Below are 57,064 nucleotides of genomic sequence, written 5' to 3' on the forward strand. Positions count from 1 at the left end.
GGAACACCATAATATTTAACTCTGAATAGAGTGTGTTTTCATTTTTCACTTTGTATTTCACCGTACACTGTGTGGCGCCCTGCGTTTGAGTAGATGTAAGCGTCATATATAAATTATTTGTTTTCACACTTGGCGTCACTTCAAGTAAAGGATTGCAATATTCAATTTTGATTTGTGATTCTTCTAAACTCTTGCGCACACCCTTTCCTTCAATCACATACTTAGCTCGCAATTTGATTTCTTGCTCGTGAGACGGATTGAAGATGGCGACATAGCGCGTACGCTTTCCAGTCTTAGTCGTTTTGTGTGGTCGATCCCAAACGACTACCGACGAATGTTCATTGACGACTGTAATTTCATCAATTTCAAACACTTTATTGTTCTTTTCAGCTTTAAGCTTGATGACTTCTTGTAAGGTGAGTTCGTTCCAATGGTCATGCTTCAGTTTATTGACACCTTGTTCATTGAATTTTTTAGGTAATTGCGTCTCAACTGTTTCGTTAAAATGACTGTCTTGAACAAATTCAAATAAATCTCTGTTTTCACGCAGTCTTTCTCGTATTTCTTTTTTGGAAGATGTCTGCACAAATGATTCGAGTTCTTGGTCATGGAAGAATCGTAGCGTTAGAAAATCAGACTTTGAAAGTTCTGATTTTTGCATGAGGGATAAGATTTCTTCAAAATCAAAGAACGAGACACCTTTGAACGAACTGAACTCTTCTTCAATTTCTTTCAAATGAAAATCAATTACTTCAACCAACGCGCCTTTACGTTCGGCCATCTGTTTTAATTCACTCTTCAGTTCTTCTAGAATTTTTTGTGGGTTCAAAGGCATTCCTTCTTTTTGAAGGTTGGCGCCGCCACCATCAATACTGTCGAGCTGTCCATGATAAATCACAAGAAGTGAGCGGTTCACGCCTTCCCCTTCTTGTTCACTGACCAAGTTGCGAAGCTTAACAAAGAAATCAGGTTGAATTCCCTCGATTTGAGTCGCAATAATCAACTCGCTTGTCCCGTAATCAATTGCAATTGTGCGGTATTCAGTAACACCGTTCAGCTCGTACTCAAACATTTTAACTCGTTCGCTTGCTTCTTGTTCAAGATAGTCTTTCAAATATTTAACATGACTTTCTTCTTCTAGCTGCAAGTAATATTTATCTCCAGGTTGCGGAGTGTTTACTAAAAAATGACCGTTTATTTTCTTCGTGACGTACTCATAAAATTGGTTTGACATACTGCGCCTCCCCACTATCGCTCTTCTTATCAATGACGTTTATTTTTTCTAATAATTGTAAAAGTGCTGTTGATGATTCGGTATCAAAATTGATGCCTCTTTGACTCAAACGCTCCAGCAGCTCTACAAATGTGATTCGATCATCTTTACAACTGACAGCACACATCAGGATCAACATTTCTTGGTTCAACGATAATACGTACCCTAAACGTCCTCGACGTTTCGTAAAGTGTGACTTTGCAATATTCTTTACGTGATCGCCATAACGTGACTGTGCCTCTTTAGGAGTCGTAATTTTCATCGTGTTAAATAATTGTTTAACCGCTTCGTTGAATGTCTCACTTCTCTTCACTTGATTTTCTAAACCCGCATATGTGAGAATCCGTTCACTTTGCAAATCAATATCACTTAAAAATTGAATTTGGTCAGTCTCTTCTAAAGATTCAAAATACTTATAAACCTCATCGTAAGTCATGATTTTAGACTTATCTTGCTCTAATGATGGGTTATGAGAATTACAGCTTAACTGTGCCATCGTCAATTCATGTACAAATATATTCTCACTAGCACTATTTAATAAGCCCATACCAGAGTTCATTGTCTTACGTCTTGAGGTAACAGTCGTTTCGTGATGAATGGTATAAAACAACTTAGACGGCTGATGCCAATTAGAAGTTTCAAAATTATTAATCTTAATTGTCGTCTGGGAAACAACATAGTGTAAGTAGTACTTAAGTAAATGGTTGATTTCTTTCAAAAAATATTGAGGATGCTGTGCCAAATAGATCAAATCTTCGCCCAATAATTTTATTGGTAACGAAGAATATAAAGCATGCTCCACGGAATACTTTTTCTCAGTAAGGTTAGGCAGTAAATTCACAATCATTTTGTCTAACAATGTCTCGTTCTGCTCAGACTTAAAAATCTGTCTAATCTTTTCAATTTGTTCATCATCCAAAGCATGGTGCGTCAAGTCTGCTAAAAAAGTACCCAATTTTTTCTTAGTAGCAGGGTTCCCTTGAATGTACATAAACATACTCGGATGAGTAACATTCAATCCACCATCTCTTTGAAGAAGCAAATCACTGAAAAAGGTATGAATTTCATCTTCGTGTTCAGGTAAACTCTCGACTCGATCGAGCACCCCTTCTAAAAGGTGATCTGTATTGAATGATTTGGCTGATAAATCTTGATTGAGAAGTCTTCTAGAGAAAGCCCCGACTTCCTTTTCCCAATCTAAGAGGGCATTTTTAATCGAATCACTCTTCCCTGTAGTAAAAGGAAGAACTTGATAAAAATTCGAGGTTTGACGTTTTGCTATTTTTTTTCGATCTTTATCTAGCACAATCACTTGTTTCTCATCAAATATTTTTTCTGGTAATAATCTCATCATTTTACACCTACTTTCAGAACTTACAATTTACTGAACACAATTTTTTCTTCACTACTAAATGGATCTGCTTCTTGTTTTAAAACAAATGTTTCTCCCGTCTGAATTATATAAATCAACACTTCTTCATTGTTTGAATTATATGTGCGGATGGCATTTGCAAATTCGCTGAATCGAATCGCATCATCAAAATCAATTTTGGAAGGTTGATAACCTTGATCAATTTTCGTAATCAAATTGAACATTTTATAATCGATTTCAAGTTTGATTCTTTGTTTATTCTCACCTACAGCGAACTGAATAAATAATGAGTTGCGGAACTGAACGACTTGTTCTTCATTCTTCGCCACCATGCTGATTGGGTCTAATGTGAAGCTGACCGGTTTTGCGATGCGATAACGCTTTGAAACTTTTGCACTTGTATCAAATAGATATTTCTTTTGGTCTTTTTTGAAACCAAACCATAACATGAGCGCATTTTCGAATTTCTCATAAAGTGACTTGAGCTCATATCTTTGTCCCGTGTAATAGGCGTACAGATATTTTGAAAATGTCTCAATAGTTGTTTGAGAAATGTTCATCTCTCGAGGGTTAGATAGATAAAGTAACCGCAGCAGCGATTGCGTATGCTCGGTGATGAGCTCTCGATCCAATAAATCAAGTTGATACGTTTGTCTAGTCGACTCATCGAACCTAGAAACGAACCCACTTACGTCAGCTTCAAGATTAATTTGAAGAATGATTTGATCAATTTCTTCAGAACGATAAGCAATTGGATCCTCGTTTCTTAACATGACAGAAATCGGGGAATCATTTTGACTCGTAAAGATCTTTTGATGAAGACCATGAATGAGTAACGTTTCAAGCACAATTTTCTGTTTACTTATGTTTGACCAATTTCCTGGAACCATCACTTCATAAATTAAATTGAAAAATTGACGCATCGATAAAACCGCTTTTTCCTTTAAGAGAGAACGGGCGATTAGATTCACAAGGTTGCGTCGTGCATTCAAGTTGTTCATGAGTAAAAAGTTGCGATGGACGATGGAGTCAATACCTTGCCTCACATCCTCTTCATATGCCAAATAAAATGGATTGTCATCGTTCTGATCGAACATCTTCGATAATATTTGCATTAAGAAGTTCGACTCCACTCCACCCTTCGTGAGCTCATACATTGGATAGTCCGAAAAACTAACCATTGAAAAACACTCATGCTCTAAGGCTTGAGAAATTTCATTCTCAAAGATTCCTGATTGCTCGACGTATGCTATTAACTCGCTAAATGTATAGTCATTGTCCAATGAATTTACGTAGTCATACAAAAACTTATGTAATACACCTAGGTTTATAGCCAAAACAAACTCATCTGAGCCTTCCGTCAATCGTTGGTCCGAAAATGGAATGAGCTTCTCAAATAAGGTTTCCATCGCTGTCTTATGAGGAGAAAGACTTTCAGTTGCATCATTCCAAATTTTATTTTTATATCGGTTCATCAATTCAGGCTCAGCAGACTGTAGATGTGATAAGATGTGTGACTTTCCATCGCCTACACTACCAATTAAGAGCGTTAATCGCTTTTGCTCAGGTTGCTGTAAAAGCTGAACTAATTTTTTCTCGATTGGTCGTTCAACGTGTAGATATTTCTTTAGAGAGCTTAATGGAAGTTCGGCACTTTCAACAGCCTCTTTTGATGACTCGTTTAATCTTGATAAAAGGCTGTAAAGATAACTCTCATTGCGACTCTCAATATGAGGAACAAACTCGTACAATCTATTTGTTTCTTCTTCGATTGTCACTACGGGTGATTCTTCCACTTTGTTATTGACCTCTAGCGCCCGAAGCTTAGCCTTGAGCTGTTCTTCTACGATTTTCAGAATATCGTCATGACTCACCCCATCGTTCTTGGGAGTAGGAGGCTTAGGTGGCGCATACTTAGGAACTGCAGGTGGATTTTCGTAACTTAAGACGTATGAATCGACAATATTATATAGACTTGACCAAATTTTCGGTAGAATTTCATGTGCTTCTTTCGTGAATAATTCATGAGCTGCATTGTTTCCATTCTTACGTACATAATGAAGATCGGTCGCAATCGTGCGGTCAATAATTTCTTCGGTTAAAAGAATTCGAATATTGTCATTCAAATTATATGTATTCTGGAGACCACAAACTTCTAACCATCCATTTACGATGGCTTCAATCATTTTCCGTGAATTCAATAAGGCGCTCTCAGGGTCAGTATAGTACTTATCTTGAACTATTTGCCCTAACTCTTCTGCCTTTGAATTAATGGGTTTTAGAAATGAGAAAAAGTATTCCATGTCATTCATTCCTTTCGATCGACCTTAACAACTTTTTTATTAACTATATTCTTTATTATATCTATAATAAGAGTATATGGTAGGTTTTACCTACTCCTATATATGATAAAGGAGCTATAATATGGATTCAACAATTCAATTTCCTTCTTTACCTTCATGGTTCACACCTCGAGACTATCAACTTGAAGCCATTTCAGAATGGAGAGCCAATAATTATCAGGGTCTATTAGAGATGGCCACCGGCACCGGAAAAACTCTTACGGCGCTCACTGCTATCACAAAACGATTTGAGGAAAGCGGTCGTTTAGCTGTGATTATTTTATGTCCTTATCAGCACTTGGTCGATCAATGGGCTAAAGATGCTAAAACCTTTAGGATGGATCCAATCCTTTGTTACGGTTCAAAATCTCAATGGAGCGCTACTCTTTCAGGAAAAATCACGCAATATAATTTCAAAATCAAAAATTTCATGTGTGTCATCACCACCAACAGTACATTCAAAAATGCACATTTCCAGGCTCAACTTAATCGAATTGCAGATGCAGGCATGCTTGTCGCCGACGAGGCTCACAATTTAGGAACGAAGCAATCGTTGCAGTCGCTTCCTGTACAATTTAAAAATCGATTAGCATTGAGCGCTACTCCAATTCGGCATCACGATGAAATCGGAACCGAGCAGTTGTTAAATTATTTTGGTGGATCAATATATAAGTTTACTTTGGAAGAAGCCATTAAAAAAGGCTTTTTGACGAAGTATTATTACTACCCTCATTTAGTGTCACTTACTGAAGAAGAACTTGAGATTTATCATGAGCTTACAAATAAAATTTCGAAATTGATTAACCTGTCTGATGATAAATCAATCGAATCGTCAGGGAATGATACAGGAATGTTAGAGATGCTGTTAATTAAGCGGGCCCGTTTAATTAATGCAGCGCAAGAGAAAGATATATTGTTGAAGCAGCAACTTAGCACTCAAGATAATTTGACTCATACCATCGTGTATTGTGGTGATCATTCTAAGGAAGACCAACGACACGTCGATCACATTGCTCAATTCTTAAACGATGATTTGAAAATAACAGCCAAAACCTTCACTTCGACTGAAACAAAAGAACTTCGCCAGACGTTGCTAAGAGATTTCTCAGAGAATAACATTCAGGCGCTCGTTGCCATCCGTTGTTTAGATGAGGGTGTAGACGTTCCTTCGGCTGAGACCGCTTACATTTTAGCCAGTACAACCAACCCAAAAGAGTTCATTCAACGCCGCGGACGTATTTTAAGAAAGCACCCAGGAAAAGAGTATGCTTATATTCACGATTACATCGTGATTCCTCGTCCCTTGTCTGAAATCGACTTGCTCACGGATAAAGAATTTAACATTGAAAGACGACTATTGATGAATGAATTGAAACGAGTGAATGAATTTGCATCAATCTCAGAAAACCATTATCAAGCACTTCGTGTTTTAAACCCAATAAAAGAGGCATTTAATCTTGTCGACCTATAATGAATTATGAGGTGAATACAATGAATCCGAATCAATCAACCAACGAAAAAGATGTATATGCATTATTGAGTGAGCTATCAGAAACTGAACAACAGATTCTGCAAAATATTATTCGTTTAGAGAAGGACTACTTAGACAAAGAAGGATCATTTACTGCTGCACAGCTCCCTGATGAATTCTCTAGACTAATCAAAAAGGAGTACATCTAACATGATTCTTAAGCAAATCGTCATTGAAAATTTCCGCCAATACTATGGGCAGAGCGAAGTTGAATTTGCACATGGATCCAGTAAAAACGTTACTGTCATTCATGGAGAAAATGGTAGTGGTAAAACCGCTCTATTAACTGCTTTAATTTGGGGATTTTATGGTCGAGAACTTAAATTACCGAACCCTGAGTCCATTTTCAACAACAAAGCCATTCAAGAAAGTACAATTAATCGTAACGATTTAAGCACATCAGTTCAAATCAAATTCGAACATAATGAATACGAATATGAACTGTGCAGGGTATTATATGCAAAATTTGATGACGAAAAAAATGTACTGAATTTACCTAAAAATAAAACAATCAATCAAAAAGTCGAACTGACAAAACGAAACGTAGATACGAATCAATCAACAAAAATTAAAGATATCTCATATGAAATCAATCGAATCTTGCCATATAAACTGCATACATTCTTTTTCTTCGATGGTGAACGCATGGATCACCTAGGGAAAAAAGAAGCTTACACGGAAATTCGAGATTCAATTAAACGGATGATGGGGTTAGAATTATTTGATAACTCAATCGAGCATCTAAGCAAAACCATTATTAAATTGCGTGACGAAGTTTCTAAAAATGTTAAAAGTGAACTGAGTGAGAAATATGTACGTATTAACCAACTCGAGGATGACAAAGGTAAAAAGAAACATCGCCTCGCTGAAACAAAACAAGAACTAACTGCCGCTCAAAATGAATTGAAAAGTATCGAAAATGCACTTCGTAACGGTGAAGAGACAAGAACGTTTCAAGTCACTCGAGATCATCTTGTCGAATCCATCATTGAAACGAAAAACGCTTTTGATGACAAATTAAAAGAGTTAAGAAGTTTATTGTCTCGTTCAGGCCACTTAGCTTTTTCGACTTTGCCATTGAAAAGATTTCAACGAATTGCTCATTCTGACAGTCGAGACACGATTGAAAAATTAATTCATCCCGAATTAATTCCAACTCTACTTTCAAGTGGTAAATGTCTTTGTGGGCACGAACTTGAAACAGCTACAATCTCGACATTAGAAAAAGTTCAGCAAGAAGTATTAGACGTATCAAGTTCAAAAAATGAAATGGACCACCTCTATTTCCAGTTAAGCGGTTGGGAAGTTGCGAGAACGCATTTCTATGCTGAAATTAGACGTCTCGTTGGAGAACGTGAGGAATTAAGAGAGACACTTAGAGGCTTGGAAGAAGAGTTACGTGAAATCGAAGAGCGAATGAAGGCGAGTTCACGCAATATCGAAAACTCTACTAATTTAATTGAAAGAGAATCTTCAGTTCGTACTGCCATTGTAAAAGCAGAGGCTAATATCGAAGACTTACTTCGCTCAATTGAAGAAATTTCAAAGGAAGAAGAACAACTGAATAAAGAAGTGAGTAAATTGACCAAGGCAGAAGAGCGACAGCTTAAACTCCAACTTGCGCTAGACTCTGCGACAAAAGTAAAAAACACTTTGGTTGGTCTTCTGAAGTTAAGAGAATCTCAGGTTAAATCGGAGTTAGAAGAGAAAATTAAACTGACCTATTCACAATTGTTAAGAAAAGATTATCCGATATCGTTAACGGAAAATTATGAACTCCTTGTTTCTGATGTAAACGGCGGAAGTATTGGATTATCACAGGGTGAATCGCAAATCACGAGCTTAGCTTTCATCGGAGCCATTGTCGATTTGACACGTGAATACAAAGACAAAGAAAAGGGTCATGCTTTAGATGAAGAGCTAAAGCTCGGAAACATTTTCCCGCTTGTCATGGATTCTCCTTTTGGGGCTCTTGATGCAGATCACCGCTCTCGTGTGGCGACAAATCTTCCTAAATTATCGGATCAAGTTGTCGTAATCGTGTCCACATCGCAGTGGCGTGGTGAGGTGGATGAAGCAATCAATCATCGTATTGGAAAATCATATAAATTACTCAACCATACGAATGATGAATCAGGTGAATATACGGAAATTGCGGAGGTAATGTAATGGCAAAACGTTCTTTACGCCGTGACGGCACACAAGATCATATGTACATGACGTTAAAAGAAGATGCACAATTATTTGATACTTACAAAGATATATTTATGGCAGCATTATTATTTGGTTATAGCAACGAGCGAAGAAAGAAAATCAAAGCCGGTTCAGAAATACCTCTATCTGTTTTCTCAGAGCAAGATTTGCAACTAATTAAACTAATTATGCATCTAGAAAATGCATTTGAAAATTTCTCAGTAGATCACGATTCAGAAGATGATGAGGAAGCACCTCTTGAAAACTTCGATATTATTGAAGAATATGCTGCTGGCGGATTGGACGCTTTATATCATGAGTTAGAAGTTTTTCTAACCGATTCGGAATCAGCTCAAAATGCTTACTTAGACTTAATGTTAAAGTATGAACAAAAAGAATTTAATACGGAAGATTTAATCAACGAACTCCCATTCAATTAACTCAAACTGCCTACAAACTCGAAATGAGTTTGTAGGCAGTTTTTTACTCCTCGATAACTTCCTCCAAAAACAATCCTTTCTCAAATCCACCCTTCCGCTCGCGCTTCTCAGCACGAATCGCATTCATCTCTTCAAACGAAGCCCCATGCATCTTTCCTAACTCATACGCGAGTTCAAGGATATCTGCCAGCTCTTCAAGGCACTCCTCATCAATATTCGCATCTTCATACTCTTTTAATTCTTCATATAGCTTGAGTCGTGCTTGTTCGAAATGTTCGGCTTGATTCAAGTGCTTGACGATGACCTGCTTCCCCTCTGCTTGAATCAGTTCAGGCACCCGGTCTCGAACCAACTTGTTATGCTTTACCATAGTTGCCTCCTACTCCACAATCTCAAACGCCTTCACATACACGACATGGTCGAGGAAAATGATCCACTCATCCTCGAACTGAACGAACCCGTCCGTCGCATGACGGAACGACTGATAAATCGATTCGAGCGCCGCATAACGACTCTCCGCTTCCACCACTTGCGTCAACACCTCATCGTTAATCATATGGAACTCAATTTCGAACTGTTTCATTGTTTCCACTCCCTTTCACTCGATTCAACACTCTCATAACTCTTTTCCCCATTCCGTCCCAGACTCCTCTCGAAACCAAGACGAAAATTTTCTCGGCTATCAACAGGAAATTTTTTCCTATAAACTATGATAAATAGTCATAAAATTACGTGTTCTTACATATTTAATAATGACTATTTCATTCCACCAAGAGAGGAAGCTTCCAATGGCCTATGATTTTGAATGCAAACATTCAACGAAACGGTTTGATAACGGCGACATCGCGACGCTCGCGCTTGATGATGTGAACCTTCACTTCGCCCACGGTGACTTCATCTCGATTATCGGTCCATCCGGTTCAGGAAAATCGACGCTACTCAGCTTGATTGGTACGCTCGATCGTCCGACCGATGGCACGCTCTTGTTCAACGGCGAACCGATCTCGACCTTGTCCGCAAAACAGCTCGCCGACTTCCGCTTCGACAACATCGGTTTCATCTTCCAACAGTTCCACTTGATCCCGACATTGACGGCACTCGAGAACGTCATGGCACCGCTGTTCGGACGGAAAGTCGATTATGACGGGGAGGAACGGGCGCTCGAACTGTTGAAAGAAGTCGGACTGAGCGATAAGGCGAACTCGCTGCCGTCGCAACTGTCCGGTGGCCAGCAACAACGCGTCGCCGTCGCCCGGGCCCTCATCCACCGTCCGAAGTGGCTGCTCGCGGATGAGCCGACCGGGAACCTCGACACGCATACAGGTGATATCATCTTCGACCTGTTGACGCGTCTGAATCGGGACAACGGCTGTGGCGTCTTGTTTGTCACGCACGACCCGGAACTCGCCGACCGGGCGAACCGAAAAATCGAGATGCGCGACGGGCAGGTCGTCGCCATGAGCGACGTCCATCATGCTTAAGTTTATCTGGAACTCATGGTGGCGGAATAAGGAACGCTTCATCCTACTCATGGTCGGGATGCTCATCGTCAGTACCGGGCTCAGCTATTTGCTTGGGGTGACCCAGGCGAACAACGGCACGGTCGTCAACGAACTGCAAAAACGATGGGACTCGTCGTACCATATCGTCGTCCGTCCAGAAGGCAGCCGCAGCGTGACCGAGGACTTGAACTTGCTCGAGCCGAACTATATGAGCGGGCTCGAGGGCGGGATTACGCGCGAACAGTACGAGACGATTCAACAGATTGCCGACATCGATGTCGCGGCACCAATCGCCATGATCGGATCGACCTATTCAAGCTCGTTCACTCAAACGCATACGTTTGATAAAGCGGGTCTTTATCGCCTCAAGATGAACACACTCATCGATACGGGCATTGAAAAAATCAATGACTTCCAAAACTTGAAAGCCTACTTTTGGGTCGGCTGGATGCCGAACGGCGATTCGACCCACATCGGCATCGGTCCGACCGCCCTGTATGAAGAATTCCCACTCGATTACGGAAGCGATGTCATGCTCGCTGGGATTGACCCGGTCGCCGAAGCGAAACTCGTCGGCTTAGACGATGCCGTACAAGCAACAGAGTTCAGTCGTTATTTCAATGATGAGGATGTCCCAGAGCCTTACGATGAGGACATCACGACGATTCCGATTTTGATGAGTACAAAAGACTATGTCGATGCCTCGATCAACTACACGATTGAAGAAGTGGATGTCGATACGACTGATCAAGAGGCATTCATCAAAACGTATCTCGAGAAAGGGAAAGATGAATACCTCGATAGCTTGAAAGGGACAAAAGTCGCCTCATACGACTTTACGGCTCAACAAATGCACGACAATATCACAAAACACATTTTAGAAGGGAAACCTCAGCCACAAGATCCTCGCCTCACCATGGAATATACGTGGATTGCGGAGAAGGCGTCGCCACTCGTCTATGAAGGCGTGACGAGCCCGTTCCCGAAACGTTGGCCATACTCGTATCAAATCAAGCCGTTCCTCGCTGAGGGTCAAGTGGCTTACGGCCAAGAAAGTATGTATCGAAAGGCAAATAGATACGCGGAAGACCTCAACGATGCACCGAAAGTGAAATATAACTACATCGGATTATTCGACCCATCGAAACTGAAGCTGTCAAAAGATCCGCTGACGGAACTCCCGATGGAGACGTATTTCCCGGCGAGCGCCGATTGGGTCATGAACTCGAAAGACGAACCGGTCAACCCACCGACGACGGTCAAGCCGACGAACAACCCGTACAGCTTCCTCACGAAACCACCTTCGATGTTGACGACGCTCGATGCCGCGTTCGCCATCGCCGGTGACAAAGCCATCTCGGCGATTCGCGTCAACGTGAAAGGCGTCGATGTCTTAAACGAAGAGAGTGAAGCGAAACTGCAAGCGGTCGCCAAAGAGATTGAAGACAAGACCGGCCTCATCACGGACGTCACGCTCGGCTCGTCTCCACAATATGCCGTCACGTATCTCCCAGGACTCAAAGGCGAAAGCGCCCTCGGCTGGATTCAACAGCCGTGGATTAAACTCGGTTCGTCGATCACCATCTTCCAAGAAGCAAAACTCGGCTTTTCCGGCGTCGTCGCAAGTGTCATTCTCGTCGCGATGCTATACGTGTTCAGCTCGAACATCATCATGCTGTATGCGCGAAAGAAAGAGTTCGCCATTCTGTTATCGCTTGGTTGGAGACCGAGCCAACTGTCGAAACTCTTGTTCCTAGAGGCGACGATTCTCGGTTCGATGGTCGCCCTCATCTCGTGGATGATTCTCGGGACGTTCCTGTGGACGGCAGCCGGCTCGACATCGATTGCCCGCATCGTCTTGATCGGCTTGGCCGGTCTGTTGATTTATTGGCTCGGGACGCTCATCCCGATTCGACTCGTCCGACGCATCAAACCGTATGAAACGATGCAGTCTGGCGAAGTGTCGAAAGGACGCCGCCTGCTCCGCTCCCGCTCGAGCGTCGGCATGAGTTTGAACCAGCTCGTGACGTATTGGCCGCGGACGACGTTGTCGATTCTCGCCATCGCCTTACCGACGAGTCTATTCGGCTTCTTCCTGTTCGTCACATTCCGCCTCCAAGGCGTCTTGTATACGACATGGATCGGCGAGTTCGTCGCCCTTGAAGTCGGGACAATGCATTACGTCGCCATGGGTGTCGCCTTGCTCATCGCCATGCTGACGACGACCGAGATCATGTGGCAAAACGTTTCGGAGCGCAAGCCACAGCTCGCCGTCTTGAAATCGCTCGGCTGGCAGAACACGTCCATTCGTCGCCTCGTCTTGACGGAAGGCGCGTTGACCGGTTTCTTCGCCGGGCTGCTCGGCGTGACGGTCACCATCATCATCGTCACCATCATGTATCAGAAGTTCCCGACGTCCGAGTTACCGTTCCTGTTCGCGACCATCTTCATCCCGGTCGTGACCGGTGTGATGCGGACACGTCGTCAACCAGAAAAAAGTAGAAAAACGGTTCCGTCTCGTGCTCGGCACGACCGCGACCGCTCTCGTCGTCGGTATCATCAGCTTGTTCGTCTTCACGTCTCCAGAAGTCAAACCGGTCATGGATGAGGCGAAGTCGACACCACCCCCAACCGCACAGACAACGGGTGCGAAACAGGCTGATTTAAAGGCTGATAAACCGAAAGAAACCAAAGCTACCACACCAAAAGAAGATAATCTTCAAAAAATCATGAACCTCGGTACGTTCCAAACGTTTATCGGGGATCCACTAATGAAGAAACGTGAATTCCAAGTCGGGGAACCGGTCTACGCCTCACCGGATGGGACCGAACCGGAAGCTGGAAAACGATTCGTCAATCTGCCCCTCTCTCTCTTTCATGAGGATGATGGATATGGCGGCACTATGGACTATCGACCGAACGGGTTCCGCATGTACACGCCAGACGGGAAAAAATATAGTCCAATCGATATGGTCAACCACAATAAAAAAGCGTTCAAAAACGGTTTTCGTTATTTCGCAGGCGAAAAATCCGAAATCGATTTGGTCTTCCTCGTTCCAGAGAAAGAGAAAACGCTCGTCTTGTATGCTTCAAGTGGCGCCATGCCGAAAGTGTATACCGTTAAAATTGATGTGCCTTAACCTGAATCACTTCGTTAAATCTAAGCACAAAAAAGGAAGATTGAACCGACTCGCATCGGGACAATCTTCCTTTTCTTTCGTCTTATTCAGTCTGTTCAATATGGTTCGTGAACGAATTTGAACGTTCGTTTTCCGGAAGACTTGGCACGGTATAGCGCCTCGTCCGCTTGTTTCAACAGCGTGACCAACGTCGTACGCTCATCACGTATGTATGTGACGATGCCAATACTCGTCGAGACTTGGTAACCTTCATCCCACCTACTTAACTCATCGATAATCTGAGTCGCGATGTGGCCCCATTCGTCTCGACCCGCGGCCTGTGAAAAGTGGAGAACGAACTCATCTCCGCCTAACCGAACCGCGAACGCATCACCTTGTTCGTTCACAATCGTTTGAAGCCTTGCCGCCACTTCTTGCAGGACGGTGTCCCCGATGTCGTGACCGTATCGATCGTTCACGCTTTTGAACCCGTCCAAGTCGAGGAAAAAGAGCGCACCGTGCGCGTTCAAGTCGTCTTCAAAGTACTTCGTCAAGTAGCGTCGATTGTACAGCTCCGTCAACATATCTCGCCATACAAAACGTTCTAGTTCCAAATAATACGAGAACAGCTTGACGATTCGTTGGAGTAACGCGATGTTTCTCGGATCCAACAGACTCGCCTCATCATTGACGGCACACAACGTGCCGAACTTTTCACCGTTCGTCAGTGAGATTGGGATGCCTAAATATGAGCGGATGTTCACATCGTTGAGTAGCCGCTCCACTTCCTCCACATCACAGTCTCGCTTGACGTCTTCATATCGCAACGGTCGATTGTTCTCGAAATCGATGCGACCGCAAACAGAATTGCTCAAATCTACGACCATGTTCTCCGTAATCTGAATCGATGATTTTTGATTGGACAGTTTCAAGATGACCTGTTGTGAATCCGTGAACGCCGTCAAATAAAACATTTGCTCGGGCAAAATTTCATTTGCGAGGTCAAGGACATCATTCGCCAGCTCGTCAAAGCTCTCATACATCTTCAATTCTTCAAATTGTGTGTTCATACACCCTTCCACCCCATCCCATTTTATGTACAGCCTATGGATTGAAAGGCTGTGCCTCTTTTTTCATCTTCCTTCATTTTACCATGGGAGGATTGAAAATAGAGACAGGCGTATGGACGAACGTTCAATTTGATCACTCGCTCCTTCGCTTTCGTTCATGCCTCCTCTACGACCTCGATGACGACGCCCGTCTCTCCGACTTTCCCCAAGTCGAGCACGGTCGGATCGTCGTATGCCAAGACGTGAAACTCTTGTTCGAACGTCCGAATCACATAATGCGATAGTTCGCCTCGGTACGTGTTGACTCGCTCAGTACCCATGTTCTCTGCGGCGAATCGTGTGAAGCGAGACGTCTTCAGTTTCACGATTGGGTAAGCATTGCGTAGTCCTTCTTCATGTATACTATGGTCTTCGATTGTCCCGAGAAACACCGCATATTGCTCAAAACGAATCAGGATGCGGTCACGTTCCGCGTCCCACGTCAGCAACATCGTCGGGTCATTTGCCCCGAAAAACGTCCACTCAAGTGGATAATAGGTGACACCTTTCATCTGAAACGATTCCGTCTCGAGCACATAATCTTCCGTCGTCATCAAAAAATCTAAATCAATCGCCATTCATACTTCCTCCAATCGATTGTTCTAATAAGCACTTACTGCCTTCATTCTCTACCGATAGAGATGATTATAATTCAAATCAGATTTACTCATTGCCCAAAATTCAAACAGCAGGGGCATGCGTTTTTAGAAACTAATCAAAAACGGAGCGCCCATCTCGGACGCTCCGTGCTTCGAATCAATAAAAGATAAACCACAGTGCCGCTGCCACTAAAAACAGGCCAGCCCCAATGAAGAGAATCTTCGCTAGTCTCTCATATACCATGTCTTCACCTCACCAACGCTGCGCCGACGACGAGCGAGACCCCAATCGAGAGCAGGAACGCCATCAGTCCGACGGCGATGTTCCCTTTCCCGATCTCCTCGTTCACTTTGAGCGACGGCGTCAAAAATTCGAATAGCCAATACGTCACCAACAAGAGCACGAAGCCGAAGCTCCCCCCGACCAACACATCCATCGTCTGGTCGTGGTGGCTCTCGACGACGCGGAAGATGTTGGCGAGACCGACGATTTTCCCGCCGGTCGCGAGTGCGACGGCGATGTTTCCTTTTTGAATCTCGCGCCAATTGCTGTAGGGCGTCGTCACCTCGAAGATGGCGAGACCGACGACAATCATGAGTCCGGCGATAGAATACAGGCCGAGCGATTCAAGCAATACGTTGACGTTCACATTCCCCATTGCCATGTTCCCCTCACTTCAGTTCGACGACCGTGACACCGAGTCCGCCTTCACCCATCCCACCGGGGCGCTGACTCTTCACGTGACGATGTCCTTTAAGATACTCCTGCGTCGCTTGGCGCATCGCCCCGGTCCCAAGACCGTGGATGATGCGGACGTTGTCGTACCCCGACACGAGTGCCTCGTCGATATATTTGTCGAGGCGGGAAAGTCCTTCTTCGACCCGAACGCCGCGCAAGTCGAGCTCCGACTTCGTCGAGCTCTGACGCTTGAGCGAGCTGCCTTTCGACTGGAGCGACTGCTCTTTCGAAGGCCCGATTTTTTGAAGGTCGTCCGCTTTGACGTTCACTTTCATAATCCCGACTTGGACGTTGTACTCATTATCGTTCAATTGCTTCACGATATAGCCCTTTTGGTTGAACGTCGTCACTTTCACTTCTTCGCCTTTACTGAACGTACGTTTCTGTTGCGCTTTTTGTTTCACTTTTTGAATCTTTTTATCTTGGAGCGTCGGTTTCGCCGATTCAAGCTGTTTCTTCGCGGCGATGATCTCGTGCTCTTTGACGATTCCTTCCTCACGAAGCTTCTTCAAGCGGTCGATGACTTCGTTCGCTTGGCGCTTCGCTTGTTCGACGGCCTTTTCGGCACGAGCCTCGGCTTCGCCGTACATCGTGTCGCGCTCACGCTCGAAATCGGTCAGCTTCGCTTCGAACGCAGCCTGTTCAGTTTCGAGGTCGTGGCGTTTGACAATCAATTCTTTCTCGAGCTGCTCGGCGCGATGCTTGGCCGCCTCGAGCTCATTGATCATCGATTCGACCGACTCGGCGTCGGTGCCGACATGGCTTCGCGCCTTGTCGATGACCTGTTCAGATAAGCCGAGACGTCGACTAATCTCGAACGCGTTCGAACGCCCCGGTACGCCGATCAATAGGCGGTACGTCGGGCTGAGCGATTCGATATCGAACTCCATCGAGGCGTTCATGACGCCTTCCCGGTTATAGGCGTACGCCTTCAGTTCCGAGTAGTGCGTCGTCGCCGCCACACGGGCGCCGCGACGTTTCACTTCGTCAAGGATGGCGATGGCAAGGGCCGCCCCTTCTTGCGGGTCGGTCCCGGCACCGAGCTCATCGAATAGGACGAGTGACATGAAGTCGATCTTGTCGAGCATGCTGACGATGTTCGTCATGTGCGAGCTGAACGTCGACAAGCTCTGCTCGATTGACTGCTCATCACCGATGTCGGCATAGATGGCGTCAAAGACGGACAGCTCCGTCCCGAATTCGGCCGGTACATAGAGACCTGACTGCACCATCAGTTGGAGCAACCCGAGCGTCTTGAGCGTGACCGTCTTCCCGCCTGTGTTCGGTCCCGTGATGACGAGCGATGTGAACGCCTCGCCGAGCTCGACCGTGATCGGCACGACCTCATCTTGCGGGATGAACGGATGACGCGCCTGTTTCAACTTGATTTCGCGTTCATCGTTCAGTTTCGGTTCCGTCGCTTTGAGCTGATGCCCGTAGGCGACTTTTGCGAACACAAAGTCGAGCGTGGCGAGCACGTCGAGGTTCGTCACGACCGAATCAGCGACACCGCCGACTAGGTCTGACAGTTCGCTCAAGATGCGGTCGATCTCGGCGCGCTCTTTCAAGCGGACTTCTTGAATCTCATTGTTGATCGAAACAATCGCCTGCGGCTCGATGAAGAGCGTCTGGCCTGATGCCGATTGGTCGTGGACAATCCCGCCGAACGCTTGGCGGTACTCCATCTTGACCGGGACGACATAGCGGTCGTTCCGAATCGTGACGATGGCGTCCGACAGCATCTTCGCGTTGTTGCGGAGGATGTTGTCAATCCGTGAACGAACGCTGCCTTCAAAGCTACGGAGCTGAGTCCGGAGGCCACGGAGACGGTCGCTCGCCGAATCTTGGACCGTGCCTTGGTCGTCGATGGCGTGACGGATCGTCTGTTCGACCTCGATCAGCTTCGTCAAGCGCTCGGCATACTCATCGAGGCGCGGGATACGGAGATCTTCATTGTCCTCGTGCAGCTTCTCGAAGAAGTTCTTCACTTGGCGCCCGCTGTACATGACGGCGGCGACGGCGAGCAGTTCGCTCGTCGAGAGGACCGAGCCGATGGCGGCACGCTTCACTTCACTGCGGACATCGGTCAGTCCGCCGAGCGGCAACCGGTCGCGGAGTCGGACGACCTCGGTCGCCTCGCGGGTGACGTTCAAGTTCGACAGTACCCGATCGTACGTATAGTCGGGCTGCATGTTGAGCGCCCGTTCTTTTCCGAGCGAGCTCGCGGCGTGGGCGGCGAGCTGCTGGCGGAGTTTTTCATATTCTAAAACGCGTAACGCGTGATCCATCTAGCATGTTCCTTTCTGTCGCTTCGCGTCGATGAACGCCTTGGCGTCCTCGAACGAGAGGCAGTTGATGATGTCTGACGGTTCGAGATAGGCTTTCCGGGCGTGCAGGACGCCGAGTGCCATATCTTCCATCATATCAGGGTGGTGCGTATCGGTGTTGATCATCAGTTTAACCCCGGCCGCCTTCGCTTTCTTCAGCGTCGAGGCAGTCAAATCGAGCCGGTTCGGGTTCGCGTTCAACTCGAGCGCCGTCCCCGTCTCTTTCGCGAGGGCGATCAAGCGCTCCTCGTCGATCGGATAACCGTCACGGCGCCCGATGAGGCGCCCGGTCGGATGGGCAATGACGTTGACGTACGGCGAGCGGCAGGCGTTCTCGAGCCGAGCCATAATCTCGTCGACGGATTGGTCCATCTTCGAGTGAATCGAGGCGACGACGTAGTCGAGCGTCGCCAAGAACTCAGGCTCATAGTCGAGCGTCCCGTCCGGGCGGATGTCCATCTCAACACCGCGCAGGACGTGCATGTCGTGTTTCTTGGCGGCAGCGAGAATCTCTTCCCCTTGCGCCTCGAGCCGTTCTTCGGTCAAGCCGTTGACGAACGACATGTATTTGCCGTGGTCGGTGATGGCAATCCACTCATAGCCGCGCGCTTTCATCGCCGCGACGAGCTCGTCGACCGTCAACTTCCCGTCCGACCAGACCGTGTGCATATGGGCGTCAGCCTTGATGTCGTCGAGCGTGACGAGCTTCGAGAGGTCGTGCTCGAACTCGAGGTTGCCTGCCCGGAGCTCCGGCGGGATGAACGGCAGTCCGTAACGTTCGAACAGCTCGGCTTCCGTCTCCGGTTGCCAGAGGCCGTCCGCCGTCTCGACGCCGTACTCAGAAATCGACTCACCTTTCGCTTTCGCGAGCTGGCGCATGCGCACGTTATGGTCTTTCGAGCCGGTGAAGTGATGGAGCGTCGCGGCGAAGGCGCCCGGTTCGACCATGCGGAAGTCGACCGACACCATCTCCTCGCGCTCGAGGACGAGCGACACTTTCGTCTCTCCGGCCGCGATCACCTCGTTGATGAACGGAAGGGCGAGCAACTTGTCACGGAGGGCGACAGGCTCTTCGGTCGCGATAATGAAGTCGAGGTCTTTACACGTCTCCTCGGCGCGGCGGAAACTGCCCCCGACTGAATGGCGTAAGACGAGCGGTTCAGCTTCGAGCACCGTTTCAATCTCTTCGACGACCGGGCGCATCATGGCGTATGCGAGACGCTCCGGGCGTGACTCGAGGTTCCGTGCCGCCGTGAGCAACTTCTCGACGCTCTTGGCACCGAAGCCCGGGAGGCTCGCAGCCGTACCGTCTTCTAATACGGTAATCAGTGTCTCGAGATCGACGACGCCGACTTCGCGGAGCTTGGCTAGCTTCTTGCCACCGAGCCCTTGGATTTTGAGCAGTTTCATGAGGCCGTATGGAATCTCTTCTTGGAGTGACTCGAGCGTTTCACTGCGGCCCGTGTCCCGCCACTCTTCGAGGACGGCGGCCGTCCCTTTGCCGATCCCGGAGATCGTCGTCAAATCCTCGATGTCCTCGAGTTCGAGTTCGGTGTTCTCGAGCGCCGTCGCGGCTTTACGGAAGGCATTGATTTTGAACGGGTTCTCCCCTTTAATCTCCATATATTGCGCGATTTTTTCTAGCAGCATCATCGCTTCGACTTTATTCATCGTGCTTCCCCCTTTTCCATACAGAAAAGGCCGAGACACAAGCACTAGCTTGCATTCCGGCCTGTCGTGTTACAACATCTTATTCGAGAACCATTCAGAGAGATATGGCGTGTCTTGAATGATGTACGTCGCGAGCGACGAGTTGTCGACGGCGCTCTGGACGCTTGCCATCGGTACGAACGCGATGACCCACAAAATGAAGAACGTGATCACGTACGCCTCGAAGAACCCGAGGACCGCTCCGATGATTCCTTTTAATTGACGCAAGATCGGTAAGTCCGTCAAGAAGTCGAGCATCGATAGGATGAGATGCAAGACGAGCTTCGTGATGACGAACAAGACGACGAACCAGAAGACGTTATAAAACGTCATCTCGAGTCCTGTCAGTGCGTTTAAATCGATGACACCTTCTGGAAGCGACCCATCGAGTTGCGACGGATATGGAATCCATAGCTTGAACGCTTCGGCGAGATCACGGTAGTATGCATTGGCGACGAGGAAGCTGATGATGAGCGCGACCCAATGGCCGAGCTGCAAAATCGCCCCGCGACGGAATCCGTTAATGATCCCGATGAACAAGAAAAACAGTATAAGTAGAGTAACCATAAAGTGATTTATTCTCCCGTATTTCGTTTAGTTTTGACGTGATCACTCGCGATTTGGATAGCGGCGAGCACCGCTGCCTGACGAGCGTCTAGATGAGGGGACTGTTCACGAATCTCACGGATCTTGCTATCGACCAGAAAGCCCACTTCCCTCACATGATCGGCCGGCTCTTCGCTGACGATCGTATAGTCTTGACCCGCGATATGAATCGTTGTTCGTTGTACCTGCACGCGTCACCCCTCCTTTACGTCTATTCAAAATTAATCATAACATCGTTTGTATATTAGGAAAAGAAGAAGGTCCCTCCCTTTTCCACTCCAACATTTTGTGATACCCTATTTCAAAGTTGTCAAACGTCAATCTTCGTTGAAAAATGAAAGATAGGGTGGCAACACGTCGCTAAATATGCGAAAATAGCAACAATTCAAACATTAAGAGAGGATGATTTATTTGAAATTACGTATTGGCCTTCTAGGTCGCATCATCATCGCTATCGCATTCGGGATTCTACTCGGTAGCATCGTACCAGAAAGCCAGAACTGGATTGTCCGGACATTTGTCACGTTCAACACAGTCTTTGGGCAGTTCTTAGGCTTTGCCATCCCACTAATCATTCTCGCTTTCATCATTCCAGGAATCGGGGAACTTGGAAAAGGCGCTGGGAAATTGGTCGGTTTGACGGCCGCCATCGCTTACATCTCCACAATCGTCGCCGGGACGCTCGCTTACTTCACGACTAGCACGTTGTTCCCGCAAATTTTGTCACGCAGCACGGCGTCTGCCGAAAACCCGGAAGAAGCTCTTTTGAAAAGCTTCATGGAGTTTGAGATCCCACCAGTATTCGGCGTCATGACGGCGCTCATTCTCGCCTTCGTCATCGGCATCGGGATTGCCGCCATCGAAAGCAAGCGCTCGCTCGATTTGGCCATGGATTTCCGCGATATCATTGAACTACTCATCAGCAAAGTCATCATTCCACTATTACCGATTCACATCGCCGGAATTTTCATGAACATGACGTACGCCGGACAAGTCGCTGAGATTCTCTCGGTGTTCTCGCTCGTCTTCGTCACGATCATCGTCCTTCACTTGACGATGCTCTTGATTCAATACTCAGTCGCAGGTGCTCTCAACAAAGAGAACCCGCTTCGTCTCTTGAAGACAATGATGCCGGCGTACTTCACAGCCATCGGGACACAGTCGTCAGCGGCGACAATCCCGGTTACACTTCGTCAGGCGAAAGCGAACAACACGGACGAAGGCGTCGCCAACTTCGTGGTGCCGCTCTGTGCGACCATCCACTTGTCAGGGTCGACAATCACGCTCACATCGGTCGGTGTCGCCCTCATGTATTTGAACGGCATGCCGATGTCATTCGCGATCGTGCTCCCGTTCATCCTCGCCCTCGGCGTCACGATGATCGCAGCACCAGGCGTTCCAGGTGGAGCCGTTATGGCCTCGCTCGGTTTGTTCGGTTCGATGCTCGGATTCAGCGAAACGATGCTCAGTCTTGTCATCGCCCTCTACTTGGCACAAGATAGCTTCGGTACGGCGACAAACGTCACGGGAGACGGCGCCATCGCCAAAATCGTCCACTACTTCAAACGCAACACAAAGATTTTGGATGACGCAAAAGAACGCGAGGAAATCGCGTAATCTCGTCTCTAATTTGATAGAATGAAAAAACGGGCAAGCCATCAGGTTTGCCCGTTTTGTATACATACGCTGAAAGGGTGTTCATATGGAACTGATTCGTTGGAACGACCTGTCCGGATTTGAAGAACGTGTCATGCCCTACCTGCTCGAACATGAGGCCGAGAACAGCTTGATGATTGGCGTGCTCGATGCCATCAAGCAAGGCCGATACGAGTCGTATCATCAACTGACCGTCGAAGATGACGGTGATGTGCTCGCAATCCTGCAAGTGACTCCGCCCCATCCGCTCAACTATGTGCTCGTGAAGCATGAGCGAGAGGATGACGTCCTTCGTCTGCTCGTGCCTGAACTGTTAAACGGGGATATCCCCTTCACCGAGGTCGTCTCGCAAGCCGATCTAGCGATGAATTTCTACACGCTCTGGTACATCCTGACGGCGCGAGAGCCGAAAGTCTTCATGGAGCAAGGTCTGTATCGTCTTGATCACGTCAACGACATCCCGCTGTCGGAAGGGTCGATGCGACGGGCTACCGAGGACGATGAGGCATTCCTCGTGAAGGCGTATAACGCGTTCGAAAAGGATACCGGTTTACCGGTCTCGTCGAAGGCAAACGCGACACAAAAAATTGCGACGATGCTCGAGAATCAAGAAGTGTACGTCTGGGAAGTCGACGGCAAGGTTGTCTCGTGCGCGAAGAAATCGCGCGAGACCGCGAACGGCGTCACTGTCTCGTTTGTCTACACGCCAAAAGCGTTGCGCAAGCGCGGCTATGCCCGCTCGCTCGTCGCCGAGCTGAGCCGGGAGCTCTTGACGTCGAAACAATATTGTACGCTCTATACGGATTTGAGCAACCCGACATCGAACAAGATTTACAAAGAAGTCGGTTATGAAAGAATCTTCACTTCGGCGTGGATTCGATTGCCTAGCTGATTTGATGCGCCTCCCCTATACTGTAGGTGGAGGCGATTTTTGATGAACAGATTATTCGGTTGGTGGCTCCGTATCCCGCGCCGGGTACGGTTGACCGCCTTGACGGTCGTCACGCTCGCTGTGCTCGGCTATATGGTGTTTCTTGGAGGCCGGAGCATGCTCGACGACCCGAACTGGGACACGCTCTGGCTGAGCGTCATCGGCGCCGCCCTGCTGACCTTTATCGCGTACAAGGCAACAAAAAAGTGATCGACGCGTTCGTCGATCACTTTTTGTATAGGCTTAGAAGAATGAAGCCGGGTTGACCGTGTTACCTGCGCTCGAAGATGAGTACGAGTAGCCGCCACGGTGGATCTCGAAGTGCAAGTGCGAGCCAGTCGAGTTGCCTGTGCTACCCATGCCGCCGATGTGTTGACCTTGTGTCACACGTTGTCCAGCCGATACGGATACCGAGCTCATGTGTGCGTATACAGTCGTCCAAACCTGACCGTTCAAGACGTGCGTGATGATGACGTGGTTCCCGTAGGCGCCGCCCCATCCCGCAGTCGTAACCGTACCTGTTTGCGACGCACGAATCGGTGTGCCGACCGGTGCAGCCAAGTCGATTCCATTATGGAACGTGTAGCCGTTCGCACCGCTCGCCGCGCCCCATCCTTGTGAGAGACGACCGCCCGACGGACGTTGGAACATGCCGCCGCTTGCTGGTACTGAGGCTACCGCCGCTGCTGTCGGCGTGCTGACGGCATTCGAGTTTGAACTCTGTTGTTTCTTCGCAGCCGCTGCTGCCGCTGCCGCACGTTTGGCTTCTTCGGCCGCACGACGTTGTGCTTCCATTTCAGCTTTGATGGCTTTTTCTTGTGACTTGAGTGTTGACTCCATTTCTTGGAGGCTCACCAATTTCGATTCGAACTTCACTTTTTCAGCGTTGAGTTTCTTGATCTTCGCTGCGCGCTCTTTCATTTTCTTGTTGAGCGTCTTTTGACGTTGTTCGAGTTCTTCTTTTTGTTTCACGAGAGCGTCGCGCTCGGCTTTCAATTCAGCTTGCGCTTTCGCCAATTTCTCTTTTGTCGCTTGGTACTCTTCGAAGATTTGCTTGTCGTTCTCTTGGATCGTACCAGCTGTGATCATGCGTGTGAGCAAGTCACCGAAATCTTTCGAGCCGAAGATGAACTCTGCCCAGTCAATCGAGCCGCCGCCATTTTTTTGCATCGTGGCCATGCGCTCTTTCATGAGCTCTTCTTGCGCCTTCATTTTTGCTTCATATTGTTTAATCTGCTTTTGAAGGGCTGCAATTTTTTGTTGTGTCGCACGAATCTCAGCTTTCTTTTGCGCGACGTCGTTGATGACGTCTTGGAGTTCAGCATCTAACTTGTTGATTTCTTGCTGCTCTTTGCTGATCGCCTGTTCACGTTTTTTGATCGAGGCGTTCGCTTTGCTCTGTTCACTGTTATTCTGTTGTTGCTGCTGTTGCACCTTTTTCTGCTTGTCTGTAAGTGACGCTGCATAGCCAGGTGTCGTGCCGCTAATGAGAAGAGCTCCTAAAGTGACGGTTGCTGCAAGTTTCTTCAAGTTAACCAATGTGCTTCCCTCCGCTGAGTTCTCTGAATTTCTATATAATATAGATCGCATAAATTATAAATTAATAGGCGAAATTCGATATCGCTCTGAGACTCATTATAGCAATCTAAACCTAAAGTTATTTTACACTTATATTTCATTCCCATTACATTGACCTGTTTTAGGTTTTATCCGTTTAAAAATGGGGGTATAAAGGGCTTTTGCAATTTTGCTTGTCACACAAACGTTATAAATCAAAAAGAAAAGCACTTCATGAAAGCGCTTTTCAAATAACTACCTATACGATTTTTTTACCACCTTGGAGCGACAAACCCCGATCGTGACCGTTTATGACGCCCTTGTTTGAACAGCAGAAACCCGCCAATCAAGAGGATGCCACAGGCGGCACCAAAACTGTCGAGCAAGACGTCTTGGATGAGCGGCGTCCGCTCGGGCGTCAAACTTTGATGAAACTCATCGAAGATGGCGACCGTGTTCGCGAGCGCCCAGGCGAACAATAGTGTCAGCCCAGCATGGAGTCGCGTGCGCGACACCGCTTTGACGAGAAGTGCCCCGAGTGCGAAGAAGACGGTGAAGTGCGCCGCTTTCCGAATCAAGAACTCAATCAAGCCGGCACTCCCTTTCGTCTCGAGCGATACCGGTCCCCCGGCGTACTCGAAGTCGACGGTCGCGAGGATGGGCTCGGCCCATGTCCAATTGATGCGTTCGAGCGGTGAGACGATGCTTTGGTCCGAATACGGGGTCGCGCTCGAGAAGAATAAGCCGATCAGGATCAAACCGATCCATATAAATTCATTTTTCAATATGTACATGACACCTTTCCTTTCTACAACGAGTCTCATTATACGCCGTCCATCACGTTTCATTGTAACAACGACTTCATCATTTCATGACAATTTGATTGCGAACAACCGGTTCAAAGTCGTGTCTTGAAATCGCGATTGGTATAATGAAAAGAAAAAAGGGGGAATCAACATGATCTATCAATATGAAGCAGCCGACATGAGCGGCAGGCTCCAACCGCTATCCAAATACGAAGGTGACGTCCTATTAATCGTCAACACGGCGAGCAAATGCGGCTTCACCCCGCAACTCGACGGGCTCGAGAAATTATATGAACGTTATCAGGGCCAAGGGTTCCATATCCTCGGCTTCCCATGCAACCAGTTCGGCAATCAAGACCCGGGGTCGAACGAGGAAATCAGCGAGTTCTGTCAATTGAACTACGGCGTGACGTTCCCGATGTTCGCCAAAGTAGACGTGAACGGCAAAGACGCCCACCCGCTCTTCCAATACTTATCGAAAGAAGCACCAGGCCTGCTCGGTTCGAAGACAATCAAGTGGAACTTCACGAAGTTCCTCGTCGACCGGAACGGCAACGTCATCGAACGGTTCTCGCCGCAAACGACGCCGGATGAGATCGAGACGGCCGTCAAACGTCTCTTATAAGTAAAAGGATGGTCCGCCGCAATCCGGCAGGCCATCCTTTTTGTTAACGCGGTGTGATGAAGTTGATCGTGTAGAACGGGCTCGACTCCTCATTGTAGACGAGGCCGACCGACACGTGGGTGAAGCCATCTTTCAAGATGTTCTCCCGGTGGCCGAGCGAGTTCATCAATCCCCAGTGGGCATGAAAAACGCTCATCTGCCCCATCGCCAAGTTCTCGCCGGCGAGGGAGTACGCGATGCCGGCCTCGTTCATCCGCTCGAACGGATCGCGGCCTTCGGGATCCGTATGGCTGAAGAAGTTGTTCCGGGCCATGTTCTCACTATGGGCGCGGACGACCGGTAATAGCGGCTCATAGTCGGCGAGCGCCGACAGTCCGAACTTCTGGCGGTCCCAGTTCATGAGTATTCGCATCAACTGTTCGTTCGCGACGAGATTGTCTTCCGACACGTCACCGTAATAGCCCTCACTCGATTCCTCGACGTCCCGGTCGACGGTGAGCACGGCTTTCAGCTTGTCGTCGTCATGCTGATCGAAGAACAGCGTCACGTAGTCATCATCAATCGCATAGACGTTGAACGACGGGTCGTCCGGAATCAAATAGCGTTTCAATCCCTTATTGTATGACTTGACCTCATCGAAACCGATTTGCTCGACTTGTTGTCGCGTCGTCTCGCCCACGATGAGCCCTTCAAAGATACTGCCCGTCTCGAACTGATACTGGCCTTGCTTCGATCCGTCAGCATCGATCAACTCGAGGCTACGGTCGCCGCTCTTCTCGAGCAAGTACCAGTCGTGCCCAGCATATTGGCTCGTGAAGCGCGGGGCGTCGGTCGAGCGTTCTTGTTGCTCCTCCGCCACTTCCGTCGACTTCACTTGAATGCTCGTCGGCGCCGACACGTTCGGCACTTCAAATTTCCAAGCCGCATACATGCCGATCGCGAGCAATAAAATCACTAATTTACGAAACATCGCGTCTCCTTTCGAAAACTTACTCCTCTCGCTCACCGAACGCACGCAAGCGCGCCTTGATGTCAATGAGCATCTCCATATAAGCGATATACGTCGCTTCATCTATATTCAGCATACCACTCACTTTGAGCGGTACCTCCTCGGCCTGCTCACGCAGTGCGCTCCCGGACGGCGTGAGTGACAACAGGACACGGCGCTCGTCGTCGGTCGCCCGCACTTTCTCCACGTAATCGAGTTGCATGAGCCGCTTGACGAGCGGTGACAACGTGCCCGAATCGAGCGTGAGTCGTTCCCCGAGCTGTTTCAAATCGATATTGTCTTCTTCCCACAAGACGAGCATGACCAAGTACTGGCTATATGTCAGGTTTAACGGCGCCAAAATCGGGCGATATAATCTCGTAAGCTCTTTTGAAGCGGTATAGAGCTGAAAACAGATCTGATGCTCTAATGTTAACGAACTTTTCATAAAATTTCCTCCGGCTATAGTCTTAGGACAAGCATATCATTTGCTTATCTGTTTGACTGCCCTATAATTAGATTGTGCACAACTTAATTGCCCAAAAACGAAATGGAGGAATTGAATCATGAAACCATTATTCACAGCTTCTGCAACTGCAATTGGTGGCCGCGAAGGTCGCGTCACATCGACGGACGGCGTCATCGACTTGAACGTATCAATGCCTGGCTCAAAACACGCGGACGAAGCGACGAACCCGGAGCAACTCTTCGCAGCAGGTTACGCGGCATGTTTCGGTAGCGCCTTGAACCTCGTCATCGGCAAAGAACGTATTAAAACAGACGGCACGAACGTCACTGGACACGTGACGCTCAACCAAGACGATGAAGGTTTCTTCATCTCGGTCGAACTCGAAGTCGAAATCAAAGGTGTCGACCAAGCGATGGCGGAACGTCTCGTCGAAGCGGCACACCAAGTTTGCCCGTACTCAAAAGCGACACGCGGCAACGTCGACGTCAAGTTGACTGCTAAAGCAGCATAATCCGATGGCCCGCTTCCGAGCGGGCTTTTTTTTGCGTCTCCCTACTCTACAGAGTAGAATGAAGAAACGAACGATTCATCGAGAGGAGGCGGACGATGTTCAAAGGTAAACGCAAATATGTGACGATCGGCGTCGGGGTCGCATTCCTCTTCGCCGCTTTCTATAATGGTCTGACCATCCGAAACTACGCAGTCGAGTCCGACAAAATCGCATCGGGACAATCGTTCCGGGTCGTTCTGTTGTCCGATTTGCATGGCTACTCGTACGGGGACGACCAACGCGTCTTAATCGACAAGGTGCGGGAACAAGAACCAGACTTGATCGCCCTACCCGGCGATATTCTCGACCGCTTCCGCTCACCCGACGCCTCCTTCGAATTGATTGAAGGATTGCAAGGTATCGCGCCGATGTATTTCGTGACCGGTAACCATGAGATTGACGGCTCTGACGATTTCGTCCGTCATGACGTCAAAGACGTGTTCCGCTCCTATGGCGTGACGGTGCTCGAGAACGAGGTGGTCTCGGTCAACGTCAACGGCGTCGACATTCTCGTCGGCGGGCTCGAAGACCCGCTCCGAACGTACACCGAAAATATCCATGCGAGATGGGAAGAGACGGCGTTGACTTCGCTAGGCGATGTCGATACGGAGACGGCGTTCAGCCTATTGTTGTCACACCGGGCCGAACAAGTCGAGACATACGCCGCCCTACCGTTCGATCTCGTCCTATCGGGCCATGCCCACGGCGGTCAGGTACGCATCCCGTATCTATTGAACGGACTGTACGCGCCGGACCAGGGCTTCTTTCCGAAGTATGCCGGCGGTCTGTACGAGCACGAGTCGTTCACTCACGTCATCGGGCGCGGCTTCAACTATAGCGTCAGCGTACCACGTGTATTCAATCCACCGGAGATTGTCGTCATCGACGTCACTGGGACCGGGGCTCCTCAGTGAGCCCCTTTTCCTATTTTCCCCAAAACCCGGATTCGCATGCGTGTGAAACGGGTAGAGTACTCTTGTTGTAACTTACCTGTTTTCAAAAAAAGGAGGAAGTGAACATATGCGTGCTGTAACCTATCAAGGAGCAAAGAACATCGAGGTCAAGGACGTGAAAGACCCGGAGATTGAGAATCGGGAAGAGATTATTGTCAAAATCACCTCAACGGCCATCTGCGGATCAGATTTGCACATCTACTTAGGCAATATGCCGACGCGACACGGCTACGTCATCGGCCACGAGCCGATGGGCATCGTCGAGGAAGTCGGACCGGATGTCACGAAAGTGAAAAAAGGCGACCGAGTCGTCTTGCCGTTCAACGTCTCATGCGGCCATTGTTTCTATTGCGAGAACGAGATGGAAAGTCAGTGTGACAATTCGAACCACGCCCCCCATACGGACGCGGGCGGCTACTTTGGATTCACCGAGCAATTCGGGAACCATCCTGGGGGGCAGGCCGAGTATTTGAAAGTACCATATGGAAACTTCATGCCGCTCGTCATCCCGGAGTCGTGCGAACTCGATGACGAGGCGCTCCTCTTCCTCTCCGACGTCATCCCTACGGCGTGGTGGAGTTTGGACAGTTCCGGGATGAAAGCCGGCGACACGGTCGTCGTCCTCGGCTCAGGGCCCGTTGGCCTGATGACCCAAAAGCTCGCCTGGGTGCGCGGGGCGAAACGCGTCATCGCCGTCGACCCGGAATTGTATCGCTTGAACCGTGCCAAACTGTCAAACAACGTTGAGACCGTCCTCATGAAAGACCCGGTCGACACGGGCAAATACATTCATGAGATCACGAACGGCGGGGCCGACGTCGTCATCGACTGTGTCGGCTTCGACGGCAAGATGTCCCCGATCGAGAAAGTCGAGCAAAAGTTGATGGTCCAAGGCGGCACGCTCAGCGCCATCAAAGTCGCCAAAGAAGCGGTCCGGAAGTTCGGGACGGTCCAATTGACCGGGATATATGCGATGAACTATAACCAGTTCCCACTCGGCGACTTCTTCACCCGCAACGTCAGCATCCGGACGGGACAAGCACCGGTCATCCACTACATGCCCGAGCTGTTCCAGATGATCGTCGACAAGAAGTTCGATCCGACCGACATCATCACGCACCGCTTGCCGCTTGAACAGGCGGCCGACGCATACAAAATCTTTAACGATCATTTGGACGACTGCGTCAAAGTCGTCTTGAAGCCATAACAAAAGCGGTCCCCGACTTCTGTCAGGGACCGCTTCTTCGTTTACCAAATCGTTCGATTCTCACAACATTGCGCTTCCCGTTCGATTTGAACGGTTGAACGCTCGAACGTGGCGAATTGACGGATTCGTTCCGTCACATCATGCAAGACGCGCTGGTCGTCCGTATCCGCCTCGATTAAGACGTGACACGTGACAGCGAGTTCGTTCGATGAAATCGACCAGACGTGCAAGTCATGGACTTCTTTGACACCGTCGATACCTCCGAGCTCCCGTTGCATCGCCACAACGTCGACTTGATCCGGTGTCCCTTCCATCAAGATATGAATCGCCTCCCGCGTCACCCGATAGCCGCTGACCAAGATGAGCACGGCGACGAACAGGCTCGCGATCGGATCGGCGAGCGTCCAGCCGAACGCCATAATCAACACGGCCGCCGTGATGGCCCCGACCGAGCCGAGCAAATCGCCGAACACGTGCAACAGCGCACTGCGGACGTTCAAGTTGTCACGCTCGCCCCGCATGAGCAGCCACGCCGCAATCATGTTGACGAGCAGCCCGATGATGGCGACCGTAAGCATGCCGCCGCTTAAAATCTCTGGCGGTGCGAACAAGCGTTGATACGCCTCGATGATGACATAGATGGAAATGACGAGCAACGTCAAGCCGTTGACGAACGCCGCCAAAATCTCGAAGCGTCGATAGCCGAACGTCCGCTCTGGCGTCGCTTGCCGTGCTCCGAACCGGACAGCGAGGAAACTGAGCCCGAGTGCCGCCGCGTCGCTAAGCATATGCCCCGCGTCCGACAAGAGCGCCAAACTGTTCGTCCATAATCCGCCGATGACTTCGACGACCATGAACGTCGCAATCAGGACGAACGACCAGAATAATGCCCGTTGGTTCGTCGTATGATGATGGTGATGGTCGTGCCCGTGATGATCGTGATGTGCGCCCATTGTTTCTCCCCCTCTCTCTATATAGTCTATACCTTCCACCTCAAACATTCAAACGTTCATTTGAATGAATACATAAAAACAATCGCCGAAAGGGATGTCCTCTCGACGATTGTCGTTATTTCTGTTCGAGCCGGACCCGCATGACGCCGTCATAGGGGAACAACTTCAACTGGCGAGTCTCACCTTCATACCAACTGCCGGCGTTTTGACTGCTCGTCGCCGTCACATCAGGCGTCGCGACCGCTTGGCGGTCCCAGTCGATCGCCCGCACTTGTTGGTCACGTACCATCAAGAAGAAGCCGTCATAGAAATGGTATTCGTTCACTTGGTCACGCTGGACCGCTTTCGGGGTACCGAGCGTGGCCCGGACACTGTCGATGTCTTGGCCGAGCACTTCGATTGTCGCCGCATCCGCCGTCGGGACGACGGTCTTCCATGCCGCGGTCACATCGTCATCGGAAATGCTCGTCGCTTCTCCCGTCACTTGTGCTTCCGTCACCCATCCGGTCGTCCGCTCATTCAATTGGAGCTTGACAAAACCGCTGACGGCCTCGAGTTGTTCGAACCGGTCACCGAGGTCGGCCTCATAAATGACCGTCACCCGGTCGTCGGCGAACACTTTCGTATAAGGTGCCGCGATATAGACGTACGTTCCCGCTGACTCGTCGGCCTCTGCTTCCGGCTCATCTCCTTCTGTCGCCTCTGATTCATTATTGACCGACTCGGTCGCGATGTCGTCCGTCTCCGGCAACGCCGAGTTCTTCGTGTCCATGAGGGCCGCGAAGGCGATGACGCCGACGAGTGAAGCAATCAATGCGATGACCGTCGCCGTTTGCCATAACCGCTTCCGTTTCCGTGATGCGGCCCGTGATGCCCGAACTTCTTCTTTCATGTGATTCCACCCCTATTTGTTTCGTCTATTCTGTTCGGATTCGGCAAGGGGGATGCCGTTTCCTGCCTCGTCGAAGAAAATATGCGGTTCGCTCGTCAATGTCTCAAGCGTCTGGAGCGTCGCGTCAACGTCGACCGGCTTTGTATCTCCGGACTCGAGCACGCGCACCGTCTCCCCGAGCTCGATCGTCCGGTCCGTCAAGCGGTGGAACGTCCGGTCATGCGAGATAAGAATCAATCCGCCTCGATACACTTCGAGCGCGGCCTCGATTTGCTCCCGTGTGGCCACGTCCAAATAGTTCGTCGGCTCATCGAGGGCGAGCAGGTCCGCGTCCGAGAAGTACAAGATGAGGAAGGCGATGCGGCACTTCTCACCCATGCTCGCCTCTCGGATTGGCTTATACACCTCATCGCGGCGGAACAAGAAATGGGCGAGCAGCGTCCGCGCCTCCGTCTCGGTGATGTCACTTTCGGCCAGGAGCGCCTCGAGCAACGTTCCTTCGGCCGGCAATCGGGCGAGCGTCTGTGAGAAGTAACCGATTTTCAGTTTCGGATGACGCTTGATGTCCCCGGTCTCCGGTGCGAGTTCGCCGATCAATAGTTTCAACAGCGTCGTCTTCCCGCTCCCGTTCGGCCCGACGATGGAGATGCGGTCACCCCGGTTCACCGTGAGCGAGAGTCGTTCAAAGAGGGGTTCGTCGTAACCGAACGAGATGTCGTCGACCGCAATCCACGTCTTCGCCTCGAGTGGGTCGACTTGGAAGCGGACCGAGATGTGGGCCGCATCTTTCGGACGCTCAGGTCGCGTCCCTTCGAGCTGTTCGAGTTTACGTTCCCGGGCCTTCATCTTGATGGCAAGGTTCGCCGCGCCTTTTTGAGCGCCTGGACTTCGCACGCTCGCCGTCGCTTTCGCTTTCAAATGCCAGCCCTTATATTGGGCGATCATATCGAGCAGCTCCGACTTCCGCGCCATATAGCGGGCATGGGCTCGCTGGTCGCGTACCCGTTCCTCGGCCTTCTGATGTTTATACGCCGTGTAGTTGCCCGGATAGCGGACGATGGTCCCCTCATGCAGCTCGAGGATGACCGTCGCAACGTCATCGATGAATTGACGATCGTGGGAGATGGCGAGCACTGTCCCCGAAAACTCGTCCACCCAACGTGTCAGCCACTCGATTGAGTCCAAATCGAGATGGTTCGTCGGCTCGTCGAGCAGGACGATGTCGACGTGTCGCATCGTGAGACGGGCGAGTTGGACCCGTGTCTGTTCACCGCCGCTCAACTCGCGGAGTCGGCTCGAGTCATGTCCGTCAAGACCAAGTCGTTTGAGGGCTTGTCTCGCCTCAAGTTCGAGCGCGAAGGCGTCAACCGCGAGTGCCTCGTCATACGCTTCGAGCACGCGCGCCGAATCACCTGATGTGACGGCAAGGTAGAGATTGTAGCGCGCCAAGTCGCCTTGCATGACGTAGTCGAGCGCGGTCTCTTCTCCATCAAACACCGTCTGTTCGACGACACCGATCGTGCCCAAGACGTCAATCAAACCTGACTGTGGGGCCAGTTCACCTATGAGCAGCTTGAATAGCGTCGTCTTGCCGGACCCGTTCTGGCCGAACAAGACGGCCCGTTCGCCTGCAGCGACGTCGAACGAGACGTTGTCGAATAAGGGTTGCCGGTCGTGGTCGAACCGGACTTGCTTCATACTTAACATATTGTTTCACCTCGCTAGTTTGTCCGATACGCGATGAAACAAAAAACACCATCCGCAACGTGCGGTGGTGTGAAGAGATCCGGTCAAGCGGAAAGAAGGGTCACCCCTTAGCCTGAAATTGGACACACTTCACCCGTGACTGTTCGTGCGAACAGTGATGATTCGTTTCATCAGTTGAGTGAGTGTGACTTTTTCATGGCACGCGGTACCTTCCTTTCCTAAGTTACTGTCACCGTACCAAATTGAAAGCGGATTCGCAAGAGCCGGACCACAATCTCCCATTTTTTCTACACCTTCCGGCGGATGCGGGGTCGTCGGTCGAGCGGTATGATTAAACCATCTTAGATGATGAGGTGACTGTTATGCGATTACGAAACCTGCTCGTCCCGAGCGCCGTCCTGGCGAGCGTCGGTACGTTCTTATATACCCGATTGAAACGAAGACTGCCTCGACCGGCTTTTAAAGTCCCGACGGTCAAACCGGACCTCGCCACGTTCGATGAGACGATGGTCAGTGCCACTTGGGTCGGCCATTCGACCGTGCTCATCCATTGGTACGGATTGAAAATTTTGACGGATCCGGTGTTCTCGAAGCGGATTGGCGTCCACGTCGGGCCGGTCACGTTCGGGATGAAACGTCATACCGCCCCTGCCCTCTCGATTGAGGAGATCGGGCACGTCGACGTCATCCTGCTCAGCCACGCCCATATGGACCACTTCGACCATAAGAGTCTGAAACGACTGATCACCCGCGACACGGTCGTCATCTCGGCCCCGGGCACGAGCAAGCTGTTACGTAAATACCCGAGTCTGCAGACGCTCGAGATGCATCCGCACGACAAGCTGACGCTCGCGAACGGGCTTCACGTCCAAGCCATCCCCGTCGCCCACTGGGGCAATCGTTTCCCGTGGGACAAACATATGGGCTATAACGGCTACGTCTTGAAATATAAAGGCGTCCGCATGTTGTTCGCCGGGGATACGGCGTTCACCGAGTCGTTCAACGGGCTCGCGAACAAAGAACCGATCGACCTCGCTTTCTTCCCAATCGGTGCCTATCAACCGGAGTCGTTCGAGGAAGCCCACTGCACGCCGGAACAAGCATGGACGATGTTCAAACAGAGCGGCGCGAAGCGTTTCTTCCCGATGCATTGGGACACGTTCGTCTTATCCTACGAATCCGTCGAGGAGCCGTATGAGCGACTCGTCGCCGCTGCCAAGCTCGAACGTGACCAAATCGTGATCAAGTCTCACGGCGAAAGCATTCGGCTGTAGCTTTCGCTTTCACTTCCGTGCGATTTTCGGTAACGTAAGAGGTGAGAGGGAGGGAATCAATATGGAATGGACAACACTCAACAATGATGTGAAACTGCCGATGCTCGGGCTCGGCGTGTACAAAGTGGAAGACGGGGCAGTCACGGTCGATACGGTCAAAGCAGCGCTTGACGCGGGCTATCGATTGATCGACACGGCCGCTATCTATCAGAATGAGGAGAGCGTCGGCCAAGCGATTCGCGAATCCGGCGTCCCGAGGGAAGACATCTTCGTGACGACGAAACTGTGGAACGAGTTCCACGGCTATGACGAGGCGCTCCAAGCGTTCCAAGACAGCCTCGACCGGCTCGGTCTCGAGTACGTCGACTTGTTCTTGATTCACTGGCCGATGCCGCGCTTCGGTAAATTCGTCGAGACATATAAAGCGCTCGAACAGTTGTATGAGGAAGGCAAGGTACGGGCCATCGGGGTCTCGAACTTCGAGGTCAGCCACCTCGAACAGATCATCCAGTCGTGCTCGATCGTCCCGGCAGTGAACCAAGTCGAGATCCACCCATACTTGTCCCAAAAAGAGTTGATCGCGTTCTGCCAGCGGTACGATATTCAAATCCAGGCGTGGAGCCCGCTCATGAAAGGGCGCGAGGCGCTTGAGGATCCGGTCATCGCCGAGATTGCGACCGAGCACGGGAAATCACCGGCTCAAGTCATCCTGCGTTGGCACTTACAGAACGGTGTCGCCGTCATCCCGAAATCGGTCACGCCGAGTCGAATTCGTGAGAATATAGAGGTGTTCGACTTCACGTTGACGAAAGAAGAGATGCACGCGATCGACGGACTCAACCGAAACGAGCGGACCGGGTCTGACCCGAACGAGATGCACAAAATCCACTACTGAGGAGAGATTTGACATGTTCAAAAAACTAGCTTCTGATTTGACGGGCTTCAGCGATATCGGTGAAGTCATCGACCCGAAAGATTTCGATAAGGCGGATTCGGACGATTACGTCCTCCATGAGGACAACGAGAAGATTTACTTCTTAATCAAGTCGAAATCGGACGAGTACTGCTTCACGAACTTGGCGATGATTCACCTCGACGGGACGAGCGCGATGAGTTCGAAACGCGTCTTGTATCGCTATCCATACGCCCACTTCCCATTGAATAACGTCATGTTCGAGACGGCCGGCACGGTCGACATGGACGTCGAGATCAAATTCACCATCGGCGACAAGCCGTATTCGATTGACGTGAACAAGAAACAAATCGAGCATGTGAAAGACTTGTACAAATCGCTCCTCGCCATCGCCGAGAAACAACGCGAAGGCCGGAAGATGATGGAGTATGCCAACGCCTCGCTCACGCATTCGGTGTCGATTTTGAGCGGGCTTCGTCAAGGCGATATGAATGTCGCCTCGACGTTCAAGGAATTGAATGAACAGAGCTTCGACTGGCTTAAAGGTCACTACCACGAGTGGAACCGCAAAGATTTCGGTGACGTGTTCGAGAAGTACATCAACAACTAATGAAAAATGGCCCACGATTCAGACGAATCGTAGGCCATTTTTATTTACTTTCATCAATCAACTGTTCGGCGAGCCGTTGGAACAAGTGGCTCATATGGACGGCCGAGGCGATGGCGAGCGACTGTTGGATGCCGTTCGTCTCGTTCGTGCGCACGTTGGCGAGAAGCGTCTCGGCTTGTTCCTCGAACGCCTGCATGTTCTGTTCTTTCTGAACCTGGTACGCGTCATAGAAGTCCTCGAGCGAGAAGCCCTCGTCCGACTCGTTCAGCGGCCGGAGCGTCTCTTTGATGTCATTGATCGAGAGCAATCCTTTCATCTCGTAAATCAGGCTGAGCAACATCAAGTGCTCGTTCGTGTACTTCTTGTTTTTGACGGGATGGAACAGCTTACCTTTGGCGTAGTTGTTGATCATCGTCTTCGTCAAAATCGTCTCGTCGTCACTCCGTTTCATCTTGCCGTAATGTTGCTCGAACAGCTGGATGACTTGGTCCATATATAAGTCAATCGTCGGGAGCACCTGCTTCGGCAACGTCCCTTCCGTCTCTACAATTTCATGCGGTTTCATCGAATCACCTCCCCTTCAGTATACGGACAAACCGGATTTGTCGAAACAAAAACCTTGTCGTTCTGACGTATACAGCTTATCATGTAGTTATGGATACTACATGACGTGATAAGGAGTGTTTTACATGAATTCGATTTTTCGGGAACCGATTAACGCACTGACCCACTTGGCCGGTGCCGTGCTCGCGTTCGTCGCGTTGATTGCGATGACGGTGAAAGCGTCACTGCTCGGCGAGCCGCTCGCCATTATGGCTGCGATTTTGTTTGGCATTAGCCTCGTCTTTCTCTATTTGTCGTCCGGTCTGTACCATAGCATCATCGCCTCACCGAACGTCATCGCCTTCTTCCGGAGAATCGATCATGCGATGATTTACGCCTTGATTGCCGGGACGTACGCCCCGCTCACGTTGCTTGCGCTCGAAGGGCCGACGCGTTGGGTGTTGTTCGGCACCGTCCACGCGCTCGCCTTGTTCGGGATCATCTTCAAGCTCGTCTGGTTCCACGCACCACGCTTCTTGTCGACAGCGCTCTATATCGGCATGGGCTGGTTATCGGTGTTCTTCATCGGACCGCTTCATGACGTCATCGGCAACGCCGGCATCTTCTGGCTCATCCTCGGTGGCGTCATGTACACGATTGGCGGGCTCATCTACGGCTTCAAGCCGAAGTTCGTCAACTGGCGCGGTTGGGGCTTCCACGAGGTGTTCCATTTGTTCATCTTGTTCGGCAGTTTCGCCCATTTCGTCTGCGTGTTCTGGTACGTTTTCTAAGTCCTCCTTGCGAGGGCTTTTTTCGTGAGCACATTCATTTACTTCGATTTCAAGACATCCTACACTGACTGTAGGAGGGATTAAATATGAAAATTGAAGTTTGGTCAGACTATGTCTGTCCGTTCTGTTATATCGGCAAGCGCCGTCTAGAAGAAGCGCTCGAACAGTTCCCGCACGCGGACAACGTCGAAGTGGAGTTCAAGAGCTTCGAGCTCGACCCGAACGCACCGACGTCGGACTCGCGTTCGATTTACGAAGCACTCGCGAAGAAATACAACATGCCGCTCGATCAGGCGAAAGGCACAACGGCCCAAGTCGCCGCCCAGGCCCGCACCGTCGGACTTGAGTACGATTTCGACAACATGGTCGTCACGGGTACACTTGACTCACACCGGTTGACGCACTATGCGAAGACGGTCGGAAAAGAGAAAGAATTGTCAGAAGCGCTCCTTAAGGCGTATTTCGTCGACGCGAAACATATCGGCGACCACGACGTCCTCGTCGAGATCGCAACAAGTGTCGGACTCGATGCCGACGCCGTGAAAGACGTGCTCGCTTCAGACGTATACACAGAAGACGTCCGCGCTGAAGAGAAGCGCGCGAGCGACCTCGGCATCACCGGTGTCCCGTTCTTCGTCTTCGATAATAAATATGGCGTCTCTGGCGCCCAGCCGACCGAGGCGTTCACGCAAGTGCTCGAGAAGACGTGGGCCGAATCGGCACCGACGCTTCAAGTGCTCTCGGGTGGCGCGACGTGCACGGACGATAACTGCGATATTTGATGTGAAACGAATAAAAGCAAAGCATTCGCCCATATTTGGACGAATGCTTTTTTGTTAATTTAAATCTTTCATCATATCCTCAAATGAAATGGTTTCAGAACGTTCTTTGTGCCTATGCATTGCTTCGTTGTAAAATTTCAAATCGAGTTCATTCTCGATACGTTCAAAGACAGTGTCCCGAACGAGAGTCGAGAGGGAGAGGTTCTTAGACTTTGCATACGCTCTAATCAGACGCTCGTCTTCTTCGTTGAGTTCAAAAGATATCGTCCTCATACAATCGACCTCCTATATGGAACATTGTATTACAAAATGGAAATGTTCATGTAGTCAAAACTTATATCTCTCGGAAGCCGAATCCCGGCTTCTTTTTTGTAGCTTTCTAAATCGTTCTGAAGGATAATTATTATTACCTAATAAGAATCGAGGACTTAACCATATGTGGAAAAATCGCAACGTCTGGATCATCTTGACCGGGGAGTTCGTCGCCGGTCTCGGGCTTTGGCTCGGCATCATCGGCAACTTGGAGTTCATGCAGGAGAAAGTGCCGTCTGACTTCGTCAAGGCGCTCATCCTCGCTGGCGGATTGCTCGCCGGGGTCGCCATCGGGCCGCTCGCCGGCCGTCTCACCGACCAAGGCTCGAAAAAGAAAATCATGCTCATCTCAAGTATTGTCCGGGCGCTGAGCGTTCTATTCATGTTCGTCGCCATCGAGACGGGAAGCGTGCTGTGGATGGTCGTCTTCCTCGTCTTCCTGCAAGGGTCGGCCGCGTTCTACTTCCCGGCACTCCAGGCCGCCATCCCGCTCATCGTCAAGGAACGGGAGCTGCTCGCCTTGAACGGGGTGCATATGAACGTGTCGACGCTGTCCCGGGTCATCGGGACGGCCATCGCCGGCATCTTGCTCACGCTCATCTCACTTCGGGACGTCTACGCGCTCTCGCTTGTCGCTTATCTGCTTCTCGCCGTCGCGACGTGGTTCTTGAAGATCGACGAGACGACCGTCCCGTCTGCGAAGAAAGTGGACGCGAAATCGTCCGGCGGGTTCAAGGACGTCTTTCCAATCATCAAATCGATTCCGGTCATCTTTATGACACTCGTCATGACGCTCATCCCGCTCCTCTTCATCGGTGGGTTCAACTTGCTCGTCATCAACATTAGCGAGCTGCAAGATTCGACGGCAATCAAAGGATGGATTTACACGGCCGAAGGGATTGCCTTCATGGTCGGTGCGTTCCTCATCAAACGGATCGGTGAGAAGTTCTCCGTGTTCTCCATCTTGTTCACGTTCTCGTTTTTGATTGGAATCGCCCAGCTCATGCTTTACTTCGCCGACATCCCGGCCGTCTCGATCGCCGCATTCGTCTTGTTCGGCTTCTCGGTCGGTTGCTTCTTCCCGACGGCCGTGACGATTTTCCAGACACGGATGCCGAAAGACTATCACGGCCGCTTCTTCTCGTTCCGGAACATGCTCGACCGGATCGTCTTCCAAGTCGTGTTGCTCGTCACTGGCTTCTTCCTCGACTTGATCGGCTTACAGCTCATGGTCGTCTTGTTCGGGATCAGCTCGATCCTCATGACGGCAGCGTTCCTCGTCTATACGCGCAAACACAAACTTCATATCGAACCGGACGAGGCCGAACGCCTCTCTTCATAAAAACAAGCGGTGACCGATTCGGTCATCGCTTGTTCGTGTCTTCGATGTCACGCCACCAGTTGGTCGTGTCGTTCCGTCCGTCGAGTGTGATCCGCTCACCGATTCGTGGCGTGAGCACGTCCTCTCGTGGTAAGAGCCCCACCATCTGCTCAGCTGGGTCGAACCAGGCATGGAACGATAGCGTGAACGCGCCCCAATGGATCGGGAGCATCTTGTCGGCTTTGACGTCACGGAACGCCTGTGCCGTCTCACTCGGTTGCATGTGCACGTCCGGCCAGCGCTCATCGTATTGTCCGCATTCGAGCGCGGCGAAATCGAACGGTCCGTACGCATCGCCGATTTCTTTGAAGTGTGGTCCATACCCGCCGTCCCCGCTGAAGAACAGGCGGTCCGTCTCGCCGAGGACGACCCATGACGCCCAGAGCGTCGCGTTGCGGTCGGTGAGCGAGCGGCCCGAGAAGTGCCGAGCCGGCGCACAGACGAACGTCCATGAGCCGAAGTCAAACGTCTCGCCCCAATCGCGCTCGACGATGCGTTCCGCCCCGACGCCCCACCGTTTCAAGTGGCTACCGACGCCGAGCGGGACGATGAAGACGGCGACCTTGTCTTGAATCGCTTGAATCGTCGCATAGTCCAAATGGTCGTAATGGTCGTGCGTGAGCAAGACGACATCGATGTCCGGCAAGTCGTCGAGCTCGAACGGCAAGTCTTCGCTGAACCGCTCGTTCTTCGCGAACGGGAGCGGCGATGGGCTCCGGCCGAACATCGGGTCGACGAGCATCGTCTTACCGTCCATTTGGACGAGCATCGCCGAGTGTCCGAGCCAATAGATGCGTGTGAAGCTTGAACCGAGTTTCTCGCTGAAGTCGATCGGGACGACCGGTAAGCGCTCGCTCGGTTTCCGGAGCGAGTCCGGATTCAAATATTCCTTCGACATCGAGATCATATCGTCCGATGAGAACCGCATCGGCGTCTCGAGCTGATTCTGGAACTTGCCGTTCACCAGGTTCGGCGACCGGAGCGCCTTCGGCTTTTTCCCGAGCGGTTTATATTGCGTGAGCACGGTACCTGTCACGGCAGCCAGGCCCATCAATGAAAATAATAGTGTCTTCTTCAATTCCATCCACTCCTCTACCTTATTCATTATACGGCACCAACGCCGATTCCCCTGTTTTCGAATACAAAAAAGACGGCACAGGCCGTCTTATGAGTTCTGTAAAATCTTGATGTCATTGACGATATCCTCGATTGGCACGTCTTGGAATCCTTGATACGCCTTGATGATTTTCCCGTCCTGGTCGACGAGATAGAACCACGTCGCGTGATCCACTTGGGTGCCTTCTGACGGTTTGCGGACGAGCGCTTTGAAGTTTTGTTGCGCGAACGCCTCAATCTCTTCTTGCGAATAGCCCGTCAAGAATTGCCAATCGGCTTTCGCCAAGTCGTAATCAGCCATGAACGCTTGAATCTTGTCCGGCGTATCGACGGTCGGGTCGACGCTGAACGACACGAATTGGACGTCTTCGACGCCTTCCTCGACGAGCGCTTCATTGAGTTTCGTCATGTTGTACGTCATCGGTGGACAGACCGTCTCACAGCTCGTGAAGACGAAGTCGGCCATCCAAACTTTGCCCTTCAAATCGTCCAGACTAACCATCTCTTCATTTTGATTCATATAGTCGAACGACTCGATCTCCCAATTGAGCGGGTCTTCAATCTCCTGGCCGCACGCGGCGAGCACCGCCATCAAGCTGATCAATCCGATGAGCATCCATTTCTTCACACGTTCCATCTCCTTCATTGTCAATTGCGTCTCACGCGCCAGACGAGGAGCGTGATCAAAGTAAATGCCGTCAAGGCAAGGAACGGAATCGTCACGAACCCGAACCAGTTGATGTATTGCACGTTGCACGGTACGCCTTGCACGCACGGCTTGATATCGGCGAAACCGGGTACTTTTTGAACCAAATAATGGTACAGTGAAACCAGGCCTCCGAGGATGGAGAGCGGCAATACATACTTCTTCACCGCCCGGTCGTCCGTGAACACGGCGACCCCGAGCAAGATGACGAGCGGATACATAAAGATGCGTTGAATCCAGCAGAGCTCACATGGCACGAACTCGCGAATCTCGCTGAAATAAAGACTGCCGAGCGTCGCCATGAGGGCGACGAGCCAAGCGAGATACAGACCATAACGGGTCAAGAATGACTGCTTCATGGCGTGCCTTGCTCAATCAATCGCTCAATCGTCTCGTAATCGAACGGGTCCTCGAGCATGACGCCGTTAATCATGATTGACGGTGTGAACTGGACACCGTGCTCTTTGACGAGCCCGTCATCGAGACTCACCTGTTCGAGCACCGTCGAGTTCTCACTCAAATCGTCCTCGAGCTTCGCCACATCGACCGATGTCGTCTCGCTCGCAATCTCTGTCAACCGCTCGACCGTGACCCATGCCTCGTCGTGCTGTTGACTCGCCGGTTGCGCGTCGTAAAGCGCCTTATGGAACTCCCAGAACGCGTCCGGGTCTTGTTTATACACCGACTCAGACGCGAGCGATGCCAAAATCGACTCTTGTCCGTGGAACAGGACGTTAATGTAGCTGAAACTGATTTTCCCTGTATCGATATAGTCTTCTTTCAACTTCGGATAGACCGTTTCGCCCCACTGTTTACAAGACGGGCATTTGTAATCCCCGAATTCGACGACCGAGACGGGTGCGTCCGCATCACCGAGCGTCGGCTGACCTTCCGTCGACACGTGTTCTGTCGTCGCCGGTGCCGCCGTCTCGGCTTGTTCGGTCGGTTGATTCATCAAGACGACCACGACGGCCACGAGGGCGACCGCGAGCAGTGTCGCGATGACTAATAGTTTGTTCTGTTTCAATCGTTTCACCTCTATTTGTATCGATTCGTCTTTCATTATAACGAAAGCGCTATCTGTTTCCACGAAATCGACCTTGTTTTTTCTCAACTTTGCTTCATGTCATGGAAAAAATGACGATGAACAAAGTGGATGTTGTTATTGTAGGAGGAATTTGTTCATGAAATCATTTTCGATGCGTCTCGGTCTCATTTTGGCGCTCAGCATCGCCACACTCGTTTTTTTACTCACCATCACGCTTACGTATATGACGAGTCAACGTTCCGCCGCCTCGCTCGAAGCGGAGATTGGGGAACGGTTGTCGATGACGTCGCATCAGCTCGTCGACAAGCTCGACTTTTACATGTGGTCACGCTATCAAGAAGTGCAATTACTTCAAGGGCTTGACGCCTTGAACGACCCTGCCTCGAGCCGGGCCCTGCTCGACCAGGTCCAGACGAACATCCCCGCTTTCTCGTGGATGGGCGTGACCGACGCGTCGGGGAACGTCGTCGCTTCGACGAACGGAATCTTAGAAGGCGCCAGCATCAAAGAACGCCCTGTTTTCCTCGAGGCACAGACTGAGCCGTTCATCGGCGATGTGCATGAAGCCGTGTTGCTCGCCGAGCTGTTGCCGAATCCGAGTGGCGAAGTCCTCCAGTTCGTCGACATCAGCGTCCCGCTCGTCCGTGACGGGACCTTCCAAGGCGTGCTCGCGACCCACCTTAGTTGGGAATGGGGCAATGAAGTGCTCCGCCACTTCAACCGGACGCTCCACCATCAGTCCGAGTATACCGACTTGTTCGTCGTCAGCGGACGTGACAACACGGTGTTGCTCGGTCCCGACCACCTCGTCGGCAAACCGCTTCCAACGTCATTGAAAGAAGGCTGGCACGTCGACACGTGGCAAGACGGAACTTCTTATTTGACTGGTGTCGCCACCGGTGAAGGTTATAAAGATTACGCCGGACTCGGTTGGAGTGTCGTCGTTCGCCAACCGACCGAAGTCGCGTTCGCCCCGGTCATCGAACTAGAGAACAAAATATTATGGATCGGTCTCATCGCCTCGCTCGTGACGTCTACGCTCGGATGGTTCCTCGCCTCGATTGTGACGCGACCGTTACAACGGATCACCGAAACGGCTGCTCTGATGAAGCAAGGGAAGGCCAAGACGTTCCCGCACCAGTCTGGGATTCATGAGATCGAATCGCTCGCATTCGCCCTCGAGTCACTTGTCTCGTCTCTCACCGAATCTGAGACAGAACGTGTCCATTACGAGTCACTCGCCAACCGTGACGTCTTGACCGGACTCGCGAATCGAACGGCGCTTCGACACTATTTGAACGAAGCCCAAGCGACGAAGAACGAGTACGTCTGTTTCTATATCGACCTCGACGGTTTCAAAGCCGTCAACGACACGTATGGACACGCCACAGGCGATGATGTCTTGATTGAGATTGCCGAACGGTTGAAACGCGTGACGCTCGATGGTGCCTACCCGGTCCGGTTGAGCGGTGACGAGTTCTTCCTCTTGTTCGAACGGAATGGAAAGAGTGAACGATTGATCACTCAAATCGGACAAGACCTCATCACTTCCCTGTCCGAACCGATCGCCATTGAAGGCGGGACGACAAGCGTAGGGGCAAGTATCGGCGCCTCGCTCTGGCAGACGGAGACGGTGCCACACGCCGCCATCGAACGGGCGGACCAGGCGCTCTATCGCTCAAAGGCGAACGGAAAGCATCAAATCACGCTCGATGAGACGCTCATCGCATAAGCAAAGGTCCATGCTCGGCATGGACCTTCTTGTATTACGCTTCGAACAACAATTGTTCTGGATCTTCAATCATGTCTTTAATGTGCTTGAGGAATGTCACGGCCTCACGACCATCGACGATGCGGTGGTCATACGAGAGCGCCACGTACATCATCGGGCGGTTCTCCATCGTTTCCGCGTCGATAGCGATTGGGCGGAGTTGAATCGAGTGCATCCCGAGAATCGCGACTTGTGGGCCGTTCAAGATCGGTGTCGACAAGAGTGAGCCGAAGACGCCACCGTTCGTGATCGTGAACGTTCCACCTGTGAGGTCGCTCAACCCGAGCTTGTTATTGCGTGCTTTATCGGCGAGGTGCAAGATGTCTTTCTCGATCTCACCGAAGTTCTTGCGATCCGCTTCGCGGACGACCGGGACAACGAGACCGTCCGGAGCCGACACGGCGATACCGATATCATAGTATTTTTTCAAGACGATCTCGTTGCCTTGAATCTCAGCGTTCAAGTACGGCATCCGTTTGAGTGCCGCGACGGCCGCCTTCGTGAAGAACGACATGAACCCGAGTTTGACGTCGTTGTCTTTGATGAACTTCTCTTGGCGACGTTTGCGGAGCGCCATGACAGCCGACATATCGATTTCGTTGAACGTCGTCAGCATCGCTGCCGTCTGTTGCACTTCGACGAGACGGTTGGCAATCGTTTGACGACGGCGCGTCATTTTGATGCGCTCTTCGTCTTTGCCGCTCGCTGCTGGTTGCGGTGCCGCTGCCGGAGCTTTCGGTGCTTGTGGCGTCGGTGCCGGTTTCGACTCGTGGCTCGTCACGTCATGGACGTTGATGCGGCCAATCGGGTCGTTCGTTTGGATGGCTGACAAATCGATGCCTTTCTCACGAGCCAATTTGCGGGCCGCCGGTGTCGCGATCGGTCCTTTGCCTGGGCTCGCGACGTGTTCTTCACGGCGCTCGACTTTCTTCGCTTCTCCGACCGCTTCGACTTTCGTCTCGGCTGGTGCTGGAGCCGTTTCTGTCGCCGCTTCCGTTTTTGTCTTCGTCGCGACAGCCGTGCCGCCACCAGTACCTGAGCTGAGGCGAGCGATCACTTGTCCGACTTGGACCGTGTCCCCTTCGGCCGCCAATTGCTCGTCGAGCGTACCCGACTCATCGGCCGGCACCTCGATGTTGACTTTGTCTGTCTCGAGTTCGACGATGGCTTCCCCTTTTTCGACGTGGTCGCCTGGCTGTTTAAGCCATGACGCGACCGTTCCTTCCGTAATGGACTCTGCTAATTCCGGTACTTTGATTTCGATCACAATGAGTTCCCCCTTAACTTATTTACGATCTTTTTGGTATGTGCTCGTGCCGGCAGCAGCCGAGACGGCGTCACGTGAGATGGCTTCACGGATGATGCGTGCTTGCTCTTGTTTATGGGCTGTCGGATTCCCTTCAGCCGGGCTCGAACGGCGGCGACGGCCGACGTAGCGGACGTTCAGACGGTTCGATGTGACCGCTTCGAGACGAGGCTCGATGTACGTCCATGCCCCCATGTTCTTCGGCTCTTCTTGGACCCAGACGATCTCTTTCGCGTTCGGATAGCGGCTGATCAATTCACGGATCTCACGGACCGGGAACGGATAGATTTCTTCGACGCGGATGATGTGCAGGAAGTCGAGTGACTCCTCTGACTTCATCGTCGCTTCTTGCAAATCGATTGCCATCTTCCCTGAACAGAAGACGAGACGTTCGACTTGCTCCGGATTCTCACCGAGACCAACTTGTTCGATGATCGGACGGAAGTTATTGTCTGACAGTTCATCGACCGATGAGGCTGCAAGCGGATGACGGAGCAGGCTCTTCGGTGTCATGATGATCATCGGACGGATTTGTTCCGTGCCGAGCATCTTCGCCTGACGACGCAAGATGTGGAAGTACTGCGCGGCCGTCGACAAATTCGCGACCGTCCAGTTTTTCTCTCCAGCGAGCGTCAAGTAACGCTCCATGCGGGCGCTCGAGTGCTCTGGCCCTTGGCCTTCATAGCCGTGCGGCAACAGCATGACGAGACCTGACTTCTGTCCCCATTTGGCGCGGCCGGCCGAGATGAACTGGTCGAACATAACCTGGGCCGAGTTGGCGAAGTCACCGTACTGTGCTTCCCACAGCACGAGCGTGTCTTGGGCGAAGACGTTATAGCCGTATTCGAAACCGAGCACTGAACCTTCCGAGAGCGGGCTGTTGTGCACCGAGAACGAGGCGTTCGCCGTCGACAAGTGATGGAGCGGCGAGAACTTCTTGCCTGTCTCGACATCGTTCAACATGATGTTACGTTGCGCGAACGTACCTCGCTCCGAATCTTGTCCGCTCAAACGGATTGGTGTGCCGTCCGAGATGATCGAGGCGTAAGCGAGCGTTTCGGCATGGCCCCAGTCGACTTTCCCGTTGTCCGCGAACGCGTCACGGCGACGGTCGAGCACTTTTTGCAGCTTATGGAACACGCCGAAGCCTTCCGGCCAGACGAGCAATTCGTCATTCAATTGCTGGAGCACGTCACGTTCGACACCTGTCTCAACGAACGGGAAGCCTTTGTGGACCGCTTCCGGCAAGATGATGTCGGCATCTTCTTCTTCGGCCGGGACGAGGTCACGGGCCGATTTGAGACGATCTTCAATCGATTGCTCGATCGTCGCTTTGTCTTCTTTCGACATGACGCCTTCCGCTTCGAGCACGTCGGCATAGACATGACGGACCGATTTGTGTTCTTTGATGGCCTTATAGAGCACTGGGTTCGTGTTCATCGGCTCATCCATCTCGTTATGACCGTAGCGGCGGTAGCCGACCAAGTCGACGAGAATGTCTTTATGGAACTTGGCGCGATACTCGCTGCACAGTTTAGCGACAGCGACACACGCTTCCGGATCGTCCGCATTGACGTGGAACACCGGAATCTCATAGCCTTTGGCGATATCACTCGCATAACGTGTCGAGCGCGAGTCGCTCGGGTCGGTCGTGAAGCCAATCGTGTTGTTGGCGATGACGTGGACCGTCCCGGCTGTACGATAACCATTCAAGTTCGTCATGTTGAGCGTCTCGGCGACGATGCCTTGACCTGGGAACGCGGCGTCCCCGTGAATCAAGATTGATGCCGCCTTGTCGTCATGTTGGACGGCCATCCCTTTTTCAGAGCGGTCGTCTTGCGCGGCGCGCGTATACCCTTCGACGACCGAACCGACGAACTCGAGGTGACTCGGGTTGTTGGCGAGGTTCAAGCGGACCTCTTTCTTCTCTTCTAACACTCTGCGGTCGAGACCGAGGTGATATTTCACGTCGCCGGACCAACCGAAGTTGATGCCGATCGATCCTTCCGACGGAATCAATTCTTTATTCGGAGCGTGCTGGAACTCAGCGAAAATCATCTCATACGGTTTGCCGAGCACGTGCGCGAGCACGTTCAAGCGTCCACGGTGGGCCATCCCGATGTTGATATGTTCTGACCCGCTCGAGATGAGGCCGCCGACCATCGCGTCAAGGAGCGGCACCATCGCGTCGAGCCCTTCGATTGAGAAGCGTTTTTGTCCGACGTATGTCTTATGAAGGAACGACTCGAACAACTCTGTTTCCGCTAGACGTTGGAACAACTCGATTTTCTCGTTCTTCGAGTATTTCGCTTTCAATGCGCCCTGCTCGATGCGGCGGCGAATCCAACGCTTCTCTTCCATGTCATCCAAGTGACGGAGCTCGATGGCGACCGGTCCTGTATAGACGTCAAGCAAGTGACGAACGAGCTCGAGCGCGTTCGCACCCGGCTTCGGCACGTCTTCCGACAACAAGTGAGCCGGTACTTGCTCGAGGTCCGCTTCACTCAACCCGTAGCGGTCAAACGCAAATAAGCCGTGCTCGCGCGGGTGGTCTTTGAGCGGATAGATGTCGGCCGCTTTATGGCCGAGTGCCCGGATATCATTGACCAACCGTGTCGCTGCCACGACTTTCTCTAAATCAAACGATGCAGCCGGCGCGACAGGTGCGCTCGTTTCCGGTGCCCCGTGTTCGTCAAAGTATTGACGCGTCTCCGCATCGACTGATTCTGGGTCTTCCACATACTGCTCGTACAATTCAACGATATAGCCTAAGTTTGGACCATAAAATGCTTGCACTTCTTCGCGACCGTTCGACGACTCTCCCATTGAATAAATCCCCCTATCCGTTCCTGTGCGCCCGATGTGTGAACGCTTTCATTTTAACATTAAGCACGAAGCAGTTCATCCTTCTGATTCGTCCTGCAAAAAGAGCCAAATCTTGCCTCTTTCTCTCCTCTCCATACTACACCTTTCCATATGGAAAGACCCTTTCAAATTCACAATTCGTCCATACTATTTCAATAAGTTTTCCTTATCAACAAATTGTGAAATCATGCGTTTGTTTCAACAATTTCAAAAATAGGTGAAACCTTGTTTCAATCTGCCCCGTATAGTACGGTAATCCAGTTGGAAAATACTCTCAACGAAAGCAAGGTGACCTTATGTTATCCGTACAAAACGTACACAAGAAAATGGGGCAGACGAACGTCCTGACAAACGTCAGTTTTGACGTCACCCCTGGAGAAATCTTCGGATTCCTTGGACCGAACGGCGCCGGGAAGACGACGACGATCCGCATCATCACCGGACTCATGCCGGCGACACACGGAACTGTGACTGTCGACGGGTTCGACGTCTCAACAGATCGCCAACAAGCGCTCAGTCGCATCGGAGCCATCGTCGAGAACCCGGCCTTCTATCCATATTTGACGGGCCGCGAGAACTTGATTCACGCGATGAACTTGATTCCCGGCCTAAAGAAAGTCGATTTGAACGCCCTCGGTGCCCTCGTCGGACTCGAGACGAAACTTGATATGAAAGTGAAACAATACTCGCTCGGGATGAAACAGCGCCTCGGGATTGCCCGTGCCCTACTCCATAACCCGAAAGTTTTGATTCTCGACGAACCGACGAACGGGCTCGACCCGGCCGGAATCGCCGATTTGCGTAACTACTTACGGCATTTAGCCGACCATCGCGGCATCGCCATCCTCATCTCAAGTCATTTATTGAGCGAGATGGAACTGATCACCGATCGGTTCGCCATCATCGACCAAGGACAAATCAAATCGATTCAAGGTGACGGCGAAGCGAAGACGGAGAGCGTCATCCTCTGTAAAGTCGACCGCAAACAAATGAACGAGGCGCTCGATGTCGTCGCACTCGCGTTCGATGACGTGAAAATCATTCAACAATCGGCCGAGACGTTCATCGTCCCACGTCCGGAAACGGATATCCCGCACTTGTTGAAACATCTTGTCGATCGCGACATCGCGGTCTATCAAATCGGCATGAAGCACGAGACACTTGAGGAGCAGTTCTTGAAAGTGACGAAGAAAGAAGGAGGCACGAACAATGCGTTCATTACTAGCCAATGAATTTATGAAGTGGCGGCGCACGATCAAACCGTTGATCGCGCTCGGCATGTATACCGGGATTATCATCTTGACGTACTTCATCGTCCGGAGCGGCGACAATCCAGGTGACGCGGAAACATTCGTCAACTATGCGACGATGGCCGCCATGACGTTCCTCGGTATTTTCACGATCGTGTTCACAGCCGAGATGATTGGAAATGAGTTGAAATTTGATACGTTGAAGCACTTGCTCATGAGCCCTTACTCGCGTGACCGGATTTTACTCTCGAAACTTGTCGCCGCGCTCTTGATCATGCTCGTCCAATTCGTGTTCATCCTTGCCGTCACGTATGGCTTCGCCTGGACGCTCGACGGAGCATTGACGTTCGAGCAGTTCCGCAACGTCTTACTTAGTGTCTCGAGCGGCGTCTTCGTCATCTTCTTGACGCTCATGTTCTCGGTCGTCTTCAAGTCCGTTGGCGTCGTCATTGGTTTCACCGTGCTCGCGAACTTCGTTTCGACGATGATTGGCGGACTCCTCATCGCTTGGAAGCCGGACATTGCCAAATGGATCGTCTTCTTGCATACGGACCTGTCGATTTATTACCAGAGCCCTGGCTTCATGGAAACAATGGACGTAACGATTTGGTTCTCAGCGTTCTATGTGTTGATTCATATCGTCGCGTTCTATATCATCACAGCATTCGTATTCCGGAGCAAAACGTTCGCTGAATGACGATTAACGCCGTCGGTAGAGTGGTACTTCATAATGTGAGACTCATTTTGAATGGAGGGACCACGATGTCAAAGACGGCGTTACTCATCATCGACATGTTCAATGATTTCGACTTTGTCGGCGGGGAGGACTTACTTCGAAACACAGAGCCGATCGTCGACCCGATTTTGAAGCTGAAGCGTCATTTTAAGGCGAACGATTGGCCGGTCATCTATTGCAACGACAACTTCGGTCAGTGGAAAGACAGCACCGAGGATATCATCCGTCACGTCGAGTCGTCGAAAGGCAGCTCTATCGCAAAACGGATTGCACCGGAAGACAAAGAGTATTTCATCATCAAACCAAGGCACTCGACGTTTTACGGGACGCAGCTCGATATCTTGTTGCGTCAACTTGAGGTCACATCGCTCGTCCTGACCGGTGTCGCCTCGGACATCTGTATCTTGTTCTCGGCGAACGACGGCTATATGCGCGAGTATGAGCTCCACGTCCCGCGCGACTGTGTCGCCGCCGAGACGGACAAGCGCAACGACAGCGCCTTGACCGTCATCCATGAGGCGCTCGGCATTTCGACCGATGATGCCGACACGTATATAAAAGATACCCAGGTGTGATAAAAGCCTCTGACTGTTGGACACAGAATCCCAACATTTCAGAGGCTTTTTCGTTTTGTTTTCAGCTATGCTTGATATATGAAGAAACAATGAAGGATGTGACAACATGTATCTCACAATTGGATTATCGTTACTCGTTTGCGTGCTTGCCCTCATTTTTACGATCATGGTCGGACTCGGGAAAGACAAATCAGACTACAATCAAAAGAAAAGCTGGTCAATGGTGTCGTGGACGTATATCGTCTTGTTCCCGGTCTCATTTTTGGCGCTCGGCCTGTTATACTATTTCATTACCCGATGACCTCGTTCATCGGGATTTTTTATTTGACCGCGACGGTGATGCCGATTGGATAATGACGCGTCCCCCGCTTCGGTTCGACGAGCACGCCTCGCTGGTAATAGAACTCGGTCGATGTGAAGGCCGTAAATAATTCCTCAAACTCGGCCTCAGTGAACTGATGGGCATGGAAGGGCTCATTCGTCGGTTGCCCAACGCCTTGACCGAACGGTGTCGACAACACCAAGATTCCGCCTGGCTTCAATAAGTCCCACACGTTCGCCATGAACGCCTCATAGTCGGTGACATGTTCAATCGTCTCGAAGCTGACGATGCAATCGAACGTCCCCAGTTTGTCCGGCAACGTCCGGTCGACGACATCGCCGACGATATAGTTGACGTTCGGATGGTGATAACGCCCTTTCGCATAACGTGTCGCCTCTTCTGACAAGTCGACAGCGACGACCTCGGTCACGATCCCTTTCAAGTTCTTCGCAATCAATTGACTGCCATATCCACTCCCACTCGCAAAATCGAGGACGCGTCCGTTCATGTATAACAAGGCGAAATGGTAACGGGCGATATGTTCGAGCAACAAGCCGTTCAGCGGGTCCATGCGATCTGGGATGACCCGTTCTCCCGTATAATCTAATGTCATAAATTCTCCTTTGGAAAGCTACTGTGCTTTCATCTTAGTCTTCCTAGCACGCCACGACCACAAAAAAAGAGAAAAGATTGTCTCCAACCTTTCCTCTCCTCGTTATTGGTCTTGCTTGAAGCGAAGTAAATCCGAATAGATGAGCTGGTCGTTCATCTCAAGGATTTTATTCGCTTCTTCTTCAAGTGGCGTACATGCTGCACCATCTTCAGCGACTTCGCCAGTCTTGGCGTCATAACACATCGACTGCGTGAACAGATGGTCTTGCGTCACGACCGTTCCATCACGGAAGATGGCGCGGTCATAATGCTCTTTCGAGAACAAGTCATTCCCGAATCCGACCTGTTCAGACGTATCGATTCCGAGCAAGTGCTGAATCGTCGGGTTCATGTCGACGTGACTTCCGATTGTCTCGTGCACTTCACCCTTGTCTTGGCCCGGTAAGTGGATCGCGAACGGAACCGCTTGAAGTTTAGCCACATCGTATGGCGTCAACTCGTCTTTGCCGAGCAAGTCGGCCATCGCGTCATTATGGTTCGTCGAGATCCCGTAATGGTCACCGTAGACGACGAAAATCGTGTCGTCCCACATGCCGTTCGCCTTCAACTCATCGATGAACAAGCCGAGGGCATAATCCTGGTAAGCGAGCGCTTGCGGGAAGTTGTTGAGTGTCGTCGAGTTCGTCTCGAATTTCGGGACGAGCTCGTGCTTTTCACTCGGCATCGTATACGGGAAGTGGTTCGTGAGCGTGATGAACTTCGCGTAGAACGGTTCCGGAAGCTCTTCGAGCATCGGTACCGATTGGCGGAAGAACTCATCATCGAGTAGACCCCACTCCGTCATATCCTCGGGGTTTCCGAGGTCATAGCTGGCTTCGTCAAAGAACTTGTCGACGCCGATGTTTTGATACATCTGGTCGCGGTTCCAGAACGATTTGTTGTTGGCGTGGAACACGGCCGAGTAATAGTTGTCATCTTTGATGACTTCTGGTAACGCGTTATATTCGTTGTCGGCGTTCGTGAAGTAGACTCCTCCACGTGAGAGGCCGTAAAGCGAGTTATCGAGTGCGAACTCGGCATCTGACGTCTTCCCTTGGCCGGTCGTATGGTAATAGTTCGGCCAGTAGTGGGACTCTTCGATCAGTTTGTTCAAGTTCGGCGTGATGTACTCGCCGTTCGACGCTTTCATGTTGTGCGTGAAGTTTTGGGCCGACTCGAACGAGACAACGACCACGTTCTTGCCTTTATACTTCCCGAACATCTCCGGGTCCGGAGCCGCATAGTTCTGACGTGTGAAATTCTCGACTTCATCCAGTTCAGAACCGTCTGCGAGCGCCTTCTGGGCCGACGTCTTCGTTTGGAGCATGGCGTCGTAGACGTGGAAGTTGAACGTTCCTAAGTTTTTAACCAACAGCTCTCGGTCGAACGAGCGCGTCAACAGTTCTGGACGCTCCGTTTCGGCGAGGACGAGGTTGAACCCGAACAAGGCCGCGGCCGCACCGAACGTGATTAAGACGCGGCGTTGCGATGCCTGGCTCGTCTCGTTCATCTTCCATAGTAGGAATGGAAGCACAACGAGGTCCCCTAATAGGAGCAAGTCTTTCCATTCGAGAAGCGACAGGAATGAAGACGAGAGCGTCTCCATGTTCGACGACTGGAACAAGACCGGTACGGTCAAGAAGTCTGTGAACTCACGATAGTACGTCGTATCCGCGAACAAGATGAGCGAGGAGACGAGGTACAGACTGTACAGTGCCCACTTCCGCTTATTCCCCCCAAAGAAGAAGCTGAAAGCGAACAGGAACAACGTGAAACTGAGCGGGTTGATGATGAGGATGAATGCCTGGACCGCGTTCTCGGCCGGCATATTGAAGAAGAACTGATACGCGATCAGCGACTTCGTCCATAACAGGATGGTGAACATCCAAAACAGACGGTGTGTCTTGAACGAGTCGAGCGCCGTCTGGCGGAAGCGGTCCATCCTTCCTTTCGATTGATTCATGGGATTCATGTAAACACTCCTTATATGGAATTCAAGTTAAAGATTCATTTTCTTTTTAGACGTATAAGCTATATTTTAACGTTCCCTTGAACTCAATTCAACTAATTGACGTTTACAACTATACACAAACTTAACAATCCGATTGCAATGTTTACGAAAAAAAGACTACCGAGTCGCCTCGGTAGCCGATTACGAGTGATTCGCTCACCCGATGATATCCATCCAAATTTTTACTGTACTCGCTAAAATGAGTAACGCTAAAATCATCTGCAGTGATTTCGTCTTCATGTTTTTACCGACGTTCGCGCCGAGCGGTGCGGCGATCAAACTGGCGATAATCATGATGACGGCAGGTTCCCACACAATTTGGTCGGTGATGATTTTCCCTGCTGTCGAGCCGATTGACGAGATGAACGTGATGGCGAGCGAACTCGCGATCGCCATCTTCGTCGGAATCCGGAGCACGACGAGCATAATCGGCATCAAAATGAACGCGCCTGCCGCCCCGACGATTCCCGCGGCCACCCCGACGACGAACGCCGAACTCGCTGCAATCACTTTATTGAATGTGACTTGGTCGAGCGGGACGTCCTCGACGTTCTTTTTCGGTAAGAACATCATGATTGTCGCAATCGTCGCGAGCACGGCGTAGACGACGTTAATCAAGTTCTCAGACAAGAGCGTCGAGCCGTAGCCGCCGATGAAACTCCCGATCAAGACGGCGACACCCATATACAGGATGAGCTGCTTGTTCAAGTAGCCGCCTTTCCGGTATGCGTAAATCCCACCGATCGTCGCGAAGAAAACTTGAATCGCGCTGATCCCGGAAACCTCATGGGTGCTGAACGCTGCGAAGCCGAGAAGCGGTGGAATGTACAACAGCATCGGATATTTAATAATCGATCCGCCAATCCCGACCATCCCCGAAATGAACGACCCGATAAAGCCGATCAAAAAGATGGTGATAATAAATCCAAATTCCATATTAACTCCTCCAATTCCCTACCCTCTATATAAGTAAGTTTTATTGTTGTTCCCAAGCGATCATGCCGCCTGAGATATCATAAATTTCCGTGTAGCCACGTTCTTGCAACAACTGTGCCGCTTGAGCACTTCGATTTCCGCTCTGGCAGATGACATAAATCGGTTCATCTTTCGGATAAGACAATTCGGTTGCATTTAATGATGAAAGTGGTGCGTTCACCGCTCCTTCAATATGCCCCCCCTCGTATTCATCCACTTCTCGGACGTCTAACAAGGTTATTTCTTCGTTTTCCAATCTGTTTTGTAGTGTTTCGACGTCGATTTTTGTAATTTCACTCTCATCTGACGTAAAAAGAACGATTCCGACCGTCGCTAGCACTAAAATCGATACAATCATCATGATTTTCTTCAATTTTTGACCTCCGATTCTTTTTCTTGCATTCAGTATACCTCAGGGGGTATATTAAAAACAACGAAAGAAACTCACTTCAAAAATTCTTGAATCACAAAGGAGATTTATCACTCATGAAAACCATTTCGACTACTGAACTAGAAACGTTGCTTCAATCTGATGAGACGCTTAACTTGATTGATGTTCGAGAGACAGACGAATTTGCAGGTGGCCACATCAAGCAAGCGAAAAACGTCCCACTCTCTGAATTCGGTGCGAAAGTCGATGAGCTCGATCGTTCGAAACCGATTCACGTCATCTGTGCGGCAGGCGGACGAAGCATGAACGCTTCGGCTTACCTCGACTCACTCGGCTTCGATGTCATCAACGTCGATGGCGGCATGATGAGCTGGACAGGTGAAACGGTCTAACAATCTTCTATATATACAGTAAAAAAAACACAGTCGTTTACAGTCAACTATTCTTAGGGGGTATTCCACATGTTATTACGTTATTTCTATGATCAAAAATTAGCACAAGCATCTTATATGGTCGGTTGCCAAATGACCGGCGAAGCCGTCGTCATCGACCCGGCCCGTAACATCACACCTTATCTTC

At 50.6% G+C, this 57,064-nt stretch carries 58 protein-coding genes (2 of these 58 running past the window's edge); 27 read left to right on the forward strand and 31 right to left on the reverse strand.

Going from position 1 to position 57,064, the window contains the following annotated elements; translation table 11 throughout:
• The 3 genes in view from dptH to dptF are tightly spaced (at most 23 nt apart) and all read right to left on the reverse strand, a layout consistent with a single transcriptional unit that may run on beyond the window.
• On the reverse strand, positions 1-1,234 hold the start of the coding sequence (gene dptH / locus KNP68_RS05660) for a DNA phosphorothioation-dependent restriction protein DptH (protein ID WP_214798993.1). It extends 2,804 nt beyond the left edge of the window; the window shows 1,234 of its 4,038 coding nt (coding positions 1-1,234); the start codon lies at positions 1,232-1,234; its stop codon lies off the left edge, out of view.
• A complete protein-coding gene (dptG, locus tag KNP68_RS05665) occupies positions 1,215-2,624 on the reverse strand; it encodes a DNA phosphorothioation-dependent restriction protein DptG (protein ID WP_214798995.1) in 1,410 nt (469 codons plus the stop codon). Before dptG ends, dptH begins: the two co-directional genes overlap by 20 nt.
• Before the next feature lie 23 nt (positions 2,625-2,647).
• The gene (dptF, locus tag KNP68_RS05670) at positions 2,648-4,948 is read right to left on the reverse strand and encodes a DNA phosphorothioation-dependent restriction protein DptF (RefSeq protein ID WP_214798997.1); all 2,301 of its coding nucleotides are present in this window, start codon (positions 4,946-4,948) and stop codon (positions 2,648-2,650) included.
• 121 nt (positions 4,949-5,069) lie between these two features.
• Between dptF and KNP68_RS05675 the strand changes: the two genes are divergently transcribed.
• The 4 genes from KNP68_RS05675 to KNP68_RS05690 are packed head-to-tail and all read left to right on the forward strand — an operon-like array spanning position 5,070 to position 9,151.
• Positions 5,070-6,458, forward strand: a complete 1,389-nt coding sequence (locus KNP68_RS05675) for a DNA phosphorothioation system restriction enzyme (protein WP_214798999.1) — start codon at positions 5,070-5,072, stop codon at positions 6,456-6,458.
• A 20-nt stretch (positions 6,459-6,478) separates the two neighbouring features.
• Complete coding sequence (locus KNP68_RS05680) at positions 6,479-6,667, forward strand: hypothetical protein (protein WP_058763140.1); 189 nt, start codon at positions 6,479-6,481, stop codon at positions 6,665-6,667.
• A gap of 1 nt (position 6,668) precedes the next feature.
• Positions 6,669-8,687, forward strand: coding sequence for an AAA family ATPase (locus tag KNP68_RS05685; RefSeq protein ID WP_214799001.1), 2,019 nt, complete (start codon positions 6,669-6,671; stop codon positions 8,685-8,687).
• On the forward strand, positions 8,687-9,151 hold the full coding sequence (locus tag KNP68_RS05690) for a hypothetical protein (protein WP_214799003.1): 465 nt from the start codon (positions 8,687-8,689) through the stop codon (positions 9,149-9,151). The genes KNP68_RS05685 and KNP68_RS05690 overlap by 1 nt, the downstream gene beginning before the upstream one ends.
• Before the next feature lie 43 nt (positions 9,152-9,194).
• Here KNP68_RS05690 and KNP68_RS05695 read toward each other — a convergent pair whose 3' ends face one another.
• Together KNP68_RS05695 and KNP68_RS05700 are read right to left on the reverse strand one after the other, a co-directional pair.
• The gene (locus KNP68_RS05695; RefSeq protein ID WP_058763135.1) at positions 9,195-9,521 is read right to left on the reverse strand and encodes a nucleoside triphosphate pyrophosphohydrolase; all 327 of its coding nucleotides are present in this window, start codon (positions 9,519-9,521) and stop codon (positions 9,195-9,197) included.
• A 9-nt stretch (positions 9,522-9,530) separates the two neighbouring features.
• Positions 9,531-9,734, reverse strand: a complete 204-nt coding sequence (locus KNP68_RS05700) for a hypothetical protein (RefSeq protein ID WP_021066795.1) — start codon at positions 9,732-9,734, stop codon at positions 9,531-9,533.
• A gap of 205 nt (positions 9,735-9,939) precedes the next feature.
• On the opposite strand from KNP68_RS05700, the gene KNP68_RS05705 reads away from it, so the two are divergent.
• Genes KNP68_RS05705 through KNP68_RS05715 form a run of 3 tightly spaced genes read left to right on the forward strand, consistent with a single transcriptional unit; the run spans position 9,940 to position 13,793 of the window.
• Positions 9,940-10,632 carry an ABC transporter ATP-binding protein gene (locus tag KNP68_RS05705; protein ID WP_214799005.1) on the forward strand — a complete coding sequence of 231 codons (693 nt, stop codon included), beginning with the start codon at positions 9,940-9,942 and terminating at the stop codon, positions 10,630-10,632.
• Complete coding sequence (locus KNP68_RS05710; protein ID WP_214799006.1) at positions 10,625-13,261, forward strand: ABC transporter permease; 2,637 nt, start codon at positions 10,625-10,627, stop codon at positions 13,259-13,261. Before KNP68_RS05705 ends, KNP68_RS05710 begins: the two co-directional genes overlap by 8 nt.
• Entirely contained in the window at positions 13,173-13,793 is a 621-nt protein-coding gene (locus tag KNP68_RS05715) for a hypothetical protein (protein ID WP_131471039.1), read from the forward strand. Before KNP68_RS05710 ends, KNP68_RS05715 begins: the two co-directional genes overlap by 89 nt.
• Before the next feature lie 95 nt (positions 13,794-13,888).
• Here KNP68_RS05715 and KNP68_RS05720 read toward each other — a convergent pair whose 3' ends face one another.
• The 7 genes from KNP68_RS05720 to zapA all read right to left on the reverse strand — a co-directional run bounded on the left by KNP68_RS05720 (position 13,889) and on the right by zapA (position 21,053).
• Positions 13,889-14,842, reverse strand: coding sequence for a sensor domain-containing diguanylate cyclase (locus tag KNP68_RS05720; RefSeq protein ID WP_131471038.1), 954 nt, complete (start codon positions 14,840-14,842; stop codon positions 13,889-13,891).
• Positions 14,843-14,997: 155 nt separating this feature from the next.
• Positions 14,998-15,459, reverse strand: a complete 462-nt coding sequence (locus KNP68_RS05725) for a hypothetical protein (protein WP_131471037.1) — start codon at positions 15,457-15,459, stop codon at positions 14,998-15,000.
• Positions 15,460-15,728: 269 nt separating this feature from the next.
• Complete coding sequence (locus KNP68_RS05730; protein ID WP_214755714.1) at positions 15,729-16,145, reverse strand: DUF350 domain-containing protein; 417 nt, start codon at positions 16,143-16,145, stop codon at positions 15,729-15,731.
• A 7-nt stretch (positions 16,146-16,152) separates the two neighbouring features.
• The gene (locus KNP68_RS05735; RefSeq protein WP_131471036.1) at positions 16,153-18,507 is read right to left on the reverse strand and encodes an endonuclease MutS2; all 2,355 of its coding nucleotides are present in this window, start codon (positions 18,505-18,507) and stop codon (positions 16,153-16,155) included.
• Positions 18,508-20,217 (reverse strand): DNA polymerase/3'-5' exonuclease PolX, encoded by a 1,710-nt coding sequence (gene polX / locus KNP68_RS05740; RefSeq protein ID WP_131471035.1) that lies wholly within the window; start codon positions 20,215-20,217, stop codon positions 18,508-18,510.
• Between the two features lie 69 nt (positions 20,218-20,286).
• Positions 20,287-20,823, reverse strand: coding sequence for a CvpA family protein (locus tag KNP68_RS05745; RefSeq protein ID WP_021066786.1), 537 nt, complete (start codon positions 20,821-20,823; stop codon positions 20,287-20,289).
• An 8-nt stretch (positions 20,824-20,831) separates the two neighbouring features.
• The gene (gene zapA, locus KNP68_RS15170; RefSeq protein ID WP_021066785.1) at positions 20,832-21,053 is read right to left on the reverse strand and encodes a cell division protein ZapA; all 222 of its coding nucleotides are present in this window, start codon (positions 21,051-21,053) and stop codon (positions 20,832-20,834) included.
• Between the two features lie 211 nt (positions 21,054-21,264).
• Between zapA and KNP68_RS05755 the strand changes: the two genes are divergently transcribed.
• From KNP68_RS05755 to KNP68_RS05765, 3 genes are all read left to right on the forward strand, one after another.
• Entirely contained in the window at positions 21,265-22,479 is a 1,215-nt protein-coding gene (locus KNP68_RS05755; protein WP_131471034.1) for a dicarboxylate/amino acid:cation symporter, read from the forward strand.
• Between the two features lie 85 nt (positions 22,480-22,564).
• Positions 22,565-23,410, forward strand: a complete 846-nt coding sequence (locus tag KNP68_RS05760) for a GNAT family N-acetyltransferase (RefSeq protein WP_131471033.1) — start codon at positions 22,565-22,567, stop codon at positions 23,408-23,410.
• Positions 23,411-23,452: 42 nt separating this feature from the next.
• The gene (locus tag KNP68_RS05765; protein ID WP_021066782.1) at positions 23,453-23,659 is read left to right on the forward strand and encodes a hypothetical protein; all 207 of its coding nucleotides are present in this window, start codon (positions 23,453-23,455) and stop codon (positions 23,657-23,659) included.
• Positions 23,660-23,692: 33 nt separating this feature from the next.
• On the opposite strand, the gene KNP68_RS05770 is transcribed toward KNP68_RS05765, so the two are convergent.
• Positions 23,693-24,988, reverse strand: a complete 1,296-nt coding sequence (locus KNP68_RS05770) for a murein hydrolase activator EnvC family protein (protein WP_251131464.1) — start codon at positions 24,986-24,988, stop codon at positions 23,693-23,695.
• Between the two features lie 290 nt (positions 24,989-25,278).
• On the reverse strand, positions 25,279-25,800 hold the full coding sequence (locus tag KNP68_RS05775; protein WP_131471031.1) for a VanZ family protein: 522 nt from the start codon (positions 25,798-25,800) through the stop codon (positions 25,279-25,281).
• Between the two features lie 163 nt (positions 25,801-25,963).
• Here KNP68_RS05775 and KNP68_RS05780 point away from each other — a divergent pair, with 163 nt between their 5' ends.
• Positions 25,964-26,437, forward strand: a complete 474-nt coding sequence (locus KNP68_RS05780) for a glutathione peroxidase (RefSeq protein WP_131471030.1) — start codon at positions 25,964-25,966, stop codon at positions 26,435-26,437.
• Between the two features lie 43 nt (positions 26,438-26,480).
• Here the strand turns inward: KNP68_RS05780 and KNP68_RS05785 are convergent, their stop codons facing one another.
• On the reverse strand, positions 26,481-27,407 hold the full coding sequence (locus KNP68_RS05785; protein ID WP_131471029.1) for a CAP domain-containing protein: 927 nt from the start codon (positions 27,405-27,407) through the stop codon (positions 26,481-26,483).
• Positions 27,408-27,426: 19 nt separating this feature from the next.
• Complete coding sequence (locus tag KNP68_RS05790) at positions 27,427-27,873, reverse strand: MarR family winged helix-turn-helix transcriptional regulator (RefSeq protein WP_214707998.1); 447 nt, start codon at positions 27,871-27,873, stop codon at positions 27,427-27,429.
• A gap of 118 nt (positions 27,874-27,991) precedes the next feature.
• Here KNP68_RS05790 and KNP68_RS05795 point away from each other — a divergent pair, with 118 nt between their 5' ends.
• From KNP68_RS05795 to KNP68_RS05805, 3 genes are all read left to right on the forward strand, one after another.
• Entirely contained in the window at positions 27,992-28,405 is a 414-nt protein-coding gene (locus tag KNP68_RS05795) for an organic hydroperoxide resistance protein (RefSeq protein ID WP_214799010.1), read from the forward strand.
• Positions 28,406-28,500: 95 nt separating this feature from the next.
• On the forward strand, positions 28,501-29,358 hold the full coding sequence (locus tag KNP68_RS05800) for a metallophosphoesterase (protein WP_029595904.1): 858 nt from the start codon (positions 28,501-28,503) through the stop codon (positions 29,356-29,358).
• 106 nt (positions 29,359-29,464) lie between these two features.
• Positions 29,465-30,604 carry a zinc-dependent alcohol dehydrogenase gene (locus KNP68_RS05805; RefSeq protein WP_029595905.1) on the forward strand — a complete coding sequence of 380 codons (1,140 nt, stop codon included), beginning with the start codon at positions 29,465-29,467 and terminating at the stop codon, positions 30,602-30,604.
• Positions 30,605-30,645: 41 nt separating this feature from the next.
• Here the strand turns inward: KNP68_RS05805 and KNP68_RS05810 are convergent, their stop codons facing one another.
• The 3 genes from KNP68_RS05810 to abc-f all read right to left on the reverse strand — a co-directional run bounded on the left by KNP68_RS05810 (position 30,646) and on the right by abc-f (position 34,156).
• A complete protein-coding gene (locus KNP68_RS05810) occupies positions 30,646-31,557 on the reverse strand; it encodes a cation diffusion facilitator family transporter (RefSeq protein WP_214799012.1) in 912 nt (303 codons plus the stop codon).
• A gap of 115 nt (positions 31,558-31,672) precedes the next feature.
• Positions 31,673-32,449: a hypothetical protein gene (locus KNP68_RS05815; protein WP_131471026.1), complete on the reverse strand. Its 777-nt coding sequence runs from the start codon at positions 32,447-32,449 to the stop codon at positions 31,673-31,675.
• A gap of 12 nt (positions 32,450-32,461) precedes the next feature.
• Positions 32,462-34,156: a ribosomal protection-like ABC-F family protein gene (gene abc-f / locus KNP68_RS05820; RefSeq protein ID WP_214799014.1), complete on the reverse strand. Its 1,695-nt coding sequence runs from the start codon at positions 34,154-34,156 to the stop codon at positions 32,462-32,464.
• Positions 34,157-34,518: 362 nt separating this feature from the next.
• Here abc-f and KNP68_RS05825 point away from each other — a divergent pair, with 362 nt between their 5' ends.
• The 3 genes from KNP68_RS05825 to KNP68_RS05835 all read left to right on the forward strand — a co-directional run bounded on the left by KNP68_RS05825 (position 34,519) and on the right by KNP68_RS05835 (position 36,953).
• Positions 34,519-35,430, forward strand: a complete 912-nt coding sequence (locus KNP68_RS05825; protein ID WP_214799016.1) for an MBL fold metallo-hydrolase — start codon at positions 34,519-34,521, stop codon at positions 35,428-35,430.
• Between the two features lie 61 nt (positions 35,431-35,491).
• The gene (locus tag KNP68_RS05830; RefSeq protein WP_214755705.1) at positions 35,492-36,325 is read left to right on the forward strand and encodes an aldo/keto reductase; all 834 of its coding nucleotides are present in this window, start codon (positions 35,492-35,494) and stop codon (positions 36,323-36,325) included.
• A 13-nt stretch (positions 36,326-36,338) separates the two neighbouring features.
• Positions 36,339-36,953: a PH domain-containing protein gene (locus KNP68_RS05835; RefSeq protein WP_021066768.1), complete on the forward strand. Its 615-nt coding sequence runs from the start codon at positions 36,339-36,341 to the stop codon at positions 36,951-36,953.
• Positions 36,954-36,993: 40 nt separating this feature from the next.
• On the opposite strand, the gene KNP68_RS05840 is transcribed toward KNP68_RS05835, so the two are convergent.
• Positions 36,994-37,518, reverse strand: coding sequence for a DUF1836 domain-containing protein (locus KNP68_RS05840; RefSeq protein WP_214799018.1), 525 nt, complete (start codon positions 37,516-37,518; stop codon positions 36,994-36,996).
• Positions 37,519-37,642: 124 nt separating this feature from the next.
• Between KNP68_RS05840 and trhA the strand changes: the two genes are divergently transcribed.
• Both trhA and KNP68_RS05850 read left to right on the forward strand, forming a co-directional pair.
• Complete coding sequence (gene trhA, locus KNP68_RS05845) at positions 37,643-38,287, forward strand: PAQR family membrane homeostasis protein TrhA (RefSeq protein WP_029595912.1); 645 nt, start codon at positions 37,643-37,645, stop codon at positions 38,285-38,287.
• 86 nt (positions 38,288-38,373) lie between these two features.
• Positions 38,374-39,069 carry a DsbA family oxidoreductase gene (locus KNP68_RS05850; RefSeq protein WP_214799020.1) on the forward strand — a complete coding sequence of 232 codons (696 nt, stop codon included), beginning with the start codon at positions 38,374-38,376 and terminating at the stop codon, positions 39,067-39,069.
• Positions 39,070-39,123: 54 nt separating this feature from the next.
• On the opposite strand, the gene relB is transcribed toward KNP68_RS05850, so the two are convergent.
• Positions 39,124-39,342, reverse strand: a complete 219-nt coding sequence (relB, locus tag KNP68_RS05855; protein WP_029595913.1) for a type II toxin-antitoxin system RelB family antitoxin — start codon at positions 39,340-39,342, stop codon at positions 39,124-39,126.
• A gap of 163 nt (positions 39,343-39,505) precedes the next feature.
• Here relB and KNP68_RS05860 point away from each other — a divergent pair, with 163 nt between their 5' ends.
• On the forward strand, positions 39,506-40,723 hold the full coding sequence (locus tag KNP68_RS05860) for an MFS transporter (protein WP_131471020.1): 1,218 nt from the start codon (positions 39,506-39,508) through the stop codon (positions 40,721-40,723).
• Positions 40,724-40,745: 22 nt separating this feature from the next.
• Here the strand turns inward: KNP68_RS05860 and KNP68_RS05865 are convergent, their stop codons facing one another.
• The 4 genes from KNP68_RS05865 to KNP68_RS05880 form a co-directional block, all read right to left on the reverse strand.
• Positions 40,746-41,840, reverse strand: a complete 1,095-nt coding sequence (locus tag KNP68_RS05865; RefSeq protein ID WP_251131465.1) for an MBL fold metallo-hydrolase — start codon at positions 41,838-41,840, stop codon at positions 40,746-40,748.
• An 87-nt stretch (positions 41,841-41,927) separates the two neighbouring features.
• Positions 41,928-42,515 carry an SCO family protein gene (locus KNP68_RS05870; protein ID WP_029595916.1) on the reverse strand — a complete coding sequence of 196 codons (588 nt, stop codon included), beginning with the start codon at positions 42,513-42,515 and terminating at the stop codon, positions 41,928-41,930.
• 11 nt (positions 42,516-42,526) lie between these two features.
• A complete protein-coding gene (locus KNP68_RS05875; RefSeq protein WP_029595917.1) occupies positions 42,527-42,943 on the reverse strand; it encodes a disulfide oxidoreductase in 417 nt (138 codons plus the stop codon).
• Complete coding sequence (locus KNP68_RS05880; protein WP_021066759.1) at positions 42,940-43,611, reverse strand: DsbA family protein; 672 nt, start codon at positions 43,609-43,611, stop codon at positions 42,940-42,942. The genes KNP68_RS05875 and KNP68_RS05880 overlap by 4 nt, the downstream gene beginning before the upstream one ends.
• A 157-nt stretch (positions 43,612-43,768) precedes the next feature.
• Between KNP68_RS05880 and KNP68_RS05885 the strand changes: the two genes are divergently transcribed.
• Positions 43,769-45,364, forward strand: coding sequence for a diguanylate cyclase domain-containing protein (locus KNP68_RS05885; protein ID WP_131471018.1), 1,596 nt, complete (start codon positions 43,769-43,771; stop codon positions 45,362-45,364).
• 34 nt (positions 45,365-45,398) lie between these two features.
• Here KNP68_RS05885 and odhB read toward each other — a convergent pair whose 3' ends face one another.
• Complete coding sequence (gene odhB / locus KNP68_RS05890; RefSeq protein ID WP_021066757.1) at positions 45,399-46,670, reverse strand: 2-oxoglutarate dehydrogenase complex dihydrolipoyllysine-residue succinyltransferase; 1,272 nt, start codon at positions 46,668-46,670, stop codon at positions 45,399-45,401.
• Positions 46,671-46,688: 18 nt separating this feature from the next.
• Positions 46,689-49,535 (reverse strand): 2-oxoglutarate dehydrogenase E1 component, encoded by a 2,847-nt coding sequence (locus KNP68_RS05895; protein ID WP_131472309.1) that lies wholly within the window; start codon positions 49,533-49,535, stop codon positions 46,689-46,691.
• A gap of 335 nt (positions 49,536-49,870) precedes the next feature.
• On the opposite strand from KNP68_RS05895, the gene KNP68_RS05900 reads away from it, so the two are divergent.
• The 4 genes from KNP68_RS05900 to KNP68_RS05915 all read left to right on the forward strand — a co-directional run bounded on the left by KNP68_RS05900 (position 49,871) and on the right by KNP68_RS05915 (position 52,436).
• Positions 49,871-50,806 (forward strand): ABC transporter ATP-binding protein, encoded by a 936-nt coding sequence (locus KNP68_RS05900; RefSeq protein WP_029595920.1) that lies wholly within the window; start codon positions 49,871-49,873, stop codon positions 50,804-50,806.
• Entirely contained in the window at positions 50,784-51,521 is a 738-nt protein-coding gene (locus KNP68_RS05905) for an ABC transporter permease (RefSeq protein ID WP_021066754.1), read from the forward strand. Before KNP68_RS05900 ends, KNP68_RS05905 begins: the two co-directional genes overlap by 23 nt.
• Positions 51,522-51,586: 65 nt before the next feature.
• Positions 51,587-52,135: a cysteine hydrolase family protein gene (locus KNP68_RS05910; RefSeq protein ID WP_035385683.1), complete on the forward strand. Its 549-nt coding sequence runs from the start codon at positions 51,587-51,589 to the stop codon at positions 52,133-52,135.
• A 106-nt stretch (positions 52,136-52,241) separates the two neighbouring features.
• Positions 52,242-52,436 (forward strand): hypothetical protein, encoded by a 195-nt coding sequence (locus tag KNP68_RS05915; RefSeq protein WP_021066752.1) that lies wholly within the window; start codon positions 52,242-52,244, stop codon positions 52,434-52,436.
• 19 nt (positions 52,437-52,455) lie between these two features.
• Here the strand turns inward: KNP68_RS05915 and KNP68_RS05920 are convergent, their stop codons facing one another.
• The 4 genes from KNP68_RS05920 to KNP68_RS05935 form a co-directional block, all read right to left on the reverse strand.
• On the reverse strand, positions 52,456-53,070 hold the full coding sequence (locus KNP68_RS05920) for a class I SAM-dependent methyltransferase (protein ID WP_029595922.1): 615 nt from the start codon (positions 53,068-53,070) through the stop codon (positions 52,456-52,458).
• Between the two features lie 102 nt (positions 53,071-53,172).
• Positions 53,173-55,080 (reverse strand): LTA synthase family protein, encoded by a 1,908-nt coding sequence (locus KNP68_RS05925; protein ID WP_131472305.1) that lies wholly within the window; start codon positions 55,078-55,080, stop codon positions 53,173-53,175.
• A 195-nt stretch (positions 55,081-55,275) separates the two neighbouring features.
• Positions 55,276-56,055, reverse strand: a complete 780-nt coding sequence (locus tag KNP68_RS05930) for a sulfite exporter TauE/SafE family protein (RefSeq protein ID WP_214799022.1) — start codon at positions 56,053-56,055, stop codon at positions 55,276-55,278.
• A 40-nt stretch (positions 56,056-56,095) separates the two neighbouring features.
• On the reverse strand, positions 56,096-56,467 hold the full coding sequence (locus KNP68_RS05935; protein WP_251131466.1) for a rhodanese-like domain-containing protein: 372 nt from the start codon (positions 56,465-56,467) through the stop codon (positions 56,096-56,098).
• Positions 56,468-56,580: 113 nt separating this feature from the next.
• Here KNP68_RS05935 and KNP68_RS05940 point away from each other — a divergent pair, with 113 nt between their 5' ends.
• The gene (locus KNP68_RS05940) at positions 56,581-56,877 is read left to right on the forward strand and encodes a rhodanese-like domain-containing protein (protein ID WP_029595926.1); all 297 of its coding nucleotides are present in this window, start codon (positions 56,581-56,583) and stop codon (positions 56,875-56,877) included.
• A 69-nt stretch (positions 56,878-56,946) separates the two neighbouring features.
• Positions 56,947-57,064, forward strand: partial view of an MBL fold metallo-hydrolase gene (locus KNP68_RS05945; protein ID WP_214799024.1) — the 5' portion only. Its footprint extends 1,283 nt past the window's final position; 118 of the gene's 1,401 nt are visible here — the first part of the coding sequence; it begins with the start codon at positions 56,947-56,949; its stop codon lies beyond the right edge, outside the window.

Origin of the sequence: Exiguobacterium sp. s50 (assembly GCF_018618175.1) — a bacterium.
Taxonomy (GTDB): domain Bacteria; phylum Bacillota; class Bacilli; order Exiguobacteriales; family Exiguobacteriaceae; genus Exiguobacterium; species Exiguobacterium chiriqhucha.

Excerpts from the sequence above, each read along its gene's own strand:
- KNP68_RS05910 (WP_035385683.1), top strand. The coding sequence starts at position 51,587 with ATGTCAAAGACGGCGTTACTCATCATCGACATGTTCAATGATTTCGAC.
- dptF (WP_214798997.1), bottom strand. The coding sequence starts at position 4,948 with ATGGAATACTTTTTCTCATTTCTAAAACCCATTAATTCAAAGGCAGAA.
- KNP68_RS05860 (WP_131471020.1), top strand. The coding sequence starts at position 39,506 with ATGTGGAAAAATCGCAACGTCTGGATCATCTTGACCGGGGAGTTCGTC.
- KNP68_RS05745 (WP_021066786.1), bottom strand. The coding sequence starts at position 20,823 with ATGGTTACTCTACTTATACTGTTTTTCTTGTTCATCGGGATCATTAAC.
- KNP68_RS05760 (WP_131471033.1), top strand. The coding sequence starts at position 22,565 with ATGGAACTGATTCGTTGGAACGACCTGTCCGGATTTGAAGAACGTGTC.
- KNP68_RS05840 (WP_214799018.1), bottom strand. The coding sequence starts at position 37,518 with ATGAAACCGCATGAAATTGTAGAGACGGAAGGGACGTTGCCGAAGCAG.
- KNP68_RS05720 (WP_131471038.1), bottom strand. The coding sequence starts at position 14,842 with ATGAACACACAATTTGAAGAATTGAAGATGTATGAGAGCTTTGACGAG.
- KNP68_RS05695 (WP_058763135.1), bottom strand. The coding sequence starts at position 9,521 with ATGGTAAAGCATAACAAGTTGGTTCGAGACCGGGTGCCTGAACTGATT.
- KNP68_RS05875 (WP_029595917.1), bottom strand. The coding sequence starts at position 42,943 with ATGAAGCAGTCATTCTTGACCCGTTATGGTCTGTATCTCGCTTGGCTC.
- KNP68_RS05900 (WP_029595920.1), top strand. The coding sequence starts at position 49,871 with ATGTTATCCGTACAAAACGTACACAAGAAAATGGGGCAGACGAACGTC.
- abc-f (WP_214799014.1), bottom strand. The coding sequence starts at position 34,156 with ATGTTAAGTATGAAGCAAGTCCGGTTCGACCACGACCGGCAACCCTTA.
- KNP68_RS05680 (WP_058763140.1), top strand. The coding sequence starts at position 6,479 with ATGAATCCGAATCAATCAACCAACGAAAAAGATGTATATGCATTATTG.
- KNP68_RS05685 (WP_214799001.1), top strand. The coding sequence starts at position 6,669 with ATGATTCTTAAGCAAATCGTCATTGAAAATTTCCGCCAATACTATGGG.
- KNP68_RS05785 (WP_131471029.1), bottom strand. The coding sequence starts at position 27,407 with ATGTTTCGTAAATTAGTGATTTTATTGCTCGCGATCGGCATGTATGCG.
- KNP68_RS05800 (WP_029595904.1), top strand. The coding sequence starts at position 28,501 with ATGTTCAAAGGTAAACGCAAATATGTGACGATCGGCGTCGGGGTCGCA.
- KNP68_RS05810 (WP_214799012.1), bottom strand. The coding sequence starts at position 31,557 with ATGGGCGCACATCACGATCATCACGGGCACGACCATCACCATCATCAT.
- KNP68_RS05790 (WP_214707998.1), bottom strand. The coding sequence starts at position 27,873 with ATGAAAAGTTCGTTAACATTAGAGCATCAGATCTGTTTTCAGCTCTAT.
- relB (WP_029595913.1), bottom strand. The coding sequence starts at position 39,342 with ATGAGGACGATATCTTTTGAACTCAACGAAGAAGACGAGCGTCTGATT.
- KNP68_RS05815 (WP_131471026.1), bottom strand. The coding sequence starts at position 32,449 with ATGAAAGAAGAAGTTCGGGCATCACGGGCCGCATCACGGAAACGGAAG.
- KNP68_RS05710 (WP_214799006.1), top strand. The coding sequence starts at position 10,625 with ATGCTTAAGTTTATCTGGAACTCATGGTGGCGGAATAAGGAACGCTTC.
- KNP68_RS05885 (WP_131471018.1), top strand. The coding sequence starts at position 43,769 with ATGAAATCATTTTCGATGCGTCTCGGTCTCATTTTGGCGCTCAGCATC.
- KNP68_RS05870 (WP_029595916.1), bottom strand. The coding sequence starts at position 42,515 with ATGGAACGTGTGAAGAAATGGATGCTCATCGGATTGATCAGCTTGATG.
- KNP68_RS05780 (WP_131471030.1), top strand. The coding sequence starts at position 25,964 with ATGATCTATCAATATGAAGCAGCCGACATGAGCGGCAGGCTCCAACCG.
- KNP68_RS05775 (WP_131471031.1), bottom strand. The coding sequence starts at position 25,800 with ATGTACATATTGAAAAATGAATTTATATGGATCGGTTTGATCCTGATC.
- KNP68_RS05850 (WP_214799020.1), top strand. The coding sequence starts at position 38,374 with ATGAAAATTGAAGTTTGGTCAGACTATGTCTGTCCGTTCTGTTATATC.
- trhA (WP_029595912.1), top strand. The coding sequence starts at position 37,643 with ATGAATTCGATTTTTCGGGAACCGATTAACGCACTGACCCACTTGGCC.
- KNP68_RS05725 (WP_131471037.1), bottom strand. The coding sequence starts at position 15,459 with ATGGCGATTGATTTAGATTTTTTGATGACGACGGAAGATTATGTGCTC.
- KNP68_RS05705 (WP_214799005.1), top strand. The coding sequence starts at position 9,940 with ATGGCCTATGATTTTGAATGCAAACATTCAACGAAACGGTTTGATAAC.
- KNP68_RS05755 (WP_131471034.1), top strand. The coding sequence starts at position 21,265 with ATGATTTATTTGAAATTACGTATTGGCCTTCTAGGTCGCATCATCATC.
- KNP68_RS05920 (WP_029595922.1), bottom strand. The coding sequence starts at position 53,070 with ATGACATTAGATTATACGGGAGAACGGGTCATCCCAGATCGCATGGAC.
- KNP68_RS05805 (WP_029595905.1), top strand. The coding sequence starts at position 29,465 with ATGCGTGCTGTAACCTATCAAGGAGCAAAGAACATCGAGGTCAAGGAC.
- KNP68_RS05690 (WP_214799003.1), top strand. The coding sequence starts at position 8,687 with ATGGCAAAACGTTCTTTACGCCGTGACGGCACACAAGATCATATGTAC.
- KNP68_RS05735 (WP_131471036.1), bottom strand. The coding sequence starts at position 18,507 with ATGGATCACGCGTTACGCGTTTTAGAATATGAAAAACTCCGCCAGCAG.
- KNP68_RS05940 (WP_029595926.1), top strand. The coding sequence starts at position 56,581 with ATGAAAACCATTTCGACTACTGAACTAGAAACGTTGCTTCAATCTGAT.
- KNP68_RS05905 (WP_021066754.1), top strand. The coding sequence starts at position 50,784 with ATGCGTTCATTACTAGCCAATGAATTTATGAAGTGGCGGCGCACGATC.
- KNP68_RS05700 (WP_021066795.1), bottom strand. The coding sequence starts at position 9,734 with ATGAAACAGTTCGAAATTGAGTTCCATATGATTAACGATGAGGTGTTG.
- KNP68_RS05675 (WP_214798999.1), top strand. The coding sequence starts at position 5,070 with ATGGATTCAACAATTCAATTTCCTTCTTTACCTTCATGGTTCACACCT.
- KNP68_RS05835 (WP_021066768.1), top strand. The coding sequence starts at position 36,339 with ATGTTCAAAAAACTAGCTTCTGATTTGACGGGCTTCAGCGATATCGGT.
- KNP68_RS05915 (WP_021066752.1), top strand. The coding sequence starts at position 52,242 with ATGTATCTCACAATTGGATTATCGTTACTCGTTTGCGTGCTTGCCCTC.
- KNP68_RS05830 (WP_214755705.1), top strand. The coding sequence starts at position 35,492 with ATGGAATGGACAACACTCAACAATGATGTGAAACTGCCGATGCTCGGG.
- KNP68_RS05765 (WP_021066782.1), top strand. The coding sequence starts at position 23,453 with ATGAACAGATTATTCGGTTGGTGGCTCCGTATCCCGCGCCGGGTACGG.
- KNP68_RS05825 (WP_214799016.1), top strand. The coding sequence starts at position 34,519 with ATGCGATTACGAAACCTGCTCGTCCCGAGCGCCGTCCTGGCGAGCGTC.
- KNP68_RS05730 (WP_214755714.1), bottom strand. The coding sequence starts at position 16,145 with ATGGCAATGGGGAATGTGAACGTCAACGTATTGCTTGAATCGCTCGGC.
- polX (WP_131471035.1), bottom strand. The coding sequence starts at position 20,217 with ATGAATAAAGTCGAAGCGATGATGCTGCTAGAAAAAATCGCGCAATAT.
- KNP68_RS05925 (WP_131472305.1), bottom strand. The coding sequence starts at position 55,080 with ATGAATCCCATGAATCAATCGAAAGGAAGGATGGACCGCTTCCGCCAG.
- dptG (WP_214798995.1), bottom strand. The coding sequence starts at position 2,624 with ATGAGATTATTACCAGAAAAAATATTTGATGAGAAACAAGTGATTGTG.
- KNP68_RS05930 (WP_214799022.1), bottom strand. The coding sequence starts at position 56,055 with ATGGAATTTGGATTTATTATCACCATCTTTTTGATCGGCTTTATCGGG.
- KNP68_RS05795 (WP_214799010.1), top strand. The coding sequence starts at position 27,992 with ATGAAACCATTATTCACAGCTTCTGCAACTGCAATTGGTGGCCGCGAA.
- KNP68_RS05895 (WP_131472309.1), bottom strand. The coding sequence starts at position 49,535 with ATGGGAGAGTCGTCGAACGGTCGCGAAGAAGTGCAAGCATTTTATGGT.